This is a genomic window from Corynebacterium sp. MSK158, assembly GCF_030229085.1.
GTDB lineage: Bacteria > Actinomycetota > Actinomycetes > Mycobacteriales > Mycobacteriaceae > Corynebacterium.
The window spans coordinates 1-57,671 of the sequence record NZ_JASPHJ010000001.1; the positions used below are offsets into that span (position 1 = coordinate 1).

Consider the following 57,671-nt stretch of genomic DNA (forward strand, 5'->3'; position numbering starts at 1 on the left):
AAAAAATAAACAGTTCCCTCAACCCGACGGGGTCAAAAAGAGGAAACCAAAAAGTTGAACACAATCACATGCCAACCAATCCATCTCAATGCAGCCGAAACACCAAACAGCATTCAAATGAGTACGTGTTCCACATACCCAACCGGCACACACCAACCAACAAACCACTAAGTCCGCTGGCAGACAAACCAATCAACACACAACCATGCACACAAAAAATAAAAAGTACATTGGCACACTATTGAGTTCTCAAACATCATCCGCGCACCACAAAAAATTAACCTACCGTTAACCTCTCGTTGGCGGCTCGTACAAACTTACTCAACTCAATGAACCCTGTCAAATCATCGAACCAAGTCCGCACGAAATTCGCAAAGAAGTAACCTCCCGGCTACCTCGCGGCGACTTGGATAAATGTAGTCCACCACAACCACACAACACAAACCCGCAGGACAGAATGCAAAAATGAAAAATGACGCCCTTCCAACGAGTGGAATGGGCGTCATCTATTGCTGCTTAGCTCAACTTAGCGCCAGCGAAGTTCTTCTTGCCTCGGCGCAGAACGAGCCAGCTGCCATGCAGGAGGTCGTCGGTAGACGGCTCCCACTCTGCCGATTCGATGCGCTGGTTATTGACGTAGGCGCCGCCTTCCTTGATGGTGCGGCGAGCAGCACCCTTGGAATCGGCCAAACCGCTGGCCACCAGTAGGTCAACAATGGTGCGCGGTTCGCCGGCGGCAATTTCCGCGACAGTGGTTTCCGAAAGCGCACCGGCAAGGGTCTTTTCATCAAGCTCGGAAAGTTCCGCCTTACCGAATAGTGCTTGAGCAGCAAGCTCGACAGCCTTGGTTGCCTGTTCGCCGTGAACCAGATCGGTCATCTCTTGAGCCAAGCGACGCTGAGCCGCACGCTTATAAGGCTCCTCTTCCACCGCGCGCTCGTATTCCGCAATTTCCTCCTGCGTCAGGAAGGTAAACCAGCGCAGGTAGTCAATGACTACAGAATCACCGGCATTGAGGAAGTACTGGTACCAGGAGTATGCGGAAGTCTTTTCCGGATCGAGCCAAAGCTTTCCGCCGCCAGTAGACTTGCCGAACTTCTGTCCGGAGGCGTCGGTAACCAGCGGCACCGTAAGACCATGTACCTTGGTGCCATCGATACGACGGTTAAGGTCTACGCCAGAGACGATGTTGCCCCACTGATCGCCGCCGCCGATCTGCAATACGCAATCGCGCTCGCGCCGGAGCTGCACAAAGTCATTGGACTGCAAGAGCATGTAGGAAAACTCGGTGTAAGAAATGCCGTCGCCCTCGAGGCGCCGCTTTACGGTATCGCGATCCAGCATCGTGTTTAGGGAGAAGTTCTTACCCACGTCACGCAAAAAGTCGATGACGGACATGTTCATGGTCCAATCGGCGTTGTTGACCATGGTGGCAGCCTGCTCGCCGTCGAAATCGATGAACCGACGCAGCTGCCCCTTGATGGCTTCGAGGTTATGGGCCAGGTCTTCCTCACTCAGCATCGAACGCTCGCCGACGTCGCGCGGATCGCCGATGAAGCCAGTTGCGCCACCCGCCAGTGCGATTGGGTGGTGGCCGGCGTTTTGGAAGCGGCGCAGCATGATGAGTGGAACCAAGTGGCCTGCATGGAGGGAGTCACCCGTGGGGTCGAAGCCGCAGTACAGTGCGATGGGGTTCTCGCATGCCTCGCGCAGGGCCTCAAGATCGGTGGACTGGTTAATCAGTCCACGCCATTGCAGTTCATCGATGATATTCATGGGAGTCTTTCTGAGAGTCGAGGTTAAGCTGGCCATTTCTGGGCGTGGTCTACAAGCATCACTGGGATGTCATCCTCAATGGGATAGGCAATACCCAGCCGCTCGTTGACGAGAACCTGTTTATCTTCCAGATATGTCAAAGGGCCCTTGTCTTGCGGGCAGACAAGGACCTCTAGCAACTTCGGGTCAAGACTCATGCGTCTTATCTTAGCGGGTAGAGGAAGAAGTTGGATCCCCCTACCCCACTTTGGCCTTAGAGCAGGGACGGAACGTTTGCAACCAGGGAGAAGAGATCCTTGGGATCATCGGGGTTGGCGATGATGTCAATCTCGGACTCCAAATCGGTGCCCTTGACGGAATCGCGCAGGTAACGCAGGGCGGAGAAGTCGTTGATGGCGAATCCGACATCGTCGAAGAGGGTGATCTGCTCATCGTCATCGCGGCCGGTGGCCTGGCCAGTGAGCACCTGGTAGAACTCGACAACCGGGAAGTCCTCCGGCTTCTGCTGGATTTCACCTTCGATACGGGTCTGCTCTGGGAACTCTACGAAGACCTTGGACTTGTCCAGGATGGAGCTCTCCAGCTCGGTCTTGCCCGGGCAGTCACCGCCAACGGCATTGAGGTGGACGCCTGGAGCGACGTGGCGCTCAGCCAGAATCTGGTTTTGAGCCTTGTCTGCGGTACAGGTGGTGATGATGTCTGCACCCAAAACCGCCTCGTCGACGCTGGAGCAAGCAGTGATATTAAAGCCCAGTGGCTCCAAGTTGCGCTTGAACTTTTCTACCGCCTCAGGATCGATGTCATAGATGGTGATGTCCTCAATTCCCATAACGCCGCGGAAGCCAAGTGCCTGGAACTCGGACTGGGAGCCGGCTCCAACCATGGCCATGCGCTTGGAATCCTTGCGTGCCAAGTGCTTTGCCACCATGGCGGACGTCGCGGCGGTACGCAGGGCAGTAAGCAGCGTCATCTCGGCTTCGAAGGTGGGGTAACCATTGTCGACGTCGGCAAGCACGCCAAAGGCAGTGACGGTCTGGAAACCGCGAGCCGGGTTGGAGGGGTGACCGTTGACGTACTTGAAGGAGTACTCCTTGCCATTGGAGGTAGGCATGAGCTCGATAACGCCGAACGGGGTGTGGGAGGCAACGCGCGGAATCTTGTCGAAGCGCTCCCACTCGCGGTAGTCGGCCTCGAGGTAGTCCACCATTCCGGTAATGATGTTTTCTACGCCTTCGCGCTGAATCCAGCGCGCCATATTCTCTACATCTACGAACTTAACTGCGTGGTTCATAAAAGTTCCTTTCTATTTCTTTGGGTGAAGGTCTGTTTGCGGTGCGGCCGGGAAGCTGGAGGTTGGCAGGTGCTTGGCCTTCTTCTCTTCCGCGATGGCGCGAATGCGGTCGCGCCATGCGTACCACATTGCCATAAAGACCGGAACGAGGAGCAGGGTCGACGCAAGTGCAAAAGTACCGATTGGATAATCAAAGGCCATCAAGATAATGACTAGGCCAATGAAGATGAGCACTGCCCAGTCTCCGCCTTCGCCAAACGGCGAGCGGTATCCCGGTCGGGTGTAGCTTCCACTCTTAGCCAGGCGCACAAATTTGAGGTGCGAGAGCGCAACTGCTGCCCAGGACGCCAATGTACCCAAGGCTGCCAGGTTTAGCACGATTTCAAACGCCATCTCCGGCACCACATAGTTGAGGAAGACGCCTACCAAGCCCACCATGGCCGCCATGACGATGCCTCCGTAGGGCACGCCAGACTTTGACATGCGAGCGCCAAACTTCGGGCCGGAGCCGGAAGTGGACATGTTGTACATAATGCGGCCGGTGGAATACAGGCCGGCGTTGAGCGAGGAAATCGCAGCGGTGATAACGACAAGCTGGAAAATCGGGGCCGCCGCACCTACACCGAGGGACTCAAAGAAGGTCACAAATGGCGATACGTCAGCGACGTAATTGGTGTACGGCAGCACGAGCGTAAGCAGCAGCACGGAACCGAAGTAGAAAATCAGGATGCGCAGCAGCACGTTGTTGACTGCACGCGGAATGTGCTTTTCTACATTCTTGGTCTCGCCGGAGGTGGTGCCGACAAGCTCAATGCCGGCATAGGCGAAGACGACGCCCTGGATGACGATCACGGCAGGCATCAAGCCATTAGGCAGCCAGCCGCCGGTATCAGAAATGAGGCTAAAGCCGGTCGGGTCGCCACTCGGGTGGCCAAAGATGAGGACGCCGATGGCCACAAACATGAAGATGAGCAGCGCGACGATCTTAATCAAGGAGAACCAGTACTCCAGCTCGCCGAAGATCTTCACCGAGAGCATATTGAACAGGAGGATGCCGCAGATGACCACGAGCGCAAGTGTCCACTGCGGGACGGAGTCGAGCCACGACGTGTACTGACTAAACCACTTTATGTAGATGGCGACGGCTGTGCCATCCGCCACAAGGGTCATGGCCCAGTTTCCCCAGTACAACCAGCCGGTGACGAAAGCGGTCTTCTCGCCATAAAACTCGCGAGCATAAGACACGAATGAGCCGGAGCTGGGGCGATAGACGATGAGCTCGCCAAGTGAACGCAAGATGATGTAGCCAAAGAAGCCACATACGAGGTACAGCACGGCGAGGAAGGGGCCCGCGTCTTGCAGGCGGCTGCCGGTGCCCAGGAGAAGGCCAGTACCGATTGCGGAACCGATGGCGATCATCTGTAACTGGCGATTGCCCATTCCCTTTTGCAGGCCGTGGTCTTCCGAGGCGTAGACCGCCTTTTCATTCTCGTGTGGCCCATCTGGGGACGGCGGAGAATTTACTGTCATAGGAGAGATCGTCCTTTCATTACGGTGAACGAGTCTGTTAGGTCACATTCCCTGCAAGAATACTAACGCACCACACTGTTACCCATGTCACCGGTACCCCCATTGTGTTCAACAACGCAGTTGAAGGGTTGGGAATGGGGGTCAATCTCCCACCCCCGCAGCGAGACAAAAAAGAACCGCATGGCCAAAGACCATGCGGTTTTTAAAGCGCACTGAGAATTAGCGCAGCGGCTTCTGCGCCCACGCGCGAGCAGCCGCGGCACGCTCACGGACAGTCTCGCGCTGCTCAGCCACGCGGACACCAGCGGTGCCGCCCTTGGTGGCACGAGAGGCCACTGCCCCGTCGATAGTGAGTACTTCACGGACGCTAGGCTTCAGCCGCTTGTCGACGTCCGCCAATTCCTCATCGGTGAGCTCCACCAGGTCAACTCCCCGCTCCTCAGCGAGGCGCACGCAGGCGCCGGACGCTTCGTGCGCCTCGCGGAAAGGAACGCCTTGGCGGACCATCCATTCGGCCAAGTCGGTAGCCAGCGTGAACCCGCGCGGGGCAAGTTCGCGCATGCGGTCCTCGTGGAAAGTCAGCGTGGACACCAGCCCCGTCATTGCCGGCAGCAGCAGGTTAAGCTGCGCCACCGAATCAACGATGGGTTCCTTATCTTCCTGCAGGTCGCGGTTATAGGCCAGCGGCTGTGCCTTTAGCGTGGACAGGAGACCGGTGAGGTTACCAATAAGGCGGCCGGTCTTGCCGCGGGTAAGCTCCGGCACGTCCGGATTCTTCTTTTGCGGCATGATGGACGAGCCGGTCGACCATGCATCATCCAGGGTGACGTAGCCGTATTCCGGCGTACACCAGTAGATAATTTCTTCCGAAAGTCGGGACATATCGACGGCAATCTGCGCCAAGACGAATGCCGTCTCGGAGGCGAAGTCACGAGCCGCAGTGCCATCCAAGGAGTTCTCCGCGGCGGTATCAAAGCCGAGTTCCTCTGCAATGGCTTCCGGATCTAGCTGCAAGGAGGAACCGGCTAGAGCGCCAGAACCATAGGGCGATACAGCCAAGCGCTTATCCAGGTCCTGCAGACGCTCAATATCGCGCAGAAGTGGCTGCGCATGGCCCAGTAGCTCATGCGCCAAAAGAACTGGCTGTGCCGCCTGCGAGTGAGTTTTGCCCGGCATAATGGCGTCCGGATGTGCTGCTGCCTGATCAGCCAAGGCATCCACCAAGTCGCTCACCTGAGCCGCGGTATCGCGAATGGCATCGCGCACCCACATGCGAAACAGCGTCGCGACCTGGTCATTACGGGAACGGCCGGCACGCAGGCGACCGCCTACCTCTGGACCCACAATCTCGATGAGCCCGCGCTCCATCGCACCGTGGACGTCCTCGTCCGTGGGCGCTGGGCGGAACTCACCGGAGGCCACTTTCTCCCCTAGCTCGGTGAGACCGGAGAGCATGGTGTCCAAGTCGACGTCGGAAAGCAAGCCAGCTTTGTGCAGCACCTTGGCATGCGCCTTGGAGGCTAGTACGTCATATGGTGCCAGCACCCAGTCAAAGTGAGTAGATACAGAGAGGGCAAACATCGCCTCAGATGGACCACCCGAGAAGCGGCCGCCCCATAGGGCACCCTCATTAGTCTTATGCGGTTCCATGTGCTCCTACTTCTGCGCGCTCGTAGGGAAACCGCCGTCGCGGTCGCGCTGGTTGGAGATCTGGGTGGACAGGCCGTGTAGCTGCACAAAGCCCTTAGCAGCGGTCTGATCGAAGGTATCGCCAGTGTCATAAGTAGCCAAGTCAAAGGAGTACAGCGACTGGCCGGAACGGCGGCCGGTGACTGTGGCGGTACCGGCATGCATGCTCAGGCGAATATCACCGGTGACGTTTTCCTGGGACTCCTCAACGAAGGCATCCAGAGAACGCTTCAGCGGCGAGTGCCAGAGACCATCATAGACCTCCTCGGACCAGCGGGCATCGGTCAAGCGCTTGTAGCGAGCCAACTCGCGCTCCACGGTGACATCCTCCAGCGCCTCGTGGGCCTGGATGAGGACCATAGCGCCTGGAGCCTCATAGACCTCACGGGACTTAATGCCTACCAAGCGGTCCTCCACCATATCCAGACGGCCAATGCCCTGCGCACCAGCGCGGCGGTTGACCTCTTCAATAATCTGCAGCGGGGACATCTTCTGGCCATCGACCGCCGCCGGGATGCCCTTCTCAAAGGAGATGATGATTTCATCCGGGGCATTACCCAGGCCCGGGTCCTCGGTATAGGCGTAGAGATCCTTTGTTGGCGGGTTCCACAGATCCTCAAGAAAACCGGTCTCTACCGCGCGGCCCCACAGGTTCTGATCGATGGAAAATGGCGAGGAAGCGGACTGCTCAATCGGCAGGTTAATCTCTTCCGCGAAGGCAATGGCCTTATCGCGGGTCCAGGCATAATCGCGTGCAGGGGCGATGATTTCGAGGGAAGGATCCTGGGCACGGAAGGAAACCTCGAAGCGTACCTGGTCATTACCCTTGCCGGTGCAGCCGTGGGAGACGTGGGTTCCGCCGAATTCCTGGGCCGCTTTCACCAAGTGCTTGGTAATGAGGGGGCGGGAAATAGCCGATACCAGCGGGTACTGCTTCATGTACATGCCGTTTGCCTTGATGGTGGGAACGCAGTATTCCTCTGCAAACTCATCCTTGGCGTCGATAACGATGGACTCTACGGCACCGCAGTCAAGTGCACGCTGGCGAACCGATTCCATATCTTCGCCGCCCTGGCCCAAGTCCAGGGAAACGGCGACTACGTCACCGCCGGTCATTTTTGCCAGGTATGGGATGGCAACGGAAGTATCAAGGCCACCAGAGTAAGCCAAGACTACGCGTGCGGACATGGTTAATCTCCTTGTTCTATTGGAAACAATTCATCTAAGTACATAATATACGATGGTGGTCTGGATTGCCACCACCGCCGTCTAAATATTCCGCGTGGTAAGTGTCACTGCCAGATCTGCTCCCGTGACGCCCTCGCGCGCCAAGACGAAGATGGTGTCATCGCCGGCGATGCAACCGATGACATCGTGCAGCCCCACCCTGTCAATAAAGCTGGCAAGGTACTGGGCCGCACCGGCTGGGGTGCGCAGCATGGCTATATTGCCGGAAGAATCATGGGAAACCACGAGCTCATCGAGCATGCGGCGCAGCTTTTCACGGGGGCCGCCCACCTGGTCTTCAAATTGCTCCAGCTCACCGCCGACCACGTAGTAGGAACGGCCACCATCGCGCTTTACCTTCTTCGCTCCCAACTCATCCAAGTCACGGGACAAAGTGGCTTGCGTGATGTCGATGCCGTCTGCGAGAAGAAGCTCGGATAGTTGCACCTGGCTGGTGACGCGATTGCGATCCAAAATCTCCAAGATCTTGGCCTGCCGAGCATTGCGGGTGGTCGGGGTGTTCATTACTTAGTTGGTCTCCTTATTTATTTCGAGCAACCAGACAAGAAGCGCTTTCTGTGCATGCAGGCGGTTTTCCGCTTCATCAAAGACGCGCGACTGTGGTCCATCAATTACCTCAGCCGTGACCTCATTTCCACGGTACGCCGGCAAACAATGTAAGAATATTGCATCCTTATGCGCCTTGCTCATTATGGTCGAATCAACCTGATATGGCAGAAACGGCGTACGCCTATCGCGGCCATCGTTTTCCTGCCCCATAGAGATCCAAGTATCTGTGATGACTACATCTGCGCCTGCAACTTCATCTACGTCATCAGTAATGGTGATGTTGCCCCGCTTGCGCGCACGGTCGACGAATTCCTGGCGCGGCTGGAATCCTTCGGGCGCGATAATAGAGACGTCCATGCCGGCCGTGGCAAAACCAATCATGTAGGAGTTAGCCATATTATTATCGCCATCGCCCAGGTAGACGGCCTTTTTGCCTTTGAGGTCACCCAGATTCTCTCGACAGGTCAGCAGGTCAGCCAAAATCTGGCAGGGATGGAGGTCGTCGGAAAGCGCATTGACCAGAGGAACGGTAGCAGTCTCCGCCATCTGGAGGAGGTTGTCATGGTCAAAGGTGCGCCACACGATTGCCTCCACGTACCGCGAAAGCACCGCGGCCGTGTCTTGGTAGGACTCCCCCTTGCCCATCTGAGTCGTAGAAGTATCGACGGTAATGCCCTTGCCGCCCATATTCGCTACTGCGGTTTCAAAGGAAAAGCGGGTACGGGTAGACGTTTTATCAAAGAGCACCGCCACGGTCTTAGGCCCCTCTAGTGGGCGCTCCGCAAAGGGGTCCTTCTTGAGCTTTTCAGCTAGATCCAAAACGGTTGCTTGTTCTTGTGGGCTGAGATCGTCGTCAGCCAGAAAGTGTCGCAGGCTCATGCCAGTTCCTCCATTATCGTCCGAAGTGTTGTCAGTGCTGTGTCTAGTTCATCGTGGGAAATAACCAAGGGTGGGGTGAGGCGGAGTACATTCTCACTGGGCGCGTTGAGGATGAGCCCCTGTGCAAACCCATCGCGCACGACCTGCTTAGCCACCGGTTTTGCTAATACAATGCCGAGCATCAAGCCGCGGCCGCGCACGCGTTCTACAAGCGACAATTTTTCAATCTCTTGCCGCAGATAGTCACCCTTACGGGTAACTTCCGCAAGAAAGTCCGCATCCACGGTGTCAAGTACTATGTTTGCTGCAGCACAGGCCACGGGGTTTCCGCCAAAGGTGGTGCCATGGGAGCCAGGTTTAAACAAATCCTTGGCGCGACCTCGGGCAATGGTCGCACCGATGGGTACTCCGGCGCCCAAACCCTTTGCCATGGTGATGACATCCGGTTGAACGCCTTCTACCTCGTGGGCGAAAAAGGTACCCGTACGGCCCACGCCCGTCTGCACTTCATCCACGATGAGCAAGATGCCGTATTCATCGCACAGCTCGCTTACCTTCTGCATGAATTCCGCAGGGGCCGGAATGACGCCGGTCTCTCCCTGAATGGGCTCAAGGATGATCGCCGCGGTATCGGTGGGATCTTGCTCTACCACCTGACGCAGGTAGTTCGCGTCCCCGAACGGGTAGAATTCGACCCCGCCCGGTAGTGGGTGGAAGGCGCGCTGCTTATCGGGCTGGCCGGTCAGGGCAAGCGCACCCATGGTGCGGCCATGGAAGCCGTGCTCCGCCGCGAGGATTCGGCGCCTGCCAGTCAAGCGGGCAAGCTTAAATGCGGCCTCGTTCGCTTCGGCGCCAGAGTTGCAGAAGAAGACGCGGGCACCGCTATCCCCTACCCGCCTAATCAACTTCTCCCCGGCGTCGAGCACCGGCTGCGTGGCAAAGAGGTTCGAGGTATGCACCAAGGTGCGGGCCTGGTGCGAAACTGCCTGCGCCACCTGCTCATTGCCATAGCCCAAAGAGTTGACAGCAATCCCAGCGAGAAGGTCGATATAGCTCTTCCCCTCCTCATCGGTAAGCGTTGCTCCTTGGCCGGAGACGAGGCCTATCGGTGGCGTGCCGTAGGTATCTACAATCGTCTCCGACCACCGTGTGGTCAAGCTGGGTGGCTTGTTCATGCTGCATCGTCCTTCCTGAAGATGGTCCCTTCGGGGTAGTCGTGTTTGTCATAGTCATCTGGCAGCACCATGGTTCCGACGCCGCCAGGGGTAAATAGTTCTAAAAGCACCGAGTGACCAATCCGGCCATCAATAACGTGGGCGGCCGATACCCCAGCTTTTACCGCCTTAAGGCAGGACTCCATTTTGGGAATCATGCCGGAGTCCAAGTGCGGCAATAGATGGGATAGCCGGCCACATTCAATCTTTGATACCAAGGACTCACGGTTCGGCCAGTCCGTATATAGCCCTTCTACGTTGGTAAGGATGATTAATCGCTCAGCCCCAATCGCGCTGGCCAAGGCGCCAGCCGCACTATCGGCGTTGATGTTATAAATAGCGCCATCCTCTCCCGGTGCAATAGTCGAGACCACAGGGATGCGTCCGGCCTGGATAATATCCATGACGGCTGCAGGGTTGACCTCTACGATGTCGCCGACCATGCCAATATCGGTAGGTTCGCCATCGATCTCCACCAGCCGTTTCGTAGCCCGAAATAGTCCTGCATCTTCTCCCGAAGTCCCCACTGCATAAGGACCATGGGAATTGATGAGGTTGACCAATCCGCGGCCCACCTGCCCAAACAGCACCATGCGCACAACGTCCATGACTTCCGGCGAGGTCACGCGGAATCCGCCCCGAAACTGCCCTTCAATGCCGAGCTTCTGCAGCATAGAGTTGATCTGTGGCCCGCCACCGTGGACCACCACGGGATGGACACCGACGGTGCGCAAAAAGACCATATCCGCCGCAAAGGCCGCCTTGAGCTCCTCATCCACCATGGCATTTCCGCCATATTTCACCACCACTATGGTGTCCCGATAGTGCTGGAGCCACGGCAGTGCATCTGCCAAGACAGTGGCCCGCTCGTGGTCCCTAAGTCCGCTAATCATTCTCATCTCCTCCCTAGGAGCTATACGCCGAATTGATTTCCACGTAGGCATGGGAGAGATCCGTCGTGCGCACGAATGCCGACCCCGCGCCTCCCGTGCCCAGATCCACGCGAACATCAATATCGGCGCCGCTCAGGTCCACCTCGCGTGCCCCCGGCGTGCCCGTTGATGCTAGACAGACCGGCTGGTCATTGAAATAGACGGAGATGTTGTCCGGATCCATTTCTGCATCTGCCATTCCCACAGCGGCGAGGACACGTCCCCAATTAGGATCGGAACCAAACATGGCACACTTAAATAGGTTGTCGCGGCCCAAGGTGCGCGCGGCATTGAGGGCCTGGTTATCCGTAGCCGTGCCCTCTACCGTGATTTTGACGCGCTTAGTCACGCCTTCCGCATCCGCTTGCAATTGGTCCGCAATGTCCGCGCACACCGCGAGCACCGCCGCATCAAGGTCTTCTTGGCTGGGTGTAATCCCCGATGCCCCAGAAGACATGAGGATTACCGTGTCATTGGTGGAGGTAGACCCATCTACGTCGAGGGTGTTAAAAGTCTTGGCTGCGGCCTTGTCTAGGGCGCTGTGGAGTGCGGGAGCACTCGCGGCGGCGTCGGTAGTAAGGCATACCAACATTGTTGCGAGAGAAGGAGCCATCATGCCTACTCCCTTGCCCATGGCCCCCACCGACCAGCCGTCCGTAGTATAGGTGGCTTCTTTGGTCACGGTATCGGTGGTCATAATGGCTGCGGCTGCCGCGTGTGCGTGTTCCGCACTCGTGCCAAGGCCCTTCACTACGTCGGCCGCACCAGCCAACACCTTGTGCATTGGCATGGGCTCACCGATAAGTCCCGTCGAACAGGCGGCAATGTCTCCCTCGGGAAGGCGCAGGGAGTGAGCGACCTCGGCTACCAGCGCAGCGGCGTCCTTGTCGCCCTGCGCACCATTGCACGCATTGGCGTTTCCAGAATTGAAGATGACCGCAGCCAATTGACCATCGCTGATCGCCTTGCGGGAGAGTTTCACCGGCGAGGCCACCACGCGGTTACGGGTAAAGACTGCCGCCGCGTCGAAGCGAGGTCCGTTATTGACCACCAAAGCCATATCGGGCGTGCCGGAGGGCTTAATCCCCGCTGTAGCTGCGCCGGTGCTAAAGCCGGCGGGGCCGGTGATCCCAGCTGTACTCATTGTATTCTCCTAGTGTTATGGGGCTACGGCCGCTTGCGGCAGGCCCGAGGTTTCATCCCAGCCAAGTGCCAGGTTCATGCATTGCAACGCGGCGCCAGCCGTTCCCTTGCACAGGTTGTCTAGCGCTGATGTGACAACGAGCCGTCGGGCGCGTTCGTCCACGTGAGCTTGGATATGGACCATGTTGGTGCCCACGACGTTCTGGGTTTCGGGTTGCTGCCCGGTGGGAAGGACGTGGCAAAAGGGCTCTTGGGCATAAAAGTCGCGGAATGCTGTCTCCACGTCACGCTTGCCGACGCCCCCTTTAAGCCCCGCCGTAGTCGTCGCCAAAATCCCACGGGGCAAGGGCGCGAGAACCGGTGTAAAGCTAACGGAGAGCTTCTCCTTGGCAAAAGGCTGCAGGTTTTGCAGGATCTCTGGGGTGTGTCGGTGCGTCCCGCCAGGCTTATATGCTTTGAGGTTTCCCATGGTCTCCGCGCCAAGCTGCGCTACAGAAGCTTTCTTCCCGGCACCAGAGACTCCGGTGATAGCAATGACCGAAAGGTTCGGCTCAACGAGCTTGTGCGCCACGGCCGGCAGAACCCCAAGCGTGACCGCCGTAGGAAAACATCCCGGTACTGCTATTCGGTGAGCACGCCGCAGCGCTTCTCTATTGCCGGGCACCTCCGGAATTCCATAGGGCCAGCTTCCGGCATAGTCGCCGCCGTAGAAAGCATCCCAGTCGGACTTGCTACGAAGGCGAAAATCGGCGGCACAATCGATCACGGTGGTCTGCTGGCCTAGTTGTTGGGCGATGTCAGCAGAGTACCCGTGCGGTAGGCCGAAAAAGACAACATCATGCCCACGGAGATTTTCAACGGTCGTCTCTTCAATAACGCGACCCGCCAACTGAGGCAAGTGCGGCATGAGCTCACCTACCGTCTTCCCAGCGGTGGAATGCGCTGTGAGTGCACCAATGCGCAGGCGGCCGCAAAGATAGGCCGGGTGAGATAACAGCAGGCGCAGAATCTCGCTTCCTGCGTATCCGGTGGCGCCTGCTATTGCTACTGAAATCGTCATAGGAGCGACTATAGCAATAAATACACTCCCCCGTATGTTATTCACGCAAAGCGGGAAAACTCCCTGGTAATTGCATCGCCAGGAATGAAAAAATGTATGAAAAAAGGGGCGGTGAGCTAAATCTCACCGCCCCTCCGTGGGGAAAGCTATGCGCGCATCACTGCGCCCAAGCGCTGCTTAGCCAGCTCCGCTGCCGCTGTGCGGTGCTCGTTGACTTCCTCATCGGTCAACGTGCGATCCGCTGCACGGAACAGAAGCTGGAAGGCCAAAGACTTCTTGCCCTCCCCCAACTGCTCGCCACGGAAAATGTCGAAGAGCTCAACGGACTCGATGAGTTCGCCCGCCCCCTCTTCCACGGTGGCGCGCACGCGCTCTGCTGGGACGTCTTCATCCACCACGAGCGCGATGTCCTGGTGCAACGCTGGGAAGGAGGACAGTACCGGCGCCGGGAACTTTTCCTCCAATGGCATAGCGGTAACGTCCAGCTCCATAGCGCAAGTACGCGCCGGCAGGTTCAGCGCCTCCAAAACCTGCGGGTGAAGCTCACCGGCATGGCCCAGAACGATGTCAGTGCCAGCCACCTTCACGGCAGCACAACGGCCTGGATGCCAGGGAAGAGCCTGCGCTGCCTCCAACTCGATATCCACACCGGCGGCGCGGGCGACCTGGCGGGCGGATTCGATAGCGTCGGCATAGCTATATGCGCGACCCTCGCCCCACGGTCCCTCATGCTCAATATTGCCGGTGGCCACCGTTGCAACGTGCAGCGGTTGCTCAGGAAGGGTATCCAGAAGTTCGGAAACAACCTGCTCAGAAGGTCGTTGCTCTACGGAAGGCATGGGCGATGCCTCAGCGCGCTTAAACGCCACCTGCTGCAGCCCGTACAGAGCAAGGTCGTTGCGGCCGCGAGCAACATTGCGCCCGATGGCCTCCAGCATGTTCGGGAGCAGAGTCGTGGACAAGATGGCCTTATCTGCCTCAAGCGGATTCTGCACCTCTACGGTGCGGCGGCGAGGATCATCCTTGTCCAAGCCCCACACATCAAAGGTGTCGTTCGCCACGAACGGGGCCGGCAATACCTCTGCATAACCGGCATAGGCCAAGCCGTGACCAATAGCGCGGCGACGCTTCTGCGCTGGGGTGAGACCGCGACCGCCGGCCGGAGTAGGCAGGACGGTAGGAATGTCCTCCAAGCCCTCAAGACGTAGGACTTCCTCAATGAGGTCAACATCCATAGAGATATCGGTGCGCCACGATGCAGGCGTTACCTGCAGCATGTCGCCCTCATCGGCGACAGTGCAGCCGACTTCCTCAAGGCGGGAAATAACGGTCTCACGGGAGTAGTCAACGCCGGAATACTCGCTGGCCTTTGCGGTGCGCAGGGCAATAGGCTCGCGCTTGGCGACGTCCCCGATTAGCGTCCGGCCTTCCTCAATGGTGCCGCCCGCCAGCTGCTGCAAGAGCGCACATGCGGTGTCTAGAGCGACCTCGACAATCGCAGGGTCCACGCCGCGCTCGAAGCGGCGGGAGGACTCGGACGACAACTTATGGCGGCGGGAGGTGCGCGCCACGGTGATCGGATCCCAGATAGCGGATTCGAAGACCACATCAGTGGTCTCCGCGGAGATTTCGGAGGTGGTACCGCCCATGACACCGGCCAGCGACTGGATGCCGTTGTCATCGCAGATGACCACATCTTCTGCAGAAAGCTCACGCTTTACGTGATCCAAGGTCTCAAACTTCTCGCCTTCGTCCGCATTACGGACAACGAGATTTCCTTGGATAACGTTGGCGTCAAATGCATGCATCGGGGCACCCAAAAGCAACATCACATAGTTAGTAATGTCCGTGGGCAGGTTCACGCTGCGCTGGCCGCAGAGCATGAGCTCGCGCTCCAGCCAGAACGGGGTGCGCGCCTGCGGGTCGATGCCAGAGACCTTGCGCAGGCCGAAACGCTGCGCCTTGGTCGCGGGGTCTAGAGTGACGTCGATAAGCGAGCCCTGCGCCTCCGGAACAGCAGAGGTATCAATGCCAGCAACCGACGGCTCCTCGGCAATATCGGCAAATTCCAGATCGAAAGCCGAGGCAATCTCACGACTCAAACCGCGCGCGGACAGGGCGTAGCCGCGATCCGGGGTGATGTTGACGTCAAAGTCGGTATCGTGCAGCCCAATAATCGGGCGAGCGTCCTCGCCCACCTTATCGGCGACGTCATCGCCCAAGACGATGATGCCGTTCGCTTGTGCACCTAGACCGAGCTCAGCGCCGGAGCATAGCATGCCATTGGAGATGTGGTCGTAGGTCTCGCGAGCCGCAATTTTGAAGCCACCTGGCAGTTCCGATCCAGGAAGAGCTACGACGACATAGTCATTCAGGCGGAAGTTGCGGGCACCGCAAATGATTCCCTGCAGCTCGCCCGTACCATTAGCCTGGCCCACGTTGACCTGGCAGTAGCGGATGGGCTTTTTGAACTGCGTAAGTTCCTCGATCTCTACCACCTGGCCGATGACCAGCGGACCGGTGCTCTCCGGAACGGCAGCATAACCTTCGGTTTCAAAACCGACGCGCACGAATCCGGAGTCCATATCGGCAGCGGAAACATTCCAACCAGGATTCTTAGCGCCCAGGATGCGGGTGACCCAGTCTTGGGAAATAAGCATTAGTGTGTCTATCCTTTCTGGGTTTTAAGCCTGCACGCCAAACGGCAGGGTGAAGCGGACATCGCCTTCGACCATGTCGCGCATATCGGTCAAGCCATTGCGGAACTGCAGCGTGCGCTCGAGGCCCATACCGAAGGCAAAGCCCGTGTATTCCTCTGGGTCAACGCCTACGGCGCGCAGCACATTGGGATTCACCATGCCGCAGCCGCCCCACTCGATCCAGCCGGCCCCGCCCTTCTTATTAGGGAACCACACATCAACCTCGGCAGAGGGCTCAGTGAACGGGAAGTAATTCACGCGCATGCGCGTCGTGGTCTCCGGGCCGAACAGCACCTTGGCCAAGTGCTCAAGGGTGCCGCGCAGGTGAGCCATGGTCAGGCCCTTATCCACCGCCAAACCCTCTACCTGGTGGAAAACCGGGGTATGGGTGGCATCCAGTTCATCGGTGCGGAATACGCGACCTGGGCAAGCGATATACAGCGGCACATCGCGCTCCAGCATCGTGCGCACCTGTACCGGAGAGGTGTGCGTGCGTAGCACCTGCTTAGAGCCCTCGCCGGAGACGTGGAACGTATCCTGCAGGGTACGTGCTGGGTGATCGGGCTTAAAGTTCAGGGCGTCGAAGTTAAAGTACTCCGCCTCAACCTCGGGGCCATCCGCGATTTCCCAGCCCATGCCGACGAAAATATCCGCAATGCGTTCCGACAATGCGGTAATCGGGTGAAGGGCACCATTCTGAGTGCGGGTGGTAGGGATCGTGACATCTACGGTCTCTGCTCGCAATTGCTCTTCGCGAGCCTTCTGCTCCAAGACGTCCTTAACCTGGGCAAAGCGCTTTTCCATCTTCCCGCGGGCCATGTTGACAGCCTTGCCAGCGCTCTTGCGCTGATCCTTGGGCAACTGCCCCAAAGACTGGCGCGCCTGCGGAATATAGCCGCCATCTCCTAGGTGCTCGCGGCGGGCTGCAGCAAGCTCATCGAGCGTTTCGGCTGCGTCGAAGGCTGCGATAGCCTTATCGGCCGCGGCCCCGAGAGCCTCTTCGGTCAATTCGATCTGCGGTGTATCGGACACGTACTTCGTACCTTCTTCTCGCGCGAAAACTAACGCGTGCAATCTTACTCTGTCCCGGCTAGTCCAACCGCCCCAGGGACCCCCTTTTCATTCGGGGTTCTGCTTAGCTGTGCTCTTGGGCCTTTGCTGACTCATAGAGACAGATACTTGCGGCGGTCGCTAGGTTGAGTGACTCTGCGCGCCCGCGTAGCGGAATACGCACCCGCATGTCGGCTTCTTCCAATAGCTCCCCCAACCCATGGGCCTCGTTGCCAAAAAGCCACGCCGTTGGCTGTGATAGATCTGCCTCTGCGAGGTCTACTTCCCCATCGGCGGCCGTCGCCACAATCTGCATGCCCGATTTACGCAGCTGCCCCAAAACGTCTTTGATATTGGGATCCCGCGCTACCGGGACATGAAAGAGCGAACCGGCTGAAGCGCGCGCTACCTTGCAGCTGAGCGGATCGACCGTCTCGCCCGCAAAAATTACTCCATCCGCGCCCATGGCGTCGGAAGTTCTAATCAACGTGCCTGCATTGCCCGGCTCCGAGGTGAGCACGGGAACAGAAACCAAACTTGGCTTGCCGTTAAGGATTTTACCCGCGGACCACAGCACTGGCTTGCATAGCGCGAAAAGCCCCGTGGTGGTGGCGGTATCAGATAAATGCTTAGCCGCCCTATCGGTGATGGGATGTACGTAGACCCCCATGTATCCACACGCGGTAATAATGTCACCGAAGCGCTCTGCTGCCTTTTCAGTGACGAAAACATCGACAGCAGCGCCAGTAGACACTGCGGCATCTACGGCATTTTCTCCCTCAATCAGGAATTGCTTCGCCTTTTTCCGGTTAGCCGCGCGGTGCAGCTTGGCTGCGTTAACAATGCGCGGAGTGCGTTCAGTAAAGGCAGAGTCAAAATCCAAATTCATGGCTCCTACCCTACCTACTAGTTGCCTCGCCCCAGACTCAGCCCCAGCTGCGTAGGCAAAACAAAAAATCCTGTTGCCGGTAGGGCAACAGGATCACAATGTTCGGTGCTACTTAGCTAGTGGCACGCCGCGGGCGTCCTTATCGTAATCACCGGCGCCGGCAATGATCATGATGAACTCAATGAAGACCCAGATTCCGACGATGGCCCAAAACGCGAATCCGAGCAAAAACCAGAAAGTAGCCCAGCCCAGGATATTAAGCACCAGCTGCGCTACGCCGAAGGTCGTGCGGCCGGTATAGAAGTTATGCGCGCCAAAGGAGCCCAAGAAGAAGCACAGAAGCAAAGTAGCGATCCAAGACTTTTGCTGTCCCTGCGCCACATACTGCTGCTGCACCGGATAGGAACCCATATTCGGTTGTGGTGCATAGCCTTGGTTGTATTGCGGCTGGTAACCGGCCTGCTGGTTATAGGGGTTGTACTGCTGGCCCTGGTTGTTGTCATAGGACTGGCCAGAATACTCGCCGTTTTCTGGCTGGTAGCCGCCATTCGGGTTTGTCACAGGAAATCTGCTCCTCAGTCTCGGGGTCACTCGGGGTCTGGACTCAATGTAACATGCGAGTCCGAGCTCACTGGACAGATAGATGCAAAACGAACAAAGCCCGCTTCGCCCGGCACATAAGCCGGAGAAACGGGCGTTGTATTCCTAGTAACTAGGCAGCCTTAGGAGCGTTAACGTCCTCAGGCAGGGCAGCCTTAGCAGCCTCGCACAGTGCGGAGAATGCCTCGAAGTCATTGACAGCAAGCTCAGCCAGGATCTTGCGGTCCACCTCGATCTCAGCCAGGCGCAGGCCGTGGATGAGACGGTTGTAAGTGATGTCGTTCATGCGGGCAGCAGCGTTGATGCGCTGGATCCACAGCTTACGGAACTCAGACTTACGAGCGCGACGATCGCGGTAAGCGTAAGTCATGGAGTGCAGCCACTGCTCCTTCGCCTTACGGTACAGGCGGGAACGCTGGCCGCGGTAGCCCTTAGCGGACTTCAGAATCGCGCGACGCTTCTTCTTTGCGTTAACTGAGCGCTTTACTCGTGCCACAGTGATACTTCCTTAATTCAGATTGTGATGGCGGATGTGGGTTGATTCGGCGCTATTATGCGCGGCCGAGCAGGCGCTTGACGCGCTTGGTGTCAGGCTGTGCGACTGCCTCGGTGCCCTTCAGGCGACGGGTACGCTTGGACGGCTTGCCCTCCAGCAGGTGGCGGCGGCCAGCCTGCTCACGGCGCAGCTTGCCGGAACCGGTCACCTTGATACGCTTTGCGGTGCCCTTGTGGGTCTTCTGCTTCATGAGTATTAAGTCCTTAAATCCTACGTGGAATCTGGTCTACTTCTTGCCCTTGCGAACCGGACCCAAAACCATGGTCATATTGCGACCATCCTGCTTGGGGCGGGACTCAACAACGCCAACTTCAGCGACGTCATCGGCCAAACGCTCCAAGAGGCGGAAACCCAGCTCCGGACGCGATTGCTCACGACCACGGAACATGATGGTCACCTTGACCTTGGATCCCTTCTCGAGGAAGCGAACTACGTTACCCTTCTTGGTCTCATAATCGTGATCATCAATCTTCGGGCGGAACTTCTGTTCCTTAACCACGGTCTGCTGCTGGTTCTTACGGGCTTCGCGAGCCTTCTGAGCCTGCTCGTACTTGAACTTGCCGTAGTCCATGATCTTGGCCACTGGGGGCTTTGCCTTCGGGGCTACCTCAACCAAGTCAAGGTCAGCCTCGTACGCAAGCTTGCGAGCATCATCGGTACGGACGATGCCCACCTGTTCACCACCGGGGCCTACCAAACGGACCTCGGGTACTCGGATACGCTCATTGATGCGAGCTTCAGCGCTGATTGTGGTTCTCCTCGATTAGGGGGTGTATGAGTAAGTAGTTCACCTACCGGGACCACAAACGAATCAAACCCGGTCTGCCAAAGACAGCCGGGAGTTCTCACAGTGCCAAGCACAAGTGCTTGGTTACCTTTACCTTTATCCTACGAAACATGTTCGCGGCATCGGGTGGGAGAGACTCCGCTTGTGACCCACGAACCTTGAAAAGGCGTCATGGGCGGTAGTGGCTTTGAGGATAGCAGTTTCTACCCTTTCCACCAAATCGCAACTCGCCTAGCGATCCTTGCATTGGGCTGCTGGCTCAATGTTTCCCTTCTCTACCTCAGCATCAACAATGTCGACCAGCTGATGTGCAAGGTCCTTTACTGCAGGTTCGGCTTTGGGATAGTCCTCGCCATCGGTAACCACAGATAACGCGACACCGATGCGCTTGCCGGCCACCTCGTGGACGCCAAATTGGCGGTAGGTGTACTCATTGTCGTCCTCATCCAAGCCCCAGCCGCTCTTGGCGCGGGTTCGCTTCTCTTTCGACAGACCAATTTTCTGCCAAGCCACAATGTCTTTGAGCACCTTGTGGACGTAGTCCGCCTCCTCAATGCAGGGCAATTCAGCACCGAAGACTGCTTGGTCTTTCAATGACCACGTGGAGTAGCCGAAGGCGGTGTCATGGATATCCGCGTGCGATCCATAGTCTTCGAGCAATTCCTCTACTGCCTTATCAGCGGAGCCTTCATGCCATTGCACTTGGGACCACAAGGAATAGGCGGCATCGTTATCTGATTCCTTGATTGCCAAGTCAACCAGGCTTTTGTCCGCGCCGTCTTTCAGCGCCGCGATGGCGATTGGCACCTTGATGGTTGACCAGACAGGGCCCTTGCCCTTATCGCCCACAGCAATGGTGTCATCGCCGGCCGAAATAGCAACCCCAACCTTGGCGTGGTACTTCCTTGCGGTCTTGTCTACTGCACGGTCAAGCTGAGTGCGCACTGAGTCTGGGTCGGGCAGCGGAGAGCTCGTCGACGGCGCTGGGACGTTCTCAGTTTCAGGATCGCCGGAGCAGGCGCTCACCGTAAACAGGGTGAGCGCTGCCAACAGGCTGGCGCCGAGGCGGTAACTATTCACAGTGTCCCTACTTCAACATGTCCTTTAGGTACCTTCCGGTATAGGAGCCTTCCACCTGCGCAACATCTTCCGGGGTGCCCTGCGCGACGACGGTGCCGCCGCCGGCGCCGCCTTCCGGCCCCATATCTACAATCCAGTCCGCAGCCTTAATGACATCGAGGTTGTGCTCAATGATGAGCACCGAATTGCCCTTGTCAACGAGGCCTTGGATAACCAACATCAGCTTGCGGATGTCTTCAAAGTGCAGACCAGTGGTCGGCTCGTCCAAGATGTAGATGGTCCTACCGTTGGTGCGCTTTTGCAGTTCCGAGGCGAGCTTAACGCGTTGCGCCTCACCGCCCGAAAGCGTGGTAGCGGCTTGGCCGAGGCGAACGTAGCCCAAGCCGACGTCGACAAGCGTGGCAAGGTAGCGGTGAATCGAGTTGATGGGCTCGAAGAAGTCCGCTGCCTCAGAAATTGGCATGTCAAGAACCTCGGCGATGTTCTTTCCCTTGTAGTGCACTTCCAGGGTCTCGCGGTTATAGCGAGCGCCCTCACACACCTCACATGGGACATACACGTCCGGCAGGAAGTTCATTTCGATCTTGATGGTGCCATCGCCTTGACATGCCTCGCAGCGTCCACCCTTGACGTTGAAGGAGAAGCGGCCGGCCTTGTAGCCGCGAACCTTGGCCTCCTGGGTTTCGGCAAAAAGGTTACGGATCTTGTCAAAGACGCCCGTATAGGTAGCCGGGTTGGAACGCGGGGTACGCCCAATCGGGCTCTGGTCTACCTGGACCAGCTTATCAAGGTGCTCCACGCCCTCGACTCGCTTGGCACGGCCGGGGACCTGGCGGGCACGGTTGAGCTTATTGGCCAAGGTCTTGGCCAAAATCTCATTGACCACGGTGGATTTACCCGAGCCGGAAACGCCGGTAATGCACGCCAGCACTCCCAGCGGGATTTCGACGTTTATGCCCTTGAGGTTATTCTCGCGTGCACCCACGACTTTCAGGGTACGGTCCTTGTCGATTTCGCGGCGATGATCCGGTACGGCAAGCACCTTTTTGCCAGAAAGATACTGGCCAGTAAGTGATTGCTCTACCTTTTCAATTCCCGCCGGCTCGCCTTGGTAGACCACCTCGCCACCGTATTCACCGGCACGCGGGCCCACATCGACGAGCCAATCGGACTCCCGGATTGTGTCTTCATCATGTTCAACCACGATGAGGGTGTTGCCAATATCTCGCAGACGCTGCAGCGTCTTAATAAGGCGCTGGTTATCGCGTTGGTGCAAACCAATGGAAGGCTCATCGAGCACATAAAGTACGCCGGCCAAACCGGAACCAATCTGCGTGGCTAGGCGAATACGCTGTGCCTCGCCGCCCGAAAGCGTGGACGCGCCGCGATCCAGGGTCAGGTAATTCAGACCGACGTCCAGAAGGAAGCGCAGCCGGGCCTGGGTTTCCTTGAGTACCGCACCGGCAATGATTTCCTCGCGGTGCCCCAGCACCAAGGAGTCCAAGAATTCGGAGGCGTCTTCAATCGAAAGCGCACATAGACCCGCAATGGACTGCTCACCGTGAGTAGTAGAAGCCAGGCGGACGGCCAAGATCTCCGGCTTCAGGCGGGTGCCCTTACAGGTGCTACATGGCACGCGGCGGGTGTATTGCAGCAGGCGATCCTTTTGGGACTGCGAATCGGTCGTTTCCAACTTGCGGTGAATGAAACCGGTCGCACCCTCAAACGGCGCGGTCCAATTGCGCTGCCGCCCGTAGCGGTTCTTGTATCGAACCTGCACCTCCTCATCCGTGCCATAGACGAGTGCATGGCGCTGTTCCTTGGTCAATTCACTCACTGGGGTCTTAGGGTCAAAGCCCATTGCCTTACCCAGACCCTCCACTAGCTTGACAAAGTAGCGGGAGTTGGGAGAGGAGTGCCACGGCTGAATCGCATCAACCGCCGGCGCATCCGGATCCGGGATAAGCAGGTCAACATCGACTTCCAGCTTGGTACCCAAACCATCACACACCGGGCAAGAACCAAACGGGGCATTGAAGGAAAAGGCACGGGGTTCATACTCTTCAATGGTCAACGTGTGGCCATTAGGGCAGGCGGCCTTCTCCGAGTACGTGTGGGTGAGCTCTTCCCTATCCACAAACTCGATGGTGACCAGGCCATCCGCTAGGCGCAGAGCCGTTTCCACCGAATCCGTTAAGCGTTGCTTCTGCGAGGCTTTGACCTGCAGGCGGTCAACCACTACTTCAATATTGTGCTTGATCTGCTTCTTGAGCTTGGGAGGATCGCTGAGCTGATGGGTCTCTCCATCCACTCGCACGCGGGAATAACCCTGAGCCGACAGATCTTGAAATAGATCCACAAACTCGCCCTTGCGCTTTCGCACTACCGGTGCAAGGACCTGGAATTTCAGCTTTTCTTCTAGTTCCAGCACCGCATCCACAATCTGCTGCGGCGTTTGGCGCTCAATCACCGCATCGCACTTTGGGCAGTGCGGCGTACCAGCACGGGAAAAGAGCAAGCGCAGGTAGTCGTAGATCTCCGTGATCGTGCCCACCGTAGAACGTGGATTATGGTTGGTGGATTTTTGATCAATGGACACCGCGGGTGACAGGCCATCAATAAATTCCACGTTGGGCTTATCCATCTGCCCTAAGAACATGCGGGCATAAGAGCTCAAGGATTCCACGTAGCGGCGCTGGCCTTCAGCGAAGATGGTGTCAAAGGCCAGTGAAGATTTACCGGAGCCGGATAGGCCGGTAAAAACTACCATTTTATCGCGGGGGATATCGATATCCACGCCCTTGAGGTTGTGCTCGCGGGCACCGCGCACCACCAAACGATCAGCCACTGTGCTCAGACCTCCAGTACTAGGGATTGCAATCTTCCCTCGAATGTACCCGTAGGCTAGGACACATGACTAACGAGCTTCAGCTACATCAGATTTCCGTGTCTGAAATGGACAACAACTGCTACCTCCTCCAGGTGGGCGAAGAGGGCTTGCTTGTCGACGCCGCCGATGACGCTCCCGCAATCCTCGACATGGCCCGCAAAGCCGGCGTGAAAATCACCGCGGTGCTTACTACCCACCGCCACTGGGACCACGTGCGCGCACTCGAGGAGATTTTGTCCGAAACTGGTGCTACACACTACGCCTCTTTCCTCGATTCCCCCGCCATCCCAGCAGAGGTGGACGTAGAGCTGCGCGAGGGCGATTCCATCGAGTTCGCGGGCCTTCAGCTGCCCATCATTATCTTGCGCGGCCACACCCCCGGCGGGGCGGCGTTGGTTGCAAGCATCGATGGCGTCACCAACCTCTTCGTAGGCGATTCCCTCTTCCCCGGTGGCCTGGGCAAGACCACCTCTGAGGGTGACTTCGTCCGCCTATATAAGGATGTCACCGCGCGCATTTTTGATGAGTTCCCCGACAATACGATCGTGCGCCCGGGACACGGCAAGTCCACGACCTTGGGCGAGGAGCGCCCCAAGCTTGATGACTGGTGGGAACGCCGCTGGTGATCCAAAGGCGGTTTTCCGCGTACAATGGTCTAGCACAGGATAGGTCTAGAACAACGAGCTTAAGGAGCTTTAAGGACTATGATTCGCAAGCTTGCCCGCCCCATGCTGGCATCCGTTTTTGTATGGGAAGGCGTAGACAACCTGCGCAACGCGTCCGAGCACGTGACAGAAACCGAAGGTTTCCTCAAGACCGTGCGCAAGGCCGTTCCTTCTGAGTACCAGGGCTACATCCCAAATGACCCAGAACTAGTTACCCGCGCCATTGGCGGCGCAAAGGTAGGCGCCGGCTCCACCTTGGCTCTGGGCAAGGCACCGCGCACTTCCGCTGCAGTTCTGGCCGCCGCTACCCTGCCCAACTTGATTGGCAAGAACAACTTCTGGGCTGCGGACAATAAGGAAGACAAGGAATCCCGCCGCAACGGATTCGTTACCAATACCGCTTTGCTCGGCGCCCTGTTTATCGCTACCCAGGACACCGAGGGCAAGCCTTCCCTGCGTTGGCGTGCACAGAAGGCCGGCAAGCGCACGAACAAGAAGATTCAGCAGGCACTGCCTACCAAGTCTGAGTCCGAGCAGAAGCGCGAAGAGCTCTCTGCCCGCGCTAACGAACTGTCTTCCAAGGCCGGCGACTGGATCAACGAGACCTCTGCCAAGGCACAGGCTTATGTAGACGACAACAAGGATGACTGGCAGTCCACCGGCCGTGGTCTGCTAGACACCGCAAAGTCCTATGTTGACGATGCCAAGACCTACGTAGAGGACAACAAGGACGGTTGGCAGGAGTCTGGCCGCGGCTTGCTGGGCAACGCCAAGTCTTTCATTGAGGACTCGGTCGACAACGCCAAGACTTACGTTGAAGACAATAAGGGTGACTGGCTCGAAACCGCACAGGCAAATCGCGAGATCGCCCGTACCCGTGCTGTAAAGGCAGCTACCAAGGCTCAGGCACGCGCCGACAAGGCCGTCGCCAAGCTGGACACCGCCCAGTCCAAGCGCGCCAACAAGAAGGCATCCAAGCACGCTGACAAGCTGCAGCAGGAGGCAAATAAGAAGATTGAGGCAGCTATCAAGAAGCTGGAAAAGCGCTCGAAGTAGCCACGACTTCTTCGGCCGAATAACTCGGCGGTGACACACGGCCCAGCCTTATGCTGGGCCGTTGTTCTTTGTCACGGCAGGGTCTAAACTCATCTTCCCCCCTCGCCGGACAGCGTGCCCGGCAGATTCCTCCCCATCAACGTCCAATCACCAAGGAGTCACGTGAACTCAGCATCCCATAAGCACGCGACGGCTGCAGGTTCCTCGGAGCGCGAAGCCATCGCTACGGAGCAAGATTATGTGGACGGCCTTTTCGCCCGCCTCGACGATGAGGTGGCTGCAGCAAATGAACGGCTCAATGAGGTGCAGGCGGACGTTGATCCCTCCACCCCGGACGCGGATGCTTTGGTGCGCCGCGAAACGGAATACCACGGGCTCCAAGCCAAGCTGGATCGTCTCAATGTGGCCCAGATGGGATTGGTCTTTGGCCGCATCGACATCGACGCCCCAGGTGACAATCCCACTCCGGAAGGCCTAGATCGCCGCTACATCGGCCGCATGGGACTCGATGCGCGTGAAGATGACTATCGCACGCTACTGCTTGACTGGCGTGCCCCAATGGCACGGCCCTTCTACCTCGCTACTACCGCCCAGCCAGAAGGCGTGCACACCCGCCGCCAAATCCGCACCAAGGGGCGCACCGTCACTGGCATTCATGATGAAGTCCTTGCTGGCCCCGGAGTGCGTGAAGAAGAGGCCGGCGTAGCGAGCGAATCTGCGCTCTATCACGCCATGCAACGGGCCCGTACCGGTCACATGGCCTCAATTGTGGAGACCATTCAGCGGGAGCAGGACGAGATTATCCGCGATAACACCCGCGGCGTGATGGTGGTAGAAGGCGGCCCCGGCACCGGTAAGACCGCAGTGGCGCTACACCGCGTTGCCTATCTGCTCTATACCCACCGCGAGCTGCTTTCTGCCACCGGCGTACTTATCGTGGGCCCCAATAGCAGCTTCTTGGACTATATTTCGCGCGTGCTCCCAGAACTGGGCGAGACCGGCGTAGTGCTCTCCACCATTGGTGGGCTCTTCCCTGGAATTGAACCAAGCCACGAAGAAAACCTCGTGGCTCGGGAAATCAAGGGTAGCGACGCCATGGTGGAGATCCTCTCCACTGCGGTCAAGGACTACCAGCTGCTTCCCGACGACCCGCGTGAACTGGTAGTCGACGGCCTAGCCTTAGAGGTGACACCCAGCATGGTGAAAAGCGCCCGTACACGGGCGCGTCGCTCGCGCAAACCACACAATGAGGCGCGTGGTGCCTTCATTGAGCACCTCGTAGAGGACCTAGCCCAGCAAATGGCAGAAAAGGTTGGTGCCGATCCGCTTGGCGGGAAGAATCTCCTTTCGCGCGCCGATATCGATCAGTTCCACGATGACCTTGCTGAGGACGCGGCCGTTACTGCCTTGATCGATGAGTTTTGGCCCGAACTACACCCCACCGATGTACTTGCTGCTCTAGTCTCCTCGCGCAAGCTCATCGCTTCTGCCGCGCACGGGTATGACGAAGAAACCCAAGAAGCGCTCTACCGCGCAGAGGGACGAGCATGGACGGATTCGGATGCGGCCTTGCTAGACGAGCTTGCCGTCCTCATCGGCCTGCCCAATCCTGAAGAAAAGAAGGCAGCCGATGATGCCGCGTGGCGCGAGCAGGTGGCGGATGCGGAAGACGCATTGGATATCTTGTCCTCCTCCGAGTCCACAGATAATGACGATGACATGTTTGAAGCAGAAATCCTCTCTGCCCACGATGTCATTGACGCCGAGACCCTGGCGCACCGCCAGGAGGTACGCGATAAACGCACCACTGCCCAACGCGCCCGCGAAGACCATACATGGGCTTATGGTCACATCATCGTGGACGAAGCCCAGGAATTAACTCCTATGGAGTGGCGAATGCTCTTCCGCCGCTGTCCATCACGGTGGATGACTTTGGTGGGTGATACCTCCCAGACCGGCTCCCCGGCAGGTGTTGATGACTGGGGCGAGGCCCTCGAGCCTTTCGTGGCTCAACGATTCCGTCACCACTTCTTAACCGTCAACTATCGCACCCCGCAGCCCATTACGGAATTGGCCAATGGACTTTTGGAAATGATTAACCCTGATGCCATCCCGGCGACAGCCATCCGTGATGGAGTGCAGGTGCGCCGGCTCGAGAAGGGTACCTACACCCCTGGAGTGCACAGCGAAGAGGACGGCAGGCTCACAGCGGTTATTGACGCCGCCACGGCGGAGCGCTATAAGGGCCTGGAGTTTGATCACGTGGTTGTGCTCGATCCGCAGCGCATCGTGGATGCCTCCCCACAGGGATTGCAGAACCTCTATGTCTGCATCACTCGTGCCACCCAATCGCTCACGCTCGTCGGTGACTGCGGCGAAGTTCTTTAGGCTCCCGTAAGCTTTGTGCCATGGCCTTATCTGACATCATGCGCAAAGCTGAAAGCTCACTAAACTCCTTTACTTTGAAGCGCTCTCAACGGCGCGGATGGCAGCCCCTGATCGTGGGATATACCGGTTATGGCACCACCGATCAGGTGAGAATCTTCGGCCGCGTACTCATGCATGATCCTGATGAAGGCAAGAGGGATACGTGGGGTGAGCGCGGCTACCAGCAGTTTCTTACCATTCAAGTAGGACACCACGACGTTTCGGTAACTATTGGGGAACAGACTGTCACCGGTACCACCGATCGAAACGGATACATTGACTTACTAGTCCATGACCACGAATTAGAGCCTGGATGGCATACGGCAACAATCGAGGCCGCAAACGCGAATGCCGTGGAAGTCCAACTACTTATCGTTGATCCGGCGGCCAAGATCGGCATCGTTAGCGATATCGATGACACGGTGCTTGTCACGTGGCTGCCCCGCGCGCTAACGGCGGCGTGGAATTCCTGGGCCAAGCGCCCTAGTAAGCGACAGGCCGTTCCCGGAATGGCCGAATTCTATGCTCAGCTGCAGCAGCGCTTCCCCCAAGCCCCAGTGTTTTATCTTTCTACAGGCGCTTGGAATACCTTTGGCTCGCTCAAGAAATTCCTGTCCCACCATGGTTTCCCCGCGGGTCCCATGCTGCTGACGGACTGGGGCCCTACGGAAACGGGGCTTTTCCGCAGTGGTCAGGAGCACAAGCGTGTTCAGCTGCGCAATCTACTCATCGCCTACCCGGATATGCAATGGATTCTCATTGGCGATGACGGACAACATGATCCATTGACCTACGGCGATGTGGCTAATGAGCATCCGGACCGGATTCACTCTGTGCTTATCCGCAATCTGAGCCCGCAGGAGCAGTTGCTCTCCCACGGCTCCCTTAGCCCTTTGGCCGATGCCAATGAGGAGGGCCACTTCTCTATCCCCTTGATTCAGGGCGCAAACGGCAACGCCATTGCCGCCGCATTCAACGCTGCACACCCTACGGAGTAAGCTGCGCTTAACGACGAAACCCGCCTTGGTCTTTTCAAAGCAAGACCAAGGCGGGTTTTAATTGCCGTTCTTAGCTGACGGTGTGAACAATCATTACGTCGCAATCGGACTGGCGAGCAACGTCTGCCGGCACGGAGCCCAGCAGGCGGCCGGTGAGAGAGTTGATGCCGCGGTTGCCCACGATGAGCAGGTCAGCATCGTTGTCGTTGACGATGGACATCAGGGCCTGTACCGGGGTGCCCGGGCGAACAGCGGTTTCGACCTTGGAAGCACCGAACTTCTCAGCGTGTGCCTTAGCGTCCTTGAGGTTTGCCTCGGCCTTCTCATCGCCCAAGATGGTTACGGAATCCTGGCGCAGGGTCTTGGAAGCCTGCTCCTGGTTCTCGTAGTAAGCACAACCGATAATCAGAGTGGAATCGAATGCGGCGGCGATCTTAGCTGCTCGCTCTACAGCGAGGAGAGAAGACTTAGAACCGTCAGTACCGACAACGATCGTGTTGTAGTCGCTCATGATGACCTTTCTTTGTGGGTGTGTACCCAGAGTGTTTATTTAGCCTACAAAGGCTTTACTGCCAGTGTAACAACGAAAAATGTTTAACGTTTCTCGCTGGTATTAACTACGACGACGTCTACCTTTGACTTGTGGGTTAGTTCTGTTGGCACAGAACCGAAGACTCGACCACGAACGGAGTTCACGCCGCGGTTGCCCACCACGAACAGGTCCACATCATAGTCCTGGCCTACCTCCAACAAGGATTTTACTGGGTCTCCAGATTTGCCTACGATTTCAATGTGTTCCGCACCCTCCGACTCGGCGATACGGGTGGCATTGGTCAGGTAGGTACCGGCCATGTCCTCACTTACAACGGGCAGACCGGCTTCGTCGCCCCGCGGAGCACCAAGCATGGATCCAGCGTGGTTATAAAAGGCTGAAATGATAATCAGCTTGGCGTCGTACGCCCGTGCCATGGACGCCGCAGCGCGGACCGCGCGCAGGGAGGTTTCAGAGCCATCGGTGCCGACGGCAATGTTTTTATAAGTAAGCATTATTCTCCTTGCAGTTGAACTATTCCACAGTGACAACTAAACGGCGCTTCTGGCACTTATCCAGTATAACTAGCGCAGCTCTTGAGAGAAGCACCCGCGGAGCCATTCATCACTTTCAGGGGGAGAAAACTAAATTCCCGCTTCCTTCAATCCACGCAATTCCTTCTTTAGATCAGCGATTTCATCACGTAGTCGACCAGCCAACTCGAATTTGAGCTCGCGCGCGGCAGCCCCCATTTGGGCCGAGAGGTCGTCGATAAGCGCCTGCACCTCATCGGTAGCCATGCTGGAAATATCCCGCTTCTCCACCACTGCAGCGGGATCGGAGTTGGACTCCTCTTCCCCGCCGTCTTCATAGACCTGGTCAAGAATATCGGCAATTTTCTTCCGCAAAGGCTGCGGGTCAATGCCGTGCTCCTTGTTATAGGCAATCTGCTTTTCGCGGCGTCGCTCCGTCTCCTCGATTGCCTCTTGCATCGAATCGGTGATTTTATCGGCATACATAATCACCTCGCCAGAGACGTTACGGGCAGCACGACCGATGGTCTGGATGAGCGACGTGGTAGAGCGCAAGAAACCTTCCTTGTCCGCATCCAAGATGGCAACGAGCGATACTTCGGGAAGGTCGAGGCCCTCACGCAGGAGGTTAATGCCCACCAGCACATCAAACTCACCCAAGCGCAATTGCCGCAAAAGCTCGACGCGCTGCAAGGTATCGATATCCGAGTGCAGGTAGCGCACCTTAATGCCTTGCTCCAGGAGGTAATCGGTGAGGTCTTCTGCCATGCGCTTGGTCAGCGTGGTCACCAGTACGCGCTCTTGCTGCGAAATGCGGGTGCGTACCTCATCGATAAGATCATCAATCTGGCCCTTAGTGGGTTTGACGGTAACCTTCGGATCCACCAGACCAGTTGGGCGAATAACCTGCTCCACGTACTCACCGTCCGAGGACGTAAGTTCGAAGTCACCCGGAGTGGCGGACATGTAGACAGTTTGTCCCACGCGTTGTTCAAACTCATCAAAGGTCAGCGGGCGGTTATCCACTGCGGAGGGCAGCCGGAAACCGAATTCCACCAGGTTGCGCTTGCGGGACATATCGCCCTCGAACATGCCGCCAATCTGTGGGACAGTGACGTGAGACTCGTCAATAATGGTGAGAAAATCCTCTGGGAAGTAATCCAGCAGCGTTGCCGGCGCGGAACCGGCTGGGCGGCCATCGACGTGGCGGGAGTAGTTCTCGATGCCGGAGCAAAAACCTACCTGCTCGATCATTTCTAGATCGTATTCGGTGCGCATGCGAAGCCGTTGTGCCTCCAGCAGTTTGCCGCGGTTTTCCAGATCCTCCAGGCGCTCGGCCAATTCCTCTTTGATGGCAGCCACAGCTTTTTCCATGCGTTCGGGCCCTGCCACGTAGTGGGTCGCGGGGAAGATGCGCACCTCGTCTACTTCCTCGATGACATCACCAGTGACGGGGTGAATGTAGTAAAGGGAATCGATATCATCGCCGAAGAATTCAATGCGCACCGCGCGCTCCTCATAAGCCGGAATGATATCGACCGTGTCACCCTTGGCGCGGAAGGTACCGCGGGTAAATCCCACGTCATTGCGTTCGTATTGGATATCCACCAGCAAACGGAGGAAGCGGTCCCGGTCCAGCTCCTCATCCACGGAAATAATGACCGAACGATCCAAATAGGACTGCGGAGTACCCAAGCCATAAATGCAGGACACGGAGGACACAACCACCACGTCTCGGCGAGACAGCAGCGCCGAGGTGGCCGAGTGGCGCAGACGCTCTACGTCCTCGTTGATGGACGAGTCCTTTTCAATATAGGTATCCGTCTGCGCAATATAAGCCTCTGGCTGGTAGTAGTCATAATAAGACACGAAGTACTCCACCGCGTTATGCGGCAGGAGCTGGCGCAGCTCGTTCGCTAGCTGCGCTGCCAGGGTCTTATTTGGTGCCATCACCAGCGTGGGGCGCTGCTGCTTTTCAATCAACCACGCGGCAGTAGCGGATTTACCAGTACCGGTAGCACCCATGAGTACTACATCGCGCTCATCGCGATTGAGGCGTTCGTTGAGCTCTGCAATAGCAGCGGGCTGGTCGCCGGCCGGTTCGTATTCAGAGACAACCTGAAACTCACCTGGGGTGCGCTCGACCTCGCTGACGACGCGGTGCTCGGAATTTGGAATAAGAGGATGTTCAGCAGCAAAAGCCATGCCCACTACTCTACTGCTTATAAGGCGCGGCTAGCTATGTTCACGGCAAGGAGTCCTGCGCGGTGCGCAGCCACTCTTCCAGCTCGCCGGTAGTCTCCCACAGCGCATAAACAGAAGACGTATCTGGGCGCATTGCACTATTGATGCGACGGCGCAGCCATGCTTTAGACTGCGGCGTATACAGGGGAGCAAGATCCTCGCGGTGAATTCCTTCCGGCAGTGCATCAGCCTTCAGCTTTAACAAAGCGCCCAGCGCGATCATGGTTTCCGCGTCATCGGAGTCCATAGGCTCCCCCGAGCATGACTGTTGAAAGGCTTTGAGATCGAAGGAGCCATCACGCAAGCTAGCAAGCAGTTCTCGCGCTGCGTGATTATCAAAAGGCCCTGTATCCCATGTTCCCACGGCGGGTAGCTTAAGTCGCGAAAGTTAACGCAACTTCGAAACTGCGTAAACTCTAACCGCCCAACGGTTAAAGTTTGGGTGACTCCGCTTCTAAGACTCCGCCTCTATGAGGTCCATAACCTCGGCCGCTCGCGCGCGCAGCTGCTCCAGCGTGCCGTTGTTGTCGATCACGTGCGTGGCCGCGGCCAATCGCACCTCATCAGGTACTTGCGCTGCAATGCGACGGCGCGCATCGTCCTCATCCAGCCCGCGTGAAGCTACGAGGCGACGGACGCGCTCTTCTACGGCCACGTCGACCACGATGACGTAGTCCATGTCTTTGTCTAAGCCATTATCCACCAAAAGCGGCATATCGAAAACGGCGAAGTCATAGCCGTCTTCACGTGCCGCCGCGAACTGGCGCTGCGTTTCCTCTTGGATGCGTGGATGGGTAATGGAATTCAACAACTCGGTGTGTTCTTTGTCTGCAAAGGCTCGCTTCGCTAATTCTTTGCGGTTGAGACTGCCGTCCGCCAGCAGGATATCTTCTCCGAATGCTGCCGCCAGCTCCGCTAACGCAGGCCGCCCGGGCTTGACGACGTCGCGCGCAATGCCATCGGCATCGACCACTTCCCATCCACGCTCGCGGCAGAGCGTTGCGACTGTTGACTTGCCACTGCCAATACCGCCTGTAAGGCCAATGAGTTTCATGGCAGCCACCCTACGCGAAAAGGAACCCCGCCATACACGTTGATGCGGGGTTCCTCTGTCGCTATAGGTGTCAGCGTTTCTTTATTCCGCTGCTTCCTCCGGCTTCGGCGGAATGCGGAGCAAATCATCACTCGGGGTAACCTGGCCGGCTTCACCGGAGACCGCGCCGAACTTGGTGGCGTTAGTGACCACAACCGGAGTAATCAGGTTATAGCCCTTGGAACGGATGAATTCCGGGTCAAAGCTAATCAACTTATCGCCCGCGGAAATGCGTTGCTTCTTTTCCACGTGCACGTCGAAGCCTTCGCCGCCCAGTTCCACGGTATCGAGGCCTACGTGGATGAGCAGTTGCACGCCATTGTCGAGGCTTAGGCCTACCGCATGGCCGGACTTTTGAACGGTGAGCACTTTGCCGTCGGCAGGCGCATAGACGGTAGTGCCAGTTGGCTGGACTGCCATGCCAGGCCCTAGCTTTGCGCCTGCGAAGATAGGATCCGGAACCTCTGAAAGGTCTACTGCCTCGCCCTCCAGAGGGGAATCCAACACGATGTCGTCCTTGCCAACCTGCTTGGCGGCAACACCAGTAGCAACAGCGCCCGCAGCGCTGGCAGCAACGGCGCCACCCGCATTCGAGGACTCTTTCTTGTCGGCCTGGGTGGACTTAAACTCCGAACGAGCAGCTACGTCATCCACAGATTCGCCCTGTTCGCGGGCGATGCGCTCCAAGTCTGCCTGCTTTTCTTCTGCTGTGCGGTAGCCGAAGAACAGGGTCAGGAAGAAAGAGGTAAGGAATGCAGCCGTGATACCAAGGACGTAGCCCAGCTGCGGCGTCATAGCGCCAGTGGTCAACGCAGAGGTAAAGACGAAGGCCTCAGCGCGGACATCAAAGATGCCAATAATTGCGCCACCTACCGCACAACCTGGCAGCAACCGGTAGTAGCTGCGGCGGAAGCGCAACAAAATGCCGTAGAGGGAAGGCTCCGACACGCCACCGAGGATGCCCGCTGCGAAGGCACCAATAGAGACCTGGCGCATGGCATTGTTCTTCTCCCTGAAAGAGATAACCATGACCGCGCCCACGACGCCGAAGCAGGCGAAATTCCATGCGCCCATCGGACCCTGGATGAAGTCGTAGCCGTAGGTTGCGATGTTCTGAATCATGATGACATTCAGCGGCCAGTGCAGGCCCATCGGAACGAGGAACGGGTACAGCAGCGGAATGACGATAGCCAGGATGAACGGCGAGAAATCATTGATTTGGTAAAGGACCCAGGAAATGCCATTGCCTACGCCAATGCCGAACGGGCCGAGCAGGAAGGCCGTTGCCGGAATCATGATAAGCAAGGAGAAGAACGGCACGAAGACCATATGAACTGCGCTCGGGATGATCTTCTTTAGGCCCTTTTCCACCCAGTACAGGCCGATTGCGGCCAAAATGGGCGGGAAGACCTGGGAGCCATAGGAGTTGATGACCAACGGCAGGCCAAATACGTTGACGGTATCGCCTTGCTCACCCAGCGACATAAATTCGGGGGTCAAAAGCGCTGCGGGAATAGCCGCGGAGACCCACATATTCGCACCCAGCTTCTGGGCCGCGGTCGCACCGACCATTACCGGCAAAAAGTAAAAGACCGACTGGAACATTGCGTGAGCCAGCCGGAAGCCTTCTGGTTGCTCCTCCAGCGGTGCGCGGAAATCCTGGATGTGCGCCGTGTCTGCCAGGATGAGCAGCATGATAATGAGTGAGGCACCCAGCAATGCCCACAGGACTGGGCGGAAGGTATCAGAAAGGAACTCGAAGCAGTAATCTACCCAGTCATACTTACCGCGAACACCGTCATACTCCTTCTTGGAGGACGCTTCTTTATCACCGGAAGCATGCACACCGGGCTGCTTAATGATCTCGTTGTAGTAGTCAGCGACGCCGCCGCCCATGACTACCTGGTAGCCGTGAGCGCCCTGGGGCACGGTTCCAAGCACCGCTGGGTCGCTATCGAGCTTTTCTTGGTCAACTTTCCCCGCATCGGCAAGTTGGAAGCGCAGGCGCGTCGCGCAGTGCGTGAGCGACGTGATGTTGTCGGCGCCGCCGATACTTTCAATGATGTGGGTGGAAGTGTCCTTGATAGATGCCACTTCTTACTCCTCAGTTCAAATATCACTTATAACCAGTACTGCACTGGCTATAACGTCAGGTTTGAGTATAAGAGGATTCCCACATGAACAAAAGCCCGTTTTGTGGACTTGCCAGGGAGTTTTTCCACTTGTCACTGCTTGTCCGCTGGTCAACCACCTAAAGGCAACGAACATCCCGGCAAACGATTGCACAAACTGTCTAAAAGATCACAAAAGCCGCGCCCACCCCATCTAGGTGATGAAGTGGGCGCGGCCGTGAGCCAAGCCTTGAGGCTTAGCGGAAACTAAGCGGAAGCTTTAGTTGCCAGCGAGCTTGTCGCGCAGTGCAGCGAGCTGCTCGTCGGAAGCCAGGGAGCCGCCAACTTCTGCTTGAGTCTCGGATGCCGGAGCTGCATCAGAGGAATCAGAGGAGTAGTTGGAGGACTCTGCAGACTCAGCAGCCTCAGCGGCTGCGGCGCGGTTGCGCTCGATCTGAGCGGTGTGCAGGTTGAAGCGACGCTCGGACTCTGCGTAGCGTGCCTCCCATGCCTGACGCTGCTCGTCGAAGCCTTCCTTCCACTCGTTGGTCTCAGGGTCGAAGCCCTCAGGGAAGACATAGTTGCCCTGCTCGTCGTAGGAGTCAGCCATGCCGTACTTGGACGGATCGAACTCTTCGGTGTAGTCCTCGTCTGCCTGCTTAACGGACAGGGAGATACGACGACGCTCGAGATCGATGTCGATGACCTTGACCATAACTTCCTGGCCAACGGTGACAACCTGGTCCGGAACCTCGACGTGGCGCTGAGCCAGCTCGGAGATGTGAACCAGGCCCTCGATGCCCTCTTCGACGCGAACGAAGGCGCCGAACGGGACGAGCTTGGTGACCTTGCCCGGAACGATCTGGCCCACAGCGTGGGTGCGGGCGAATACGCGCCACGGATCTTCCTGGGTAGCCTTCAGGGACAGGGAAACGCGCTCGCGGTCCAGATCGACGTCCAGAACCTCAACGGTTACCTCGTCACCAACGGTGACAACCTCGGATGGGTGGTCGATGTGCTTCCAGGACAGCTCGGAAACGTGAACCAGGCCGTCGACACCGCCGAGATCGACGAAGGCGCCGAAGTTGACGATGGAGGAAACAACGCCCTTGCGGACCTGACCCTTCTGCAGCTGGTGCAGGAACTCGGAGCGAACCTCGGACTGGGTCTGCTCCAGGTATGCACGGCGGGACAGGACAACGTTGTTGCGCTGCTTGTCCAGCTCGATGATCTTTGCTTCCAGCTCCTGGCCGATGTACGGCTCCAGGTCACGGACGCGACGCATCTCAACGAGGGATGCAGGCAGGAAGCCACGCAGGCCGATATCCAGGATGAGGCCGCCCTTGACAACCTCGATAACGGTACCGGTAACAGGCTCTTCCTTGGCCTGCAGCTCCTCGATGGCGCCCCATGCGCGCTCGTACTGTGCACGCTTCTTGGACAGGATCAGACGACCTTCCTTGTCCTCCTTGGTGAGAACAAGTGCGTCAACCTCATCGCCGACCTCAACAACCTCGTCCGGGTTGACGTCGTGCTTGATGGACAGCTCGCGGGAAGGGATAACGCCTTCGGTCTTGTATCCGATGTCCAGCAGTACCTCGTCGTGGTCAACCTTGACGACGGTACCCTCGACAATGTCACCATCGTTGAAGTACTTGATGGTGGCGTCTACAGCTGCGAGGAAGTCCTCTGCGGTTCCGATATCGTTAATCGCAACCTGCGGGGTGTTAGAAGATGGCATATTGAAAAAATGCTCCGAATAAATGTAGGAAATCGAAATTGGACAACTGCGCGTCTCTCGAAAAAAGCTTGCTAAGCTGCGCAAATGCAGCTAAAAAGAGAAATATTCGATCCCGCCTCGTGATTGCTTAAAGCCTTCCTACAGGGACTTAGAACAACCCGTGGCATAGACACGCCCGTCCAACACTACATCTGTCCAGCTTAAAGGGCAAATACACGGACCAACTATTTTGCAAAGGATTTTCTCCCACCGTGACTTCCCCCTCGCACGCGAACCAGGCCTACTGGGATAGCGACGCCACCAACTACCACGCCGAGCACCCCGACTACCTTTCCTCCTTTTATTGGTGCCCAGAAATGCTCCACGAGGACCAAGCACACTTGCTAGGCGACGTCTCGGCTTCTTCCGTCCTCGAAATTGGCTGCGGCTCCGCCCCGTGTACCCAATGGCTCCAGACACGCGCGCACTTCGCCACCGGCTTCGATATCTCCCGCGGCATGCTCAACCACGCTGCACTCGGACTCCCCTTAACCCAAGCCGATGCGCTTTCACTCCCCTACGCCACCGACTCCTTCGACGCCGCATTCTCGGCTTTCGGCGCCTTTCCCTTCCTTGCCAACCTTGACTTAGCCCTAAGCGAAGTTTCCCGCGTTCTTAAACCAACCGGTCGCTTTGTCCTTTCGGCCAACCACCCGATGCGCTGGATATTCCCTGATGACCCCGCCGATCTGACGGCCGATATCAGCTATTTCGATCGTGCTTATCTGGAGCAAGACCGCGGTGGCAACCTGACCTATGCGGAATTTCATCGCACTATCGCCGATTGGTTTCAGGCTTTACAGGGCGAAGGCCCTTTCCTAATCGAGGACATTATCGAGCCCGAATGGCCTAAGGATCTCACCACCACTTGGGGCCAATGGTCGCCAGAGCGAGGCGAAATCTTCCCCGGCACGATTATTTTCGTCTGCCGGAATTGCCGCTAACCTATGGGCATGTTTCTGGATCGACTTGGCCTACTTTTGCGCCGTGGCCTCGCATGGTGGATCGACGCTTTCCTGGCAGCGGCCGTGATCGTTGTGGCGCGCTGGGCAATCAATGCACTTGCCGACGCCCCCTTAACCGGCCACACCCTCGAGATTTACAACGCTGTGGTCCTCGCCCTAGTCTTCTACGCCTACCGCGTATGGGCCGAGGCCACGAAGACAACCTCGCTGGGAAAATGGTCACTCAAGCTGGAGATCCTCGCTACCCACCCCGGATGGCGCGCAGCCTGCCTCCGCAATTCCTGGCTGTTACTTTCTATGCTCACGCTGACGGGAGTGCCGTTTATCGTGCCGTTGCTACTCGGCGTCCTAAGCGTGAGTGTCCTCGCCTTCGGCCAAACCCCTTTTGACATGCTGGCCAATTGCCTAGTCGAGCGCCGACCTCAGATGGACACGCCTTCTTTTCGCGGCACCAAATAATACAAGAGCGCAAGGACTACCAGGACAGCGAACATCCAGGAAGATGGGAAAAGGAATGCTAGTGCCGTAGCTACCACCATCACCGCGGCGGCCGTTAGTCTTCTGACCTTCGGGTTGGCTGCCACGCGGGCGATGGTCATGGCGGCCACAACATAAGACACCGCAACAATTCCGTACCCGATGGCATAGGCCTTATGTTCTGCAAGAAACCGTTCAAGCCCGAGGCCAGCAATATCGATGGCTAGAAAGTTTACTTGAATGGCCCAAAGGCTTTCAAAGACGCGGAGGATCCACTTATTCGTCTTCTCTTCTAACGTCACTGCTCGGCAATTCCCTTCTTGGCTTTTCGACTTACACTCATAACTTTTTCCGCACAGAAAAGGCTACCTAAAAACTTAGTGCGCATCGCGCCACAACTTTTGAACTTTCCGTATTGCATAGCCGGGCATGCCCAAGTCCTCAATGGCTTGCTTATTCCACGTCCCACGAACCTGTCCATCCACCACGATGGCGCGGCGAAATACTCCACGATTTCCCGGTACCAGTACTTCATGGACCTCGTTTGTCATCGCAAATAGACGGTCTTGATAACCCAAGATGTACTCGTCAAATGCTCCCAGCAGCAATACTGATTGCTTCTTTCGTGCTTCGGCCATTTCCACTATCTCAGCCGACACAAGGTCCCGGGAATCTTCGCCGCAGCGCACGATGTCCGGCGCGAGGCATTCGGCTGCGGGCCGTATCAGTTTTTGTGGGAGCTTTGCCCACCAGGCAAAGTCCCGCAACGTTGCGGGACCGTGAGTGCGGAAGTACCGAGTCATCAGCTCCGCGGTCGCCGCAACTTTATCGCCGTTGAAGGTCTCCTCTATCCCCGGCAGATCCACCGGTGTGATGAGCTGATCGGCTCCAGAATAAACGGCGTGACCGCTTTCCATTGCTACACGCACAACATGCCAAAAGGGTACGTCGGGCAACGCTGTTGCAGCCCGTTCTTTGAGCTCGGCACGCGAAAGCGGACGGTCAATGAGCTTTGTTACCTCTGCTCGCAGCTCAACATCACCCTTGCGCCCTTTGGCGCAGAGTTCGGTTATCCAGCCTATGTCCTTGATAGAAGCCGCGAAAAGCGTATTGCGCATGGGATACCCACGCACAATGTTTCCAGCATCCGAATGGTCTTTCGCCCGCAAGGCCAGTGACCGGCGCACCGAGTGCAGGTCCTGGCCTTGCATTACGCCGAAAGCGCGGGCCGCCTCCTCAGCACTCTCCCACCGCCGCATGGTTAGGCCTTGCGAGGCGAGCCTCAGGCGCGCCTTTTCCCGGCGAGAGAAAGTAACCGAGCTAGTGGGCTGCGGCATCCCAATCCTTGCCGGCACCGGCGGAGACCTCCAGCGGCACGTTCAGCTCAATCGCTGAGTCCATCTCGCGCTCGAGAATCTCTCGAACTTTGTCCGCCTCACCGGAGGCGACTTCAACTACCAATTCATCGTGCACCTGAAGCAGCACACGGGACTTCAACCCATGCAGTGCGCGGTCCACACGAATCATTGCCACCTTAATGATGTCAGCGGCAGTGCCCTGAATCGGCGCATTAAGTGCTGCGCGCTCCGCGTTCTCGCGTGCTAGGCGGTTATCGGAGTTGAGCTCTGGCAAGTAGCGGCGACGGCCAAAGAGCGTTGCCGTGTAGCCATCCTTGCGGGCTTGGACCACGACTTCATCGAGGTACTTCTTCACGCCGCCAAAGCGCTCAAAGTAGCTTTCCATAATGGACTTTGCCTCGCCCGCCGGAATGCCCAATTGCTGGGATAGACCGAAAGCGGAAAGACCGTAAACCAACCCATAGGACATGGCCTTGACTCGGCGGCGCAGCTCGGGTGTCACTTGGTCAACGGGAACGTCAAAGACTCGAGAGCCAACATAGTTGTGCAGGTCTTCGCCTTCCTTGTAGGCCTCGATGAGGCCCGGGTCAGCGGAGAGGTGCGCCATGACACGCATCTCAATCTGGGAGTAGTCCGCAGTCATGAGTTCATCGAAGCCATCGCCCACGATGAAGGCAGAACGAATCTGGCGGCCTGCTTCGGTGCGCACGGGGATGTTTTGCAGGTTGGGTTCGGTGGATGACAAGCGGCCGGTAGAGGCCACGGTTTGGTTAAACGTGGTGTGAATGCGGCCGTCAGGCTGCACGGTTTTGATGAGACCTTCCAAGGTGGTCTTCATCTTCTGGTACTCGCGGTGTGCCAAGAGATGATCGAGGAAAGGGTGAGGGTTCTTAGCCGCGAGCTGTTCAATCTCCTTGGCCGCGGTGGAATAGCCCGTCTTCGTCTTCTTAGTCTTGGGCAGCTCAAATGTCTCAAAGAGCACGGTTTGCAGCTGCTTCGGCGAGTTAAGGTTGAGCTTGTCATCGCCTGCAAGCTCGCGGGCGGCGCGCTCTTGTTCGGCAACCTGCTCTACAAAGGCATCCTTTTGCGTTTCGAGAATGTCAACGTCGACGGCGATTCCGGTAGCCTCCATGCGCGCCAGAATTGTCACGAGAGGCAGTTCTAGGTCGGTATACAGCTCGAAAGAGTCAATCTCCTGCAGCTCCGCGGTGAGCCTTTCTGCAAGCTCCATAACTGCTGCGGCCTGGTCCACTAGAGAGGAATCATCCAGCAGGGACAGCTGCTCCGTGGCGGCGTTGAGGGTCTTTTGGAGGTGGCGCTGGTAGACGTCGGCAAGCGCGTAAGTGCGCTGACCAGGGCGAAGCAGGTAGGCAGCAAGGGCCGTGTCGTGGGCGATGCCGGCAAGCTCAATACCGCGGCCAGCGAGCATATGGAAGGCCGCCTTTGCCTCGTGGAAATACTTCGGCGCATCAGATTCCAACCACTGAGCCAGGGCCTTATCGTCCTCGGCAGAAAGATCGCCCAGCTCCACTTGCAGGCCGTGGCGTTCTTGGTCCACGAAAGCAATCGCCGAAGCATCACCCTGCCCCGGGTTTCCCTCGCCTTGGACATACACCGCAACGTGCTTACGGCCTGGCAGCCACTGAGACAATGGCTCATCGTCGATGACTGTTTCTAGCTCTTGGACTTCCTCGGCTTGCTGCGCTGCCTCAGCACCATCATTGGGAATGGCGGCGAGTACGCGATCGCGCAGGTTGGTACCGAACTCTAGGTCATCGAACTTGGCGGCAACGTCGGCGACCTTGGCTTCCTTAAAGGCCAAATCAGCAGGACCGACTTCTAAGTCCATGTCCGTGATCATCTGGGTGAGTTTCCGGTTCATCTGCACCTGCTCGATGCGCTCGCGGAAGTTATTGCCCACCACGCCCTTAATTTCCTCGGCGTGCTCTACCAAGGATGCCAAGTCTCCATACTTGACTATCCACTTGGTGGCAGTCTTCTCGCCCACCTTTGGGATGCCCGGCAAATTATCGGAAGGATCGCCACGCAGCGCGGCAAAGTCTGGGTACTGCGCGGGGGTGAGACCGTACTTTTCTTCTACCGCGGATGGGGTAAAGCGGTGGAGCGTGGATACGCCCTTCATGGGATAGAGCACCGTCGTGGACTCATTAACCAACTGCAGGTAGTCACGGTCACCGGTAACGATGAGGGTCTCATAGTCCTGCGCCTCGGTAGCAAGGGTAGCCAGAATGTCATCGGCCTCGAAGTTCTCCCGAGAGAGGGTGGTAATTCCCAGTACCTCGAGCACCTCGCGAATGAGGTCTACCTGACCCTTGAATTCTTCCGGCGCAGCCTCGCGCTGGGCCTTATAGTCCGGAAACATCTCGGTGCGGAAGGTTTTGCGCCCCACGTCGAATGCCACCGCAATGGCGTCGGGGGCCTCTTCCGCCACGATATTAGAGAGCATCGATAAGAAGCCATACACGGCATTGGTGTGCTGACCTCCTGAGGTGGAGAAATTATCCACCGGCAGGGCATAGAAGGCGCGAAAGGCCATAGAGTGGCCGTCAATGAGCAGAAGTCGAGGCTGATTAGTAGTCACCTGCCCCATCCTAGAGAAGCACGCCGACATCCGAACACCCCGGTGCAGATTTTGTGAATGACGTGGGCATTCCCCCGCTGCCCCTACCCAATTAGGAATTCGCCTAGTGCCTGCGCTACTATTTTCACAGTCAAAGGCAGTCCGCCTTTACACTGTGCGCCCCTGTAGCCCAATTGGCAGAGGCAACGGATTCAAAACCCGTCCAGTGTGAGTTCGAGTCTCACCAGGGGCACTTTTCGTAACAACCCTCTGACCGGGAACTTCCTGGTAGGGGGTTGTTTTTTCATGTTACGAAACTGCAGTCATTGCGATCATTACGATCAGGACGCTCACAAAATGTTGTCAAATGTTGTCACGGAATCAGGCCCACAGATCCGCCATTTTCGCAGACACAGACCCTAGGTCGTCGTCAAAAAGATCCGCATACGTGTTTATTGTCATGGCTGCGTCCTCGTGCCCCAGCTGCCTGCTCACCACCAAAACAGTGGCCCCGCACTGATAAGCAGAGACGCCGCGGTGTGCCGGAGTCCGTGTGGGGTGATGTGCGGGAATGTGGGGTCTTCGGACTGTAGACGCGCCACAGCTTCTGTGAACCACGATCCTGAGCTGGGCAAACGCATAGGGGTAGTTGGGTCTCCGGGGCTGTGGAATAGGTATTCTCCTGGCCCTACTGCTGCTACACGTGCTCGAAGATCGTCAGCCACAACGTCAGAGAACGCTACTGTTCTGGTTTTGCGTGTTTTTGGTGGGCCTACGACGATTTTCCCACCCACGGTAATGGCAGAACGCCGTACGACAAGACGTCGGGTGGAAAAACTAACATCCTCGGGGGTAAGGCCAGCCAGCTCCCCGAAACGCAGCCCTGTGGTCGCCAGTACCCGCACCGCGTCCCCATGCCGAGAACACTCGTCAGCGAGGCGTCTAACCTGGTCAACAGTCAAATACACTTTTCGGGGAGGGTTTTTCTTGGGAAGCACAATCCCCTGACACGGTGATTTAGGGATATACCACCCTGACACACCCTCACCACGTAAGCTATGACTATGGGAAAGCTGATTGGGGAGCGACATGTTTCCGTCATCCTTTTTGAAGGATTCGAGGTGTTAGACGTCTTTGGGCCGGTGGAGCTTTTGAGTCAGGTTCCGGACATACGTATAAGTTTTTTAGGAAAGGAAAAAGAGCCCGTCCAGAGCACCCAGGGCGTACGTGTCTTGACAGATCTGCCTTACACAAACCTCGAGAATCCGGATATTCTCCTGATCCCCGGGGGTGCGGGGACGCGAACCCTAGTTCAAGACACCACTTTCCTGTCCTGGTTAAAGGAAACGGGACAGCGCGCCGAGATAGTGGCATCGGTCTGTACTGGTTCAGCCCTACTGGCAGCCGCGGGTCTCCTTAAAGGGCGCCGAGCAACGAGCAACAAGAGGGCATTCGGTTGGGTTTCTTCCTTGGATGATGATGTTGAATGGCTATCTCAAGCCCGCTGGGTGGAGGATGGAAAAATATGGACATCCTCGGGCGTTGCGGCGGGTTTGGACATGACTGCCTCGCTGATCCAGCACCTCTTCGGCGCAGAAGCTTTTGAAGAAGCGACCACGCTAGCGGAATATCAGCCACAAACAGACAGCACTGTCGACCCCTTCGCCCATATTTATGGCCTCATCTAGTTCACCTTATAAAAAGCCCCAGCTGGCCTACCCGACCCCCGCAGACACACCTCATCCCAAACCAGACAGTCGACGACGCCCAAGATAGACCACGGACTACGGGCAGGTGCACGAAAAACGCCCGGGCAGTGGTGTTGTTGTGCATCGTGGGAGTCATCGGTGCCGCCATCGACTTCGGCACCATGCACTTCCTTGAAACCTCCGAGGCAAACGCCCTGATCAGCCGGGCAAACAGTTACATCCTGGGCAGCCTGTTCGCCTACTACGCCAATAGCGTTGTCACTTTCTCCGGCAACCGGTCCACCACCGAGAAGCTGAGGGCCTTCATCGTCTACACCGCGTGTTTGATCAAGGCGGTGCTGGGCAACAAGCTCGCCCGTATCCCGCTGGCGGATTTCGAGCACACGGTTTTCCTCTCGTGGGTGATTTCGCAGGCAACAGCCACCACTCTCAACTTCATCCTGCAGAGCAAGTGGCTGTTCACCAGCGAAAACACCTCGCGGTGAGCGCATTCCGCTCCGCCAAGCCCCTGCCGAGTAAGCGATAACCCGGCAAGCACCCCTCATCCTGCCCGGCAGGGCAAGGTGGGAGAAGGACTGTCGGGTTAGACGTCCATCTCGTTCGAGGTGGGAGTTCCATCCCTCTTCGTCTTGACCGTCACGGGGTGCCCTCCGAACATGTACCCGTCGTCGAACTCGACGCCAATGTTTCCCCTGTGGGGAATGTTCACCGCAGTCGGAGTCAGTTTGGCGTAGACGTCCTCCACCCCGAGTTTCGGGGCGGGTGTCGGCCTCCCTTCCGCCTCGGCCACATCGTGGCGCCACCGGTTCGCGGCCGGAAGGGTGTTGTTGCAAAGTTCGGGAGACAGGAAGACCTGCGCGAAATAATCACAGCCATGGGTATCTTCTCTGGTCGTCATTTCCCCTCGTGACATCATCCTGCGGGCAGTGCGGTGGTACTGCCGCTACGGGCTCAGCTACCGCGATCTGGAAGAAATGATGATCGAGCGGGGCGTGCCAGTCGATCACACCACGATCTACCGCTGGGTCCAGAAATACGCCCCTGAGCTGGACAAGCAAACACGGCGGTCCCGGCAGGTACCCGACTGACAGGCCACTTCCTGGCGAGTGGATAAGACCTATATCCGGGTCGGCGGCAGGTGGTGCTACCTCTATCGGGCGATCACCGCCGGTGGTCAGACCCTGGACTTTTACCTCTCTCCGAAGCGGAACGTGGCCGCAGCGAAGCGTTTCCTGGCCAAGGCCCTCAGATCCAATGCATCAGCCGGGTATCCCAGAGTGATCAACACCGATAAAGCACCCTCCCTAGCCAGGGCAATCGCCGAGTTGAAGTCAGAGGGAATCTGCCCGCCAACAGTGGAACACCGGCAGGTGAAATACCTCAACAACATCCTGGAAGGCGACCATGGTCGGCTGAAGCGGATCCTCGGGCCGAAAGGCGCGTTTAAGAACCGGACATCTGCATATCGGACGTTGAAAGGGATGGAGGCGATGCACTCATTGCGGAAAGGGCAAGGCACGATGTTTGCCTACGGGCAACCGAACCCGGACGCGGTGATCGTCAACCGGGTGTTCGAGGCTGCCTGAGAACGCCGACCCGCAGCGAGCATCAGAGGATGAAGACTGGGTCGTCACGGCTCTCCGCCTGAAGTTTGCAACAGCACCATGCGGGTTAGGTACCCACACACAAACCATCAGACACTCTCATCATAGTTGTCAAATCGTTGTCACAAACCGGGTCATCGTAAATTATCCCCTGGTCAGACTATTAAATTACGACAGGCCGTGTGAGTTCGAGTCTCACCAGGGGCACAACGAGAAAAGACCTCGGTTTCCACTAAGTCAGGGAAACCGAGGTCTTTGCTTTAGCCCAGATCAGGCAGGGTTGGCAGGTGGTACTTGCGCAGCACTGCGTTGATCTGAGGGATGGAAGCCTTCAGCTGCGGTAGCGCTAGACCGATGAGTCCGGCCACGCCTGCGATGCCGAGGATTGCTCCCAAGATGGCGGGCTTCGAGCTCGCGTCGCTGCTCGAAGCGGAGCTACCTGCGGACGGCTGCGTAGTATCGGCCGGTTCGCCGTCATCGTGTGCACGGGCGGTAAGCCATTCCTCCTTGCCCAGAACACCCTGGGTCAGGCGGGTCTCGCCGATCCAGCCGTACCACGGGTCCTGCGGGCGCTGGTTATCAAAACCACCGCCCATAACCCACTGCAGGTCACGCGGGAGAAGACCTTCGGCACCTACCGCGTTGCGCAAGATAGGCGCACCGTTGATGAACATCTCCACGCTATCGCGCTCCGGATCATTGACCACGGCGATGTGCATCCACTCGTCCTTGGGTACCTCGTGGGACCATACGGTAGAACCGCTTCCCTGCTTCGGCTCCGCCCACCAGCGCAGCTCGCGGAGATTGGAGATACCAAACATGACGGTGGGGTCCGTGTCATCAGAGCCGTCCACCAGCTTATTAATGGCAGAGTCGCGGCTGAGCGCGCTTCCCCAACCATGCTGGGCACCATTGAAGTCCTTCGGAATCTTGACGAAGGACTCGAAGGTGTACCCCTTGGTAGTATCCACGCTATTGGCCGGCGCGCCCTTGTCGGTGCGGAACTCGGCGTTGCCGACCTTGCCCGCTGGGTCGGACCAGAAGAGTGAGCCAGAATCAGAAGACAGCGGGTGGTGATCGGAGCTATAGGTCACCCGATCACCTAGCATCGCGCCAGAGCGATGCAGGTCGCTGCCGGAATCGCTGGAAACGTCGGGGATGGTGGTGCCACGGCCGGCAGGGGCGCCGTCGGCAAGCGCATGCCCGTCCTTGTCTTGGGCCTGGCCCGGGCGCCAGTGGAATACCGTGTGGTCGTTCTTGGCAAAGTCATCCGCGCCCTTGGGCAGCTCATCCTCCGCGATGGTATAGGGCCTATAGCCTTCCGCGGCGATGTCGCGCGCACGCTGTGCCAGGTCCGGCTGGTGGCCCTCACCCACGGTGAAATCCGGGGAAAAGGAGGAAAAGCGCTGCTCAAAGTCGAACGGGATGGCGTAGCTATCGCCCTTGTCATCTAGGGTGAGCTTGTCGAACTGCGTCAGTTCCTCGTGCGGCTTCTGCGCTACCCACGGCGAGAGCGCGGTCATCTCCAGCTGCTTGCCGGAAAGGTCGAACTCGAGCACTCCCAGCAGACCATTTCCGCCCTGGTAAGCCATTTGATAGTCCTGCAAGATGGAAACGACATCGTGACCGGCATCGTTCTTATCCACGCGGTAGCCCGCACCGTGGTGGTGGCCGCCCATCACCAGGAAGATCTGGTCGTTGCGCTTGATGAACTTATCCCACAGGCCCTTGCCATAGTCATCGGAATAGAAGACGTTACCCTCGCCATCGATATTGAGGGCCTCATGGGTGGTCACAATGACCGGAAGGTCTGGGTGCTGATCAATGATGCCTTGCGCCCACTCAATGGCTTTTTCATCGGCGCGCCAGCCCAGCGCAAGGTTGAGGTACTTCTGACCCTCGGCTTCAAAGATGTGGGCCTCGGAGTCATTATTGACCGCAGTGTAACGTTCTTGGAAAGTCTCCGGATTAGCGGCCTTGGCACGATCGGCGCTAAACCACTTGTCATACGGGTGAGCCGACGCACCCTCCACGTCCATGTCGTGATTGCCGGGCAGAATCGAGTAGTTCAGATCCGAGTCGTCGAGGACCTGCATGGCCTTATCGGCTACCTGCCATTCGCCCTCCACGTTCCACTGGTCTACAACGTCACCCAGGTGGGTGACGAAGTCCATGTTCAGCTCGTCTTGGTGGTCTACCAACCATTGAGTTTGGGACAAGTAGGGTTCGCTTCCGTAGCGAGCTTGGGCCAAGTTGCCCGTCTCCGGGGTGGAATAGCGCGAATAGAACTGGGTATCCGGTAGGACGCCGATGCTAAAGCGAGAACCCTCGCTGGGCGACGCCCCCTCGGCCCCAACCTCCGCAGCGCCTGCTGCCGGTACAACGATGAGGTTGCCCACCACCGCGGTTGCAGTTAGCGCTGGCAGGACAAATCGATTTTTCATAGAGAGTCCTTTAAGACTGGAAAGGAATGCTTGCACAGGGGAAATGGCGGGAATACGCGAGGGATTCTAGGGTGCGAACCTTTCAGTTAGTTGACTCCCGCGTAAACAGAAGACTGAATAATGGGAAACTTATGGTTGCCTCTGAAAAAGACATCTTCCCGTGTGAGATTCCGTATAACCTGCCCCAAACTGCATAGTTGCATTGGGGTGCATTAAACTGACAGAATATTCATGAATACGGTTTTACCTCTACGGTTAGGGAGAAGATCCTCCCCTCCCGCGGTAGGTAGCCCACCGCCCTCTAATGAAAGATATGCATTACGCTTCACGGCGGTTCGCCTAGCCTCACGCTTCGGCACTTTTCTGTCGCCTTGCTAGGCCAGTCGCCCTCCGCACCAGTCCCCTCCCAGGTAGATTTTTAATTTATGCAATACATTTTGAACGCAATCCGCGGCGCCCTCATCGGCATGGCCGAGCTTGTACCGGGCATCTCCGGTGGCACCGTGGCGCTCATCGTGGGCATTTATGAACGCGCAGTCCACAACGCCAACGATCTCATCTCCGGCCGCTTCAAAAAGGTGGAATGGAGCTTCCTCATCTCCGTAGCAATCGGCATGTTCATCGCCGTCTTCGGAATGTCCACCGTGCTATCTAACTTCGTAGATAATCACGTATCGGCGTCCGGGGCGCTCTTTTTGGGCATGGTGGCCGTGTCCATTTTTGTACCGCTATCCATGCTCTCCAAGCAGGAACGGCTACACCCCTCGTCCATCATCGCGTTCGTCGTTGCCACGATTGCCATCTTCTTTATCACCGGCTTCACCTCCGAACCGCACGAGAACCCCAGCCTTATTGTGGTCTTCTTCGCCGCCGCCATCGCGGTATGCGCACTTATCCTGCCTGGCATCTCCGGTTCGCTCATCCTGCTGACCATGGGCCTCTACCAGCCCATCATTGGCGCCGTTTCGGATCGGGACCTGGGCACTATCGCCGTCTTCGCCTTAGGTGCCTTGTGTGGTCTTGCGGCGTTTATCAAGGTATTGAACTTCCTGTTGGATCATCACCGCGCCCCCACGCTGATGGCCATGGCAGGTTTCATGCTCGGTTCTCTGCGCGCACTGTGGCCGTGGGGAGCTGACCAAGATGCCTCTAGCGGCATCATCATCGGCATGTTCATCCTCGGTGCGCTTATCGTCTCCGCGTTCATCTTCGTAGACATGAGGAAGGCCCGCGCTATAGATGAAAGGACGGCGCAAAAATAATGCCGCGCTCGTTTTCTCGCCGCGCAACTATCGCCGCGGTCCTCGTCCCCACGCTGAGCCTGGGCGCCTGCGTCACCAACGAGGAAGATTCCACACCGGACGGCTGGGAAGAACCCCATTCCGCAATGGTGCCGGAAATTGCCGCCATGTATAACGACAACGATGGCGTCCTCACTGCCGGAACTAACCCACCCTATGCCCCATTTCAGCTTAAGGATTCCCACGGCGCACTCCAAGGCGTCGAACTCGATCTTGCTCGCGCCGTTGCCGGCGTCTTGGGCCTCGATTTCCAGCCCGTGGAACAGGACTTCTCCATGATCCTGCCCGCCGTGCAATCGGGCCAGATTGATATGGGCGCATCCGGGTTCACGGATAACCCCGAGCGCCGCAATGAATTCGACTTTGTAGATCACCTCTACGCTGGCATCCAGTGGGCCGAGCGAGTAGATGGACCTAAGAAGGTTGACCCAGATAATCCTTGCGGCTTGACCGTTGCGGTGCAGCGCACCACGGTATCTGAAACCGACGATGTGCGCCCTAAGAAGGATGCGTGCAACGGCGATCTCACAGTCTTGTCTTATGACACCGGTGACAACGCCGCGCTGGCAGTACTTATGGGGCGCGCAGATGCCCTGTCTGCAGACTCCCCAGTAACGGCGTGGGCGGTCAATCGCTCCGAAGGAAAAATGCGGCAGGTAGGCGATATGTTCCAAGCATCGCCCTATGGCTTTGCCGTACCCAAGGATTCCGATTTGGGCAAGGCCTCGGCTGCGGCACTGCAACACCTCATCGAAACCGGTGAGTATGCAGAAATTTTGTCCCGTTGGGGCATCGAGGATGGCTTAATAGACCAGGCAATGATTAATGAAAGGCCGATCAATGGTTAATGAAAATGCGGCGACGCCAGCTACGGCAGAGCCTAAGGAAAAGCCCGCCAAGATCGAGGCGCGACCTCTACGCCACCCGTGGCGCTGGGTCTTCGCCGGCCTGCTTATCGTGCTCGGCGTGTGGTTTATCATTGCTTCCGCCCGCAACGAGGCATTTGGCTGGGACACTTACTTCCAGTACCTCTTTGATGAGCGCATCGCGCTTGCCTCCTTGCACACCATCGCCATCACCATTTTGTCCATGATCATCGGCGTTGTCGGTGGTGCCATCCTTGCGGTTATGCGCATGTCCCCCAACCCGGTGCTGCGCAGCGTCTCCTGGATATTCCTCTGGGTCTTCCGCGGAACACCGATCTATGTGCAGCTGGTGTTCTGGGGACTGCTCTCCGCCATCTACCAATCCATCAACTTGGGCTTTACCGAGGTGTCTTTGCAGACGATCCTCACCAACGCCTTCTTCCTTGCGGTGATGGGACTGGGCCTTAATGAAGCTGCCTATATGGCCGAGATCGTGCGCTCCGGTATCACCTCCGTTCCCGAGGGCCAGAAGGAAGCCTCCAAGGCACTGGGCATGTCCTGGTGGATGACCATGCGCCGCACCGTCCTTCCGCAGGCCATGCGCATTATCATTCCGCCCACAGGCAATGAGTTCATTTCTTTGCTCAAGACCTCTTCCCTCGTGGTGGCCATTCCTTATACCGAGGAAATCTTCGGTCGCACCACGGATATTTCCGCCGCCCTCTTCCAGCCCATCCCGCTGCTGCTGGTCGCAGCTTCCTGGTACCTCGTAGTTACGTCCCTGCTGATGGTGGGTCAGTACTTCCTGGAGCGCCGCTTTGAGCGCGGTGCGACCCGCGAACTTACTGGCCGCCAACTTGCTGCGCTGGCAGACGCTGAAGGCACTATCCCCCGCAACGTATCCGTGATTTCGGAGGCTAAAAACTAATGGCTACTCCCATGATTTCCGCCCAGAACGTCCATAAGTCCTTCGGACAACTCGAGGTCCTCAAAGGCATTGACCTTGAGGTCCAGCCCGGCGAAGTGGCCTGCCTGTTGGGCCCCTCGGGCTCCGGCAAGTCCACCTTCCTGCGCTGCGTCAACCACCTTGATAAGGCAACTGCGGGCCGACTCTACGTCGACGGCGAGCTGATTGGCTACCGCGAAAAGAACGGCACCCTTTATGAGATCAGCGAAAAGGAAGCCGCAGAGCAGCGCTCCGATATCGGCATGGTCTTTCAGTCTTTCAACCTCTTCCCCCACCGCACGGTGATTGAAAACATCATCGAGGCACCGGTGCAGGTGAAAAAGATTCCGGAAGAAACCGCCCGCGCCCGCGCTATGGAGCTGCTGGAAGACGTTGGCTTGGCGTCCAAGGCCAATAACTACCCGGTGCAGCTCTCTGGCGGCCAGCAACAGCGCGTTGCCATCGCTCGTGCGGTGGCCATGGACCCTAAGCTCATGCTTTTCGACGAACCTACGTCCGCCCTCGACCCCGAGCTCGTCGGCGAAGTGCTGCGCGTTATGAAGGACCTCGCGGCCGAAGGCATGACCATGCTCGTAGTCACCCACGAGATGGGTTTTGCGCGCGAGGTAGCCGACAAGGTCTTCTTCATGGACGGCGGCGTGGTCATTGAGTCCGGCAGCCCTGCTAAGGTGCTGGATAACCCGCAACAGCCACGCACCAAGGACTTTTTGGCTTCGCTGCTCTAATTCCCGCAGCACTCCGCAGAGTACCTTCAGCCCGCCGCCCTCTTCCGCGAAGAGGACCGGCGGGCTTTGCCGTGGCTCACTCGCCTACGAAAGCGTCAAAATGCCCCGAATCAGTGCGCTGGCCGCGCCCAACCCGGCAACGCTTAGTGAGAGCACGCGGGCCTTTTCTCGTGGAACACGCCGAGCAATGCGGGTGCCGGCCCAAATGCCGACGAACATACCTAAGACTCCGGCGGGCCACATCACCCAAGGCAGACCATCAAAGTGGGCCGCACCAGTTAGCGTCTTGGTCATCACGGAAAAGAATCCGCCTACGACAAAAATCGGCTGCAGCGTAGCTGCGTAGACATGTTGGGGCCACTTTGCCGCCTGGGCGTAGACGGTAATAACCGGGCCGGCCACGCCCGCCAAAGTATTGGTAAAGCCGCCGAGAATACCCGCGGAGATGGCAGGGCCTTTGCCCTCCATCGGCGGGACAAACTTCTTTCCAAATGTCACTACGGCTAATGCAGCCAGAAGCGCAGCGCCCACCACGATCATGAGCCCTGCCGTGTCCATGCGCCTAATGAGCAACGCCGCGGCCAAGGAGCCAATCACCATAACTGGGGCGATCAGGCCGAACTTTTTCCAGCTCACATTTTCACGCACAGAATAGGTGGTCAGAATCGCATTTATGCAGGCCAGAACGTTGATCACCAGGATGCCTTCGACCGGCCCCATAATGAGCATGAGGATGGGGCCGCCGATGAGGCCGAGCCCCATTCCGGATACCCGTTGCAGAGTCGAACCAACGACAACGACGAGGAAAATAATCAGCGCGAGGCTCACTGACGGTATTTCTCCTTTACGGCACGACCTACAGGCTCGGGGAACATACCCGTCACGTCGCCGCCAAACTTGGCTACCTGCTTACACAGCGAGGAGCTGATATAGCCGTACTTCTCGTCCGTGAGTAGGAAGACAGTATCGATACCGGAAAGACGCCGGTTCATCTGCGCCATGGGCAGCTCATATTCATAATCCAGAGAGCTACGCAGTCCCTTCACTAGGACGTCTGCCCCATGCTCCGTGGTGTAATCCACCAACAGCCCGGAACAATAATCCACCTTGATGGAAGAATCCACGCTCTGGCGGATAAGTTCCATACGCTCCTCCACGCTAAAAAGCCCAGAGGGCTTGTCGGGATTACCGGTAACCAACACAGTGACCTCATCGAACATCTGGTTAGCGCGATTGATGATATCGACGTGACCTAAGGTGACGGGGTCGAAGGATCCAGGGCAGACGGCCTTAGTCATGCTACTTTCGCTTTCTTTTCAGGGGTTTAGTCTTCGGCGTCTTCGCTGCCGGGACGGGTATAAACCGCCATATCCATGCGTGCGATGCCAAAGGTGCGCTTCTTAAGCTTTTGGCCGGTGGGCTCAAAACCAGCAGGCCACACAGTATCCGCGGAATCAACGTGGCGCTCAATTACTACCATTGCGCGGTCGGTAAGCACTGGTTCGATGGCAGCAATGAGTGCATCCACCTCGTCGAATGCGTACGGCGGGTCCGCCAGGACCAGATCGAAGTGCTTGCGCGGGGCACTAGCGAGGTAAGTGCCTACCTTCATCTCTTGCACACGCACGCCGGGATGCTTGACGACGCCCATATTGTGCCGGATGATCTTTACCGCATCGGCCGAAGATTCCACCAGTACTGCTTCCTCTGCCCCTCGGCTCGCCGCCTCTAGGCCTAGGGCACCAGAGCCGGCAAAAAGGTCGAGCACCGAAGATCCAGCAAAGCCCCACCGTGCAGTGAGGGATGAAAACAGCCCTTCGCGGGCGCGATCTGCGGTAGGCCGAGTTCCTTCTGCGGGCACTTTAATGGTGCGGCCGCGGGCTTCGCCGGCAATAATGCGCGTCATTTATGCTTCTCCAATCTCCATCAAAAGGTCTCCGCCCACCACATCACTAAAGTCAGAGACCACAATACGGTGGACCTTTCCTGGTCCCGGGCTTTCTACGGGAGCCTCGAGCTTCGTGGCTTCGACAGTCGCAAGCGGGACTCCGGTATCAACAGTGTCTCCCACATTCACATGGCAGCGGACGATGCCCGCGAAGGGGGCGTAAATTTTCATGCTTCTAGGTTAACCCGTCTTAGTTCTTCTCCAAGTATTCCTGTTCGCTTTCGCTCAAATTGCGCGTGAGTTCGTCAGCCAACTCGGGATTGCGCATCACCATGGCACGCGCATCCGTGTGGGTGCGCTCCACAATGTCTTGGTCATCCGCCAAGTTCAGTAGCCGCAATGTGCGGTGCGTTCCGGACTGCATGGTGCCCAAAATGTCTCCCTCCTGGCGCTGGCGCAAATCAAGCTCGGCCAGTTCAAAACCCGAGGACGTTTGGGCGATCTGAGTGATACGACGGAAGGACGGAGTGTTATCGGCTGCCGTCGTGTGCAAAAGGCAGACGGAGGCATTGCCACCTCGTCCCACACGCCCACGCAACTGGTGCAACTGGGAAACGCCGAAATGCTCGGACTCGCGAATGAGCATCACCGTGGCATTGGGAACGTCCACGCCCACCTCAATGACCGTGGTAGAGACCAAAATGTCGATCTCTCCCCTAGCAAATGACGTCATTACCTCGTCTTTATTGGGCATCTTTCCATGCAAGATGGCTACCCGCAGTCCCTTGAAAGGACCGTTTTCTAGCTGCTGTGCAAGCTCTAGCACTCCGCCTTTGCCTTCAATGCGCGGGCAAACGATATAAGCCTGATGGCCGTGGGCAACCTCCTCGCGTATCCGCTCGAGTGCGCGCAGCACCCAAGTCGGCCGCCACTCGGCCACCACTGCTGACTGAATAGGTTTTCGGCCACCGGGCAGCTCAGTCAGCGTTGATACGGCGAGGTCGCCAAAGACGGTCATCGCAATGGTGCGCGGAATAGGCGTCGCCGTCATTACTAGCACGTGGGGGCTGAGGCCTTCACGTGCCTTTAACCGCAGGCTATCGCGCTGCTCTACACCGAACCGGTGTTGCTCATCTACGACGACCAATCCCAGGTTAAAGAACTCCACGGTGTCTTGGATAATCGCATGGGTTCCAATGATGATGTCCGCGTCACCGGAGACAATATCCAATAAAGCCTGCCGCTTGTCCGCCGTACGCATGGAGCCGGTCAGGAGTACGACCTTGACGCCTTCGGGAACCGAGGTCCCAATGGAGGCAGCGTGTTGGGAGGCGAGTACTTCCGTAGGCGCCAACAGTGCGGCCTGCGTTCCTGCGTCGACAGCCTGCAGCATAGCGCAGGTAGCCACCATGGTTTTGCCCGAGCCAACCTCGCCTTGCAACAAGCGCATCATAGGCAGCGGACGAGCCAGATCGTCTTCAATCTCGCTAATGACGCGGCGCTGCCCTTCGGTCAGTTCAAAGGGCAGATGGCTCAGCAGTTCCTCGCGGTAGCCGCCTAGGGTGGCCGGCATGGTAGAAGCGGTCCGGGCTTCGGCATCTCGCTGGCGCAATGCCATCACCAGACCAATAGACAGAGCCTCGTTGTACTTCAGCCTCTGAATCGCACGGTACGGGCCTGCCTCCCCCGGCTCATGGATTTCCCGCACTGCTTTATCCAGGCTGATAATCATCTGGTAATCCAGCGGTTCCGCAATCGGCGGGGTCTTAGACAAGACGTAGTGTATGGCGCCCATGATGTACCACGAGGTCACCTTAGACGTGGCTGGGTACACCGGTATCCATTCACGTTCCAAGAGTAGCTGGTCGAGCCTGCCGAACTGCGACAGGTTCCGCAGCGAGCCGGTGGCCTTTGGGCGGTGCTTCTTGCCAGATTCGGCTGCAGGCTGGCAGTAATCATCCAGTTCGCCATCGAGGCGGCCGAAAGCATCGATCTCTACAAAGTCCGGCTGCTGCAACTGCGGCTGGTTGCGAAAGAACTTAAGCTTGCCGCTCATCATGACACGCTGTCCGCGGTGCAACATTCGCATCACGTAATTGGCATTGAAAAACGTCGCAATGATGCTGCCATCGAGCTGCACATTGATGATGGTGGTCTTGCCCGAGTCATGGCGGGTGAATCCGGTAATGGTTCCGGTAACCGTGACGATATCGCCCTCCACAGCGTCTCCTAGTCCGACGTCCTTGTTGTGGCGGATATAGTCTCGCGGATAGTGAGCTAAGAGCTCGCCGCAGGTTTCATACCCCAGTGCTTTGGTAATCTTCGCGGCGTCCTTCGCCGCAAGCACCTCTGTCAAAGGGCGGTTGTCCTGCCAGCCGAGCATTGCTATTCCACTCCGATTTCGGTTGCGATATCCGGTACTTTCAGTGCCATAACGTCCACGCGAAGCTGTTGAGCTAGGTCCTCCTGGTCTAGATCAAGGGCGCTTAAGACTGTGACCTGCTCACCGCCTTCTGCTAAGAGATGGCGGCAGGTGGCAATGATTGACTGCGGGGTTTCCTCGCTTGGGTAAGCCACTCGCATGGACTTGGCAGCATCACGCATGGCAGCAACGACGGCACCGGTATCTGGGTTATCCGGCTCATAGACGGAAATCGCTGCCAGAGCCGCAGCTAGCGATTGCGCGGGCACTACTCTCCCAGCGCCGGTCTCCGAGCTCAAGCCGGTGGCAAGGACGATGTCCTCGTCTGCCGCTGCAATGGAATCATCCGGAGACACAACGCTAACCCCCGCCGATGCAAGAAGGTCAGTGATGGGCCCGGCTGGTGCGGCGGCAAACACTCTACGAGAGGTCGGCTCTTCGGAGACAGGTTCGGCGTGAGGAGGCAACACCTCGAGGTGGAGGTTGGTTACCTTTCCTGTCGCAAAGGCGGTTTCTATGACCTTGCCTGCCCGCCAGGAGTGGATATGTACATTAGCGCTGTCCTCGGTGGCCCGAGCGATAACGAGGCTGTCTCCCAACGGTTCAATTGCTACCTGCAGCGTGTCTAAATCTCCCTCGAAGAAAAAGACCACTTCCAGTTCAGTTTCCGGCTCCGTTTCGGGCAGGCCTGTGTGCCCGGTCGAGCCTTCAATTTCTGCGAGAAAGGACTCTAAAAGGATAACGAGACCAGCGCCGCCAGCATCCACCACTCCTGCCTCGCGCAGGGCTGGCAATTGCGAAGGAGTGCGCTCGAGGGCCGTTTCCGCGGCAACGATTGCGGCGCTGACAATACTGTGCAAGGTTGCGCCTGATTGCGCTGCAGCGTCGTCGGCAGCCTCGGCTGCTGCCTTCAAGACCGTAATAACTGTGCCTTCCACCGGCTCGGCAATGGCGCGGTCGACCAGCTCCACGGCCTGCTGCAAGGAGCGGGCAAAGACAGCACCGTCGATAACTGAGTCCACAGTTGACTCGGCAATGCCGCGCAGAACCTGGGACAGCACCA

The 57,671-nt window shown here is 57.6% G+C and carries 52 protein-coding genes, 1 tRNA gene and 1 pseudogene (1 of these 54 running past the window's edge); 14 read left to right on the forward strand and 40 right to left on the reverse strand.

All coding sequences use genetic code 11. The features are described 5' to 3' along the window. Window positions 1-516 precede the first annotated feature (516 nt). From tyrS to uvrA, 21 genes are all read right to left on the reverse strand, one after another. The gene (gene tyrS / locus QP915_RS00005; protein WP_284767340.1) at window positions 517-1,776 is read right to left on the reverse strand and encodes a tyrosine--tRNA ligase; all 1,260 of its coding nucleotides are present in this window, start codon (window positions 1,774-1,776) and stop codon (window positions 517-519) included. Between the two features lie 23 nt (window positions 1,777-1,799). After that, the gene (locus QP915_RS00010; protein WP_005323252.1) at window positions 1,800-1,973 is read right to left on the reverse strand and encodes a Trm112 family protein; all 174 of its coding nucleotides are present in this window, start codon (window positions 1,971-1,973) and stop codon (window positions 1,800-1,802) included. Between the two features lie 56 nt (window positions 1,974-2,029). Then, window positions 2,030-3,067 carry an ornithine cyclodeaminase gene (ocd, locus tag QP915_RS00015; RefSeq protein WP_005323253.1) on the reverse strand — a complete coding sequence of 346 codons (1,038 nt, stop codon included), beginning with the start codon at window positions 3,065-3,067 and terminating at the stop codon, window positions 2,030-2,032. A 12-nt stretch (window positions 3,068-3,079) separates the two neighbouring features. Next, window positions 3,080-4,597, reverse strand: coding sequence for an amino acid permease (locus tag QP915_RS00020; protein WP_284767341.1), 1,518 nt, complete (start codon window positions 4,595-4,597; stop codon window positions 3,080-3,082). Between the two features lie 219 nt (window positions 4,598-4,816). After that, window positions 4,817-6,247, reverse strand: a complete 1,431-nt coding sequence (gene argH, locus QP915_RS00025) for an argininosuccinate lyase (protein WP_284767342.1) — start codon at window positions 6,245-6,247, stop codon at window positions 4,817-4,819. 6 nt (window positions 6,248-6,253) lie between these two features. Next, a complete protein-coding gene (locus tag QP915_RS00030) occupies window positions 6,254-7,474 on the reverse strand; it encodes an argininosuccinate synthase (RefSeq protein ID WP_284767343.1) in 1,221 nt (406 codons plus the stop codon). Window positions 7,475-7,555: 81 nt separating this feature from the next. After that, a complete protein-coding gene (locus QP915_RS00035) occupies window positions 7,556-8,038 on the reverse strand; it encodes an arginine repressor (RefSeq protein WP_005323257.1) in 483 nt (160 codons plus the stop codon). 3 nt (window positions 8,039-8,041) lie between these two features. Continuing rightward, on the reverse strand, window positions 8,042-8,962 hold the full coding sequence (argF, locus tag QP915_RS00040) for an ornithine carbamoyltransferase (protein WP_284767344.1): 921 nt from the start codon (window positions 8,960-8,962) through the stop codon (window positions 8,042-8,044). Further along, window positions 8,959-10,137: an acetylornithine transaminase gene (locus tag QP915_RS00045; protein WP_284767345.1), complete on the reverse strand. Its 1,179-nt coding sequence runs from the start codon at window positions 10,135-10,137 to the stop codon at window positions 8,959-8,961. The genes argF and QP915_RS00045 overlap by 4 nt, the downstream gene beginning before the upstream one ends. Then, the gene (argB, locus tag QP915_RS00050) at window positions 10,134-11,069 is read right to left on the reverse strand and encodes an acetylglutamate kinase (RefSeq protein ID WP_284767346.1); all 936 of its coding nucleotides are present in this window, start codon (window positions 11,067-11,069) and stop codon (window positions 10,134-10,136) included. Before argB ends, QP915_RS00045 begins: the two co-directional genes overlap by 4 nt. 13 nt (window positions 11,070-11,082) lie before the next feature. Next, the gene (gene argJ / locus QP915_RS00055; RefSeq protein ID WP_284767347.1) at window positions 11,083-12,252 is read right to left on the reverse strand and encodes a bifunctional glutamate N-acetyltransferase/amino-acid acetyltransferase ArgJ; all 1,170 of its coding nucleotides are present in this window, start codon (window positions 12,250-12,252) and stop codon (window positions 11,083-11,085) included. A 15-nt stretch (window positions 12,253-12,267) separates the two neighbouring features. Further along, complete coding sequence (gene argC, locus QP915_RS00060; protein WP_284767348.1) at window positions 12,268-13,311, reverse strand: N-acetyl-gamma-glutamyl-phosphate reductase; 1,044 nt, start codon at window positions 13,309-13,311, stop codon at window positions 12,268-12,270. 146 nt (window positions 13,312-13,457) lie between these two features. Further along, window positions 13,458-15,971: a phenylalanine--tRNA ligase subunit beta gene (gene pheT / locus QP915_RS00065; RefSeq protein ID WP_284767349.1), complete on the reverse strand. Its 2,514-nt coding sequence runs from the start codon at window positions 15,969-15,971 to the stop codon at window positions 13,458-13,460. Window positions 15,972-15,995: 24 nt separating this feature from the next. Further along, window positions 15,996-17,042 (reverse strand): phenylalanine--tRNA ligase subunit alpha, encoded by a 1,047-nt coding sequence (gene pheS / locus QP915_RS00070; RefSeq protein ID WP_284767350.1) that lies wholly within the window; start codon window positions 17,040-17,042, stop codon window positions 15,996-15,998. A 103-nt stretch (window positions 17,043-17,145) separates the two neighbouring features. Next, on the reverse strand, window positions 17,146-17,949 hold the full coding sequence (locus tag QP915_RS00075) for a TrmH family RNA methyltransferase (RefSeq protein ID WP_239279288.1): 804 nt from the start codon (window positions 17,947-17,949) through the stop codon (window positions 17,146-17,148). 108 nt (window positions 17,950-18,057) lie between these two features. Next, window positions 18,058-18,510, reverse strand: coding sequence for a TM2 domain-containing protein (locus QP915_RS00080; RefSeq protein ID WP_239279287.1), 453 nt, complete (start codon window positions 18,508-18,510; stop codon window positions 18,058-18,060). Window positions 18,511-18,661: 151 nt separating this feature from the next. Continuing rightward, on the reverse strand, window positions 18,662-19,045 hold the full coding sequence (gene rplT / locus QP915_RS00085) for a 50S ribosomal protein L20 (RefSeq protein ID WP_005323264.1): 384 nt from the start codon (window positions 19,043-19,045) through the stop codon (window positions 18,662-18,664). Window positions 19,046-19,100: 55 nt separating this feature from the next. Continuing rightward, the gene (rpmI, locus tag QP915_RS00090; protein WP_005323265.1) at window positions 19,101-19,295 is read right to left on the reverse strand and encodes a 50S ribosomal protein L35; all 195 of its coding nucleotides are present in this window, start codon (window positions 19,293-19,295) and stop codon (window positions 19,101-19,103) included. Window positions 19,296-19,331: 36 nt separating this feature from the next. Next, window positions 19,332-19,853, reverse strand: a complete 522-nt coding sequence (infC, locus tag QP915_RS00095; RefSeq protein ID WP_080970442.1) for a translation initiation factor IF-3 — start codon at window positions 19,851-19,853, stop codon at window positions 19,332-19,334. A 270-nt stretch (window positions 19,854-20,123) separates the two neighbouring features. Further along, window positions 20,124-20,972 carry a serine hydrolase gene (locus QP915_RS00100; protein ID WP_284767351.1) on the reverse strand — a complete coding sequence of 283 codons (849 nt, stop codon included), beginning with the start codon at window positions 20,970-20,972 and terminating at the stop codon, window positions 20,124-20,126. 7 nt (window positions 20,973-20,979) lie between these two features. Continuing rightward, a complete protein-coding gene (gene uvrA / locus QP915_RS00105; RefSeq protein WP_284766183.1) occupies window positions 20,980-23,820 on the reverse strand; it encodes an excinuclease ABC subunit UvrA in 2,841 nt (946 codons plus the stop codon). Between the two features lie 65 nt (window positions 23,821-23,885). Between uvrA and QP915_RS00110 the strand changes: the two genes are divergently transcribed. The 4 genes from QP915_RS00110 (at window position 23,886) to QP915_RS00125 (ending at window position 29,008) form a co-directional block, all read left to right on the forward strand. Continuing rightward, window positions 23,886-24,488 carry an MBL fold metallo-hydrolase gene (locus tag QP915_RS00110; RefSeq protein WP_284766184.1) on the forward strand — a complete coding sequence of 201 codons (603 nt, stop codon included), beginning with the start codon at window positions 23,886-23,888 and terminating at the stop codon, window positions 24,486-24,488. Between the two features lie 78 nt (window positions 24,489-24,566). Next, complete coding sequence (locus QP915_RS00115) at window positions 24,567-25,583, forward strand: DoxX family protein (protein WP_284767352.1); 1,017 nt, start codon at window positions 24,567-24,569, stop codon at window positions 25,581-25,583. Window positions 25,584-25,745: 162 nt separating this feature from the next. Beyond that, window positions 25,746-27,971, forward strand: a complete 2,226-nt coding sequence (locus QP915_RS00120; RefSeq protein ID WP_284767353.1) for a HelD family protein — start codon at window positions 25,746-25,748, stop codon at window positions 27,969-27,971. Between the two features lie 20 nt (window positions 27,972-27,991). Continuing rightward, window positions 27,992-29,008, forward strand: a complete 1,017-nt coding sequence (locus QP915_RS00125; RefSeq protein ID WP_284767354.1) for an App1 family protein phosphatidate phosphatase — start codon at window positions 27,992-27,994, stop codon at window positions 29,006-29,008. 70 nt (window positions 29,009-29,078) lie between these two features. Here QP915_RS00125 and QP915_RS00130 read toward each other — a convergent pair whose 3' ends face one another. The 7 genes from QP915_RS00130 to rpsA form a co-directional block, all read right to left on the reverse strand. Continuing rightward, window positions 29,079-29,519 carry a universal stress protein gene (locus QP915_RS00130; RefSeq protein ID WP_239279280.1) on the reverse strand — a complete coding sequence of 147 codons (441 nt, stop codon included), beginning with the start codon at window positions 29,517-29,519 and terminating at the stop codon, window positions 29,079-29,081. A gap of 83 nt (window positions 29,520-29,602) precedes the next feature. Then, complete coding sequence (locus tag QP915_RS00135; protein WP_284767355.1) at window positions 29,603-30,055, reverse strand: universal stress protein; 453 nt, start codon at window positions 30,053-30,055, stop codon at window positions 29,603-29,605. Window positions 30,056-30,184: 129 nt separating this feature from the next. Next, window positions 30,185-32,278: an excinuclease ABC subunit UvrB gene (gene uvrB / locus QP915_RS00140; RefSeq protein WP_284767356.1), complete on the reverse strand. Its 2,094-nt coding sequence runs from the start codon at window positions 32,276-32,278 to the stop codon at window positions 30,185-30,187. A 40-nt stretch (window positions 32,279-32,318) separates the two neighbouring features. Next, the gene (locus tag QP915_RS00145; RefSeq protein ID WP_284767358.1) at window positions 32,319-32,681 is read right to left on the reverse strand and encodes a DUF4259 domain-containing protein; all 363 of its coding nucleotides are present in this window, start codon (window positions 32,679-32,681) and stop codon (window positions 32,319-32,321) included. A gap of 90 nt (window positions 32,682-32,771) precedes the next feature. After that, entirely contained in the window at window positions 32,772-33,371 is a 600-nt protein-coding gene (coaE, locus tag QP915_RS00150) for a dephospho-CoA kinase (RefSeq protein ID WP_284767359.1), read from the reverse strand. Window positions 33,372-33,452: 81 nt separating this feature from the next. Continuing rightward, entirely contained in the window at window positions 33,453-35,504 is a 2,052-nt protein-coding gene (locus tag QP915_RS00155; RefSeq protein WP_284767360.1) for a glucose PTS transporter subunit IIA, read from the reverse strand. A 297-nt stretch (window positions 35,505-35,801) separates the two neighbouring features. Further along, entirely contained in the window at window positions 35,802-37,262 is a 1,461-nt protein-coding gene (gene rpsA / locus QP915_RS00160) for a 30S ribosomal protein S1 (RefSeq protein WP_023021654.1), read from the reverse strand. Window positions 37,263-37,513: 251 nt separating this feature from the next. On the opposite strand from rpsA, the gene QP915_RS00165 reads away from it, so the two are divergent. After that, complete coding sequence (locus tag QP915_RS00165) at window positions 37,514-38,245, forward strand: class I SAM-dependent methyltransferase (RefSeq protein WP_284767361.1); 732 nt, start codon at window positions 37,514-37,516, stop codon at window positions 38,243-38,245. A 9-nt stretch (window positions 38,246-38,254) separates the two neighbouring features. After that, on the forward strand, window positions 38,255-38,725 hold the full coding sequence (locus QP915_RS00170) for an RDD family protein (protein ID WP_284767362.1): 471 nt from the start codon (window positions 38,255-38,257) through the stop codon (window positions 38,723-38,725). Here QP915_RS00170 and QP915_RS00175 read toward each other — a convergent pair. The 3 genes from QP915_RS00175 to polA form a co-directional block, all read right to left on the reverse strand. Further along, window positions 38,689-39,045, reverse strand: a complete 357-nt coding sequence (locus QP915_RS00175) for a hypothetical protein (protein ID WP_284767364.1) — start codon at window positions 39,043-39,045, stop codon at window positions 38,689-38,691. The genes QP915_RS00170 and QP915_RS00175 overlap by 37 nt on opposite strands. A gap of 75 nt (window positions 39,046-39,120) precedes the next feature. Beyond that, complete coding sequence (locus tag QP915_RS00180) at window positions 39,121-40,002, reverse strand: DNA glycosylase AlkZ-like family protein (RefSeq protein ID WP_284767365.1); 882 nt, start codon at window positions 40,000-40,002, stop codon at window positions 39,121-39,123. 61 nt (window positions 40,003-40,063) lie between these two features. Beyond that, entirely contained in the window at window positions 40,064-42,712 is a 2,649-nt protein-coding gene (gene polA, locus QP915_RS00185) for a DNA polymerase I (protein WP_284767366.1), read from the reverse strand. Window positions 42,713-42,861: 149 nt separating this feature from the next. On the opposite strand from polA, the gene QP915_RS00190 reads away from it, so the two are divergent. Next, window positions 42,862-42,935, forward strand: a tRNA-Leu gene (locus QP915_RS00190). Between the two features lie 238 nt (window positions 42,936-43,173). Here QP915_RS00190 and QP915_RS11700 read toward each other — a convergent pair. Then, the gene (locus tag QP915_RS11700) at window positions 43,174-43,773 is read right to left on the reverse strand and encodes a tyrosine-type recombinase/integrase (protein WP_350309416.1); all 600 of its coding nucleotides are present in this window, start codon (window positions 43,771-43,773) and stop codon (window positions 43,174-43,176) included. Here QP915_RS11700 and QP915_RS00195 point away from each other — a divergent pair. Together QP915_RS00195 and QP915_RS00200 are read left to right on the forward strand one after the other, a co-directional pair. Beyond that, window positions 43,747-44,370 (forward strand): DJ-1/PfpI family protein, encoded by a 624-nt coding sequence (locus tag QP915_RS00195; protein ID WP_284767367.1) that lies wholly within the window; start codon window positions 43,747-43,749, stop codon window positions 44,368-44,370. The two genes, QP915_RS11700 and QP915_RS00195, sit on opposite strands and share 27 nt — an antisense overlap. A 146-nt stretch (window positions 44,371-44,516) precedes the next feature. Continuing rightward, on the forward strand, window positions 44,517-44,876 hold the full coding sequence (locus QP915_RS00200) for a GtrA family protein (protein WP_284767369.1): 360 nt from the start codon (window positions 44,517-44,519) through the stop codon (window positions 44,874-44,876). 98 nt (window positions 44,877-44,974) lie between these two features. Here QP915_RS00200 and QP915_RS00205 read toward each other — a convergent pair whose 3' ends face one another. After that, window positions 44,975-45,289 (reverse strand): DUF2262 domain-containing protein, encoded by a 315-nt coding sequence (locus QP915_RS00205; protein WP_284767371.1) that lies wholly within the window; start codon window positions 45,287-45,289, stop codon window positions 44,975-44,977. Between QP915_RS00205 and QP915_RS00210 the strand changes: the two are divergent. Further along, window positions 45,266-45,977 (forward strand): annotated as a pseudogene (locus QP915_RS00210) (IS6 family transposase). The gene QP915_RS00205 and the pseudogene QP915_RS00210 overlap by 24 nt on opposite strands. A gap of 278 nt (window positions 45,978-46,255) precedes the next feature. On the opposite strand, the gene QP915_RS00215 reads toward QP915_RS00210, so the two are convergent. Next, complete coding sequence (locus tag QP915_RS00215; protein WP_284767373.1) at window positions 46,256-48,439, reverse strand: LamG-like jellyroll fold domain-containing protein; 2,184 nt, start codon at window positions 48,437-48,439, stop codon at window positions 46,256-46,258. Between the two features lie 425 nt (window positions 48,440-48,864). Here QP915_RS00215 and QP915_RS00220 point away from each other — a divergent pair, with 425 nt between their 5' ends. The 4 genes from QP915_RS00220 to QP915_RS00235 are packed head-to-tail and all read left to right on the forward strand — an operon-like array spanning window position 48,865 to window position 52,298. Then, window positions 48,865-49,701, forward strand: a complete 837-nt coding sequence (locus QP915_RS00220; RefSeq protein WP_284767374.1) for a DUF368 domain-containing protein — start codon at window positions 48,865-48,867, stop codon at window positions 49,699-49,701. Continuing rightward, a complete protein-coding gene (locus QP915_RS00225) occupies window positions 49,701-50,588 on the forward strand; it encodes an ABC transporter substrate-binding protein (RefSeq protein ID WP_284767376.1) in 888 nt (295 codons plus the stop codon). Before QP915_RS00220 ends, QP915_RS00225 begins: the two co-directional genes overlap by 1 nt. Then, window positions 50,581-51,534, forward strand: coding sequence for an amino acid ABC transporter permease (locus QP915_RS00230; protein ID WP_284767377.1), 954 nt, complete (start codon window positions 50,581-50,583; stop codon window positions 51,532-51,534). Before QP915_RS00225 ends, QP915_RS00230 begins: the two co-directional genes overlap by 8 nt. Next, the gene (locus QP915_RS00235) at window positions 51,534-52,298 is read left to right on the forward strand and encodes an amino acid ABC transporter ATP-binding protein (RefSeq protein WP_284767378.1); all 765 of its coding nucleotides are present in this window, start codon (window positions 51,534-51,536) and stop codon (window positions 52,296-52,298) included. Before QP915_RS00230 ends, QP915_RS00235 begins: the two co-directional genes overlap by 1 nt. Before the next feature lie 84 nt (window positions 52,299-52,382). On the opposite strand, the gene QP915_RS00240 is transcribed toward QP915_RS00235, so the two are convergent. The 6 genes in view from QP915_RS00240 to QP915_RS00265 are tightly spaced (at most 26 nt apart) and all read right to left on the reverse strand, a layout consistent with a single transcriptional unit that may run on beyond the window. Further along, window positions 52,383-53,126 carry a sulfite exporter TauE/SafE family protein gene (locus QP915_RS00240; RefSeq protein ID WP_239279352.1) on the reverse strand — a complete coding sequence of 248 codons (744 nt, stop codon included), beginning with the start codon at window positions 53,124-53,126 and terminating at the stop codon, window positions 52,383-52,385. Next, on the reverse strand, window positions 53,123-53,596 hold the full coding sequence (coaD, locus tag QP915_RS00245) for a pantetheine-phosphate adenylyltransferase (RefSeq protein ID WP_204609255.1): 474 nt from the start codon (window positions 53,594-53,596) through the stop codon (window positions 53,123-53,125). Before coaD ends, QP915_RS00240 begins: the two co-directional genes overlap by 4 nt. Before the next feature lie 26 nt (window positions 53,597-53,622). Further along, window positions 53,623-54,204, reverse strand: a complete 582-nt coding sequence (rsmD, locus tag QP915_RS00250) for a 16S rRNA (guanine(966)-N(2))-methyltransferase RsmD (protein WP_284767381.1) — start codon at window positions 54,202-54,204, stop codon at window positions 53,623-53,625. Beyond that, complete coding sequence (locus QP915_RS00255) at window positions 54,205-54,417, reverse strand: biotin/lipoyl-containing protein (protein ID WP_005327804.1); 213 nt, start codon at window positions 54,415-54,417, stop codon at window positions 54,205-54,207. 19 nt (window positions 54,418-54,436) lie between these two features. Further along, the gene (locus QP915_RS00260; protein ID WP_284767383.1) at window positions 54,437-56,569 is read right to left on the reverse strand and encodes an ATP-dependent DNA helicase RecG; all 2,133 of its coding nucleotides are present in this window, start codon (window positions 56,567-56,569) and stop codon (window positions 54,437-54,439) included. Between the two features lie 2 nt (window positions 56,570-56,571). Next, a protein-coding gene (locus QP915_RS00265; protein ID WP_284767385.1) for a DAK2 domain-containing protein crosses the window boundary here: on the reverse strand, window positions 56,572-57,671 show its 3' portion. Its footprint extends 244 nt past the window's final position; only the last 1,100 of its 1,344 coding nucleotides appear in the window; the start codon falls outside the window, past its right edge; its stop codon occupies window positions 56,572-56,574.

Bases quoted from the DNA above. Each gene is read 5' to 3' on its own strand.
- QP915_RS00115 (WP_284767352.1), top strand. From the start codon at position 24,567: ATGATTCGCAAGCTTGCCCGCCCCATGCTGGCATCCGTTTTTGTATGG.
- argF (WP_284767344.1), bottom strand. From the start codon at position 8,962: ATGAGCCTGCGACACTTTCTGGCTGACGACGATCTCAGCCCACAAGAA.
- QP915_RS00260 (WP_284767383.1), bottom strand. From the start codon at position 56,569: ATGCTCGGCTGGCAGGACAACCGCCCTTTGACAGAGGTGCTTGCGGCG.
- QP915_RS00215 (WP_284767373.1), bottom strand. From the start codon at position 48,439: ATGAAAAATCGATTTGTCCTGCCAGCGCTAACTGCAACCGCGGTGGTG.
- QP915_RS00180 (WP_284767365.1), bottom strand. From the start codon at position 40,002: ATGCGGCGGTGGGAGAGTGCTGAGGAGGCGGCCCGCGCTTTCGGCGTA.
- rpmI (WP_005323265.1), bottom strand. From the start codon at position 19,295: ATGAAGCAGAAGACCCACAAGGGCACCGCAAAGCGTATCAAGGTGACC.
- QP915_RS00020 (WP_284767341.1), bottom strand. From the start codon at position 4,597: ATGACAGTAAATTCTCCGCCGTCCCCAGATGGGCCACACGAGAATGAA.
- coaD (WP_204609255.1), bottom strand. From the start codon at position 53,596: ATGACTAAGGCCGTCTGCCCTGGATCCTTCGACCCCGTCACCTTAGGT.
- QP915_RS00135 (WP_284767355.1), bottom strand. From the start codon at position 30,055: ATGCTTACTTATAAAAACATTGCCGTCGGCACCGATGGCTCTGAAACC.
- QP915_RS00170 (WP_284767362.1), top strand. From the start codon at position 38,255: ATGTTTCTGGATCGACTTGGCCTACTTTTGCGCCGTGGCCTCGCATGG.
- QP915_RS11700 (WP_350309416.1), bottom strand. From the start codon at position 43,773: ATGTCGCTCCCCAATCAGCTTTCCCATAGTCATAGCTTACGTGGTGAG.
- QP915_RS00075 (WP_239279288.1), bottom strand. From the start codon at position 17,949: ATGAATTTGGATTTTGACTCTGCCTTTACTGAACGCACTCCGCGCATT.
- polA (WP_284767366.1), bottom strand. From the start codon at position 42,712: ATGGGGCAGGTGACTACTAATCAGCCTCGACTTCTGCTCATTGACGGC.
- argH (WP_284767342.1), bottom strand. From the start codon at position 6,247: ATGGAACCGCATAAGACTAATGAGGGTGCCCTATGGGGCGGCCGCTTC.
- uvrB (WP_284767356.1), bottom strand. From the start codon at position 32,278: ATGGCTTTTGCTGCTGAACATCCTCTTATTCCAAATTCCGAGCACCGC.
- argB (WP_284767346.1), bottom strand. From the start codon at position 11,069: ATGATTAGCGGACTTAGGGACCACGAGCGGGCCACTGTCTTGGCAGAT.
- QP915_RS00130 (WP_239279280.1), bottom strand. From the start codon at position 29,519: ATGAGCGACTACAACACGATCGTTGTCGGTACTGACGGTTCTAAGTCT.
- QP915_RS00030 (WP_284767343.1), bottom strand. From the start codon at position 7,474: ATGTCCGCACGCGTAGTCTTGGCTTACTCTGGTGGCCTTGATACTTCC.
- QP915_RS00255 (WP_005327804.1), bottom strand. From the start codon at position 54,417: ATGAAAATTTACGCCCCCTTCGCGGGCATCGTCCGCTGCCATGTGAAT.
- rpsA (WP_023021654.1), bottom strand. From the start codon at position 37,262: ATGCCATCTTCTAACACCCCGCAGGTTGCGATTAACGATATCGGAACC.
- ocd (WP_005323253.1), bottom strand. From the start codon at position 3,067: ATGAACCACGCAGTTAAGTTCGTAGATGTAGAGAATATGGCGCGCTGG.
- QP915_RS00225 (WP_284767376.1), top strand. From the start codon at position 49,701: ATGCCGCGCTCGTTTTCTCGCCGCGCAACTATCGCCGCGGTCCTCGTC.
- argC (WP_284767348.1), bottom strand. From the start codon at position 13,311: ATGACGATTTCAGTAGCAATAGCAGGCGCCACCGGATACGCAGGAAGC.
- QP915_RS00010 (WP_005323252.1), bottom strand. From the start codon at position 1,973: ATGAGTCTTGACCCGAAGTTGCTAGAGGTCCTTGTCTGCCCGCAAGAC.
- QP915_RS00235 (WP_284767378.1), top strand. From the start codon at position 51,534: ATGGCTACTCCCATGATTTCCGCCCAGAACGTCCATAAGTCCTTCGGA.
- QP915_RS00110 (WP_284766184.1), top strand. From the start codon at position 23,886: ATGACTAACGAGCTTCAGCTACATCAGATTTCCGTGTCTGAAATGGAC.
- QP915_RS00220 (WP_284767374.1), top strand. From the start codon at position 48,865: ATGCAATACATTTTGAACGCAATCCGCGGCGCCCTCATCGGCATGGCC.
- argJ (WP_284767347.1), bottom strand. From the start codon at position 12,252: ATGAGTACAGCTGGGATCACCGGCCCCGCCGGCTTTAGCACCGGCGCA.
- tyrS (WP_284767340.1), bottom strand. From the start codon at position 1,776: ATGAATATCATCGATGAACTGCAATGGCGTGGACTGATTAACCAGTCC.
- QP915_RS00035 (WP_005323257.1), bottom strand. From the start codon at position 8,038: ATGAACACCCCGACCACCCGCAATGCTCGGCAGGCCAAGATCTTGGAG.
- QP915_RS00205 (WP_284767371.1), bottom strand. From the start codon at position 45,289: ATGACGACCAGAGAAGATACCCATGGCTGTGATTATTTCGCGCAGGTC.
- rsmD (WP_284767381.1), bottom strand. From the start codon at position 54,204: ATGACGCGCATTATTGCCGGCGAAGCCCGCGGCCGCACCATTAAAGTG.
- coaE (WP_284767359.1), bottom strand. From the start codon at position 33,371: ATGAAACTCATTGGCCTTACAGGCGGTATTGGCAGTGGCAAGTCAACA.
- QP915_RS00195 (WP_284767367.1), top strand. From the start codon at position 43,747: ATGGGAAAGCTGATTGGGGAGCGACATGTTTCCGTCATCCTTTTTGAA.
- QP915_RS00230 (WP_284767377.1), top strand. From the start codon at position 50,581: ATGGTTAATGAAAATGCGGCGACGCCAGCTACGGCAGAGCCTAAGGAA.
- pheT (WP_284767349.1), bottom strand. From the start codon at position 15,971: ATGCTTATTTCCCAAGACTGGGTCACCCGCATCCTGGGCGCTAAGAAT.
- QP915_RS00125 (WP_284767354.1), top strand. From the start codon at position 27,992: ATGGCCTTATCTGACATCATGCGCAAAGCTGAAAGCTCACTAAACTCC.
- QP915_RS00045 (WP_284767345.1), bottom strand. From the start codon at position 10,137: ATGAACAAGCCACCCAGCTTGACCACACGGTGGTCGGAGACGATTGTA.